The organism is Cytobacillus dafuensis, from assembly GCF_007995155.1.
GTDB lineage: Bacteria > Bacillota > Bacilli > Bacillales > Cytobacillaceae > Cytobacillus > Cytobacillus dafuensis.
This window is the reverse complement of the sequence record NZ_CP042593.1, coordinates 1035448-1093118: the sequence shown is the minus strand read 5'-3', so window position 1 is coordinate 1093118 and position 57671 is coordinate 1035448. Positions and strand designations below refer to the sequence as shown.

The 57671-nt window shown below is 36.7% G+C and carries 52 protein-coding genes and 1 pseudogene (1 of these 53 running past the window's edge); 24 read left to right on the top strand and 29 right to left on the bottom strand.

The window, feature by feature from the left end; genetic code table 11:
• Positions 1–3: 3 nt before the first annotated feature.
• The 6 genes from FSZ17_RS05360 to FSZ17_RS05335 all read left to right on the top strand — a co-directional run bounded on the left by FSZ17_RS05360 (position 4) and on the right by FSZ17_RS05335 (position 7943).
• A complete protein-coding gene (locus FSZ17_RS05360; protein ID WP_057775921.1) occupies positions 4–1107 on the top strand; it encodes a GerAB/ArcD/ProY family transporter in 1104 nt (367 codons plus the stop codon).
• Positions 1091–2287 carry a Ger(x)C family spore germination protein gene (locus tag FSZ17_RS05355; RefSeq protein WP_057775922.1) on the top strand — a complete coding sequence of 399 codons (1197 nt, stop codon included), beginning with the start codon at positions 1091–1093 and terminating at the stop codon, positions 2285–2287. The genes FSZ17_RS05360 and FSZ17_RS05355 overlap by 17 nt, the downstream gene beginning before the upstream one ends.
• Before the next feature lie 201 nt (positions 2288–2488).
• A complete protein-coding gene (locus tag FSZ17_RS05350) occupies positions 2489–4105 on the top strand; it encodes a lactate permease LctP family transporter (protein WP_057775923.1) in 1617 nt (538 codons plus the stop codon).
• A gap of 19 nt (positions 4106–4124) precedes the next feature.
• Positions 4125–5075 carry an L-lactate dehydrogenase gene (locus FSZ17_RS05345; RefSeq protein ID WP_057775924.1) on the top strand — a complete coding sequence of 317 codons (951 nt, stop codon included), beginning with the start codon at positions 4125–4127 and terminating at the stop codon, positions 5073–5075.
• A 220-nt stretch (positions 5076–5295) separates the two neighbouring features.
• A complete protein-coding gene (locus FSZ17_RS05340; protein WP_057775925.1) occupies positions 5296–6576 on the top strand; it encodes an MDR family MFS transporter in 1281 nt (426 codons plus the stop codon).
• Between the two features lie 134 nt (positions 6577–6710).
• Positions 6711–7943: an aminopeptidase gene (locus FSZ17_RS05335; protein WP_057775926.1), complete on the top strand. Its 1233-nt coding sequence runs from the start codon at positions 6711–6713 to the stop codon at positions 7941–7943.
• A 127-nt stretch (positions 7944–8070) separates the two neighbouring features.
• Here FSZ17_RS05335 and FSZ17_RS05330 read toward each other — a convergent pair whose 3' ends face one another.
• Positions 8071–9228 (bottom strand): DUF4309 domain-containing protein, encoded by a 1158-nt coding sequence (locus FSZ17_RS05330; protein WP_057775927.1) that lies wholly within the window; start codon positions 9226–9228, stop codon positions 8071–8073.
• Positions 9229–9562: 334 nt separating this feature from the next.
• Here FSZ17_RS05330 and FSZ17_RS05325 point away from each other — a divergent pair.
• A protein-coding gene (locus FSZ17_RS05325; protein ID WP_407643424.1) for an IS3 family transposase occupies positions 9563–10890 on the top strand; the annotation gives its coding sequence in 2 pieces (ribosomal slippage) (positions 9563–9932 and positions 9932–10890; 1329 coding nt in all).
• 64 nt (positions 10891–10954) lie between these two features.
• On the opposite strand, the gene panF is transcribed toward FSZ17_RS05325, so the two are convergent.
• Positions 10955–12403 (bottom strand): sodium/pantothenate symporter, encoded by a 1449-nt coding sequence (gene panF, locus FSZ17_RS05320; RefSeq protein ID WP_057775929.1) that lies wholly within the window; start codon positions 12401–12403, stop codon positions 10955–10957.
• Positions 12400–12690, bottom strand: coding sequence for a YhdT family protein (locus tag FSZ17_RS05315; protein WP_057775930.1), 291 nt, complete (start codon positions 12688–12690; stop codon positions 12400–12402). Before FSZ17_RS05315 ends, panF begins: the two co-directional genes overlap by 4 nt.
• Positions 12691–13211: 521 nt before the next feature.
• Between FSZ17_RS05315 and mscL the strand changes: the two genes are divergently transcribed.
• Together mscL and FSZ17_RS05305 are read left to right on the top strand one after the other, a co-directional pair.
• Positions 13212–13589 carry a large conductance mechanosensitive channel protein MscL gene (gene mscL, locus FSZ17_RS05310; protein WP_057775931.1) on the top strand — a complete coding sequence of 126 codons (378 nt, stop codon included), beginning with the start codon at positions 13212–13214 and terminating at the stop codon, positions 13587–13589.
• A gap of 73 nt (positions 13590–13662) precedes the next feature.
• Positions 13663–14310, top strand: coding sequence for a Bax inhibitor-1/YccA family protein (locus FSZ17_RS05305; RefSeq protein WP_057775932.1), 648 nt, complete (start codon positions 13663–13665; stop codon positions 14308–14310).
• A 171-nt stretch (positions 14311–14481) separates the two neighbouring features.
• Here the strand turns inward: FSZ17_RS05305 and FSZ17_RS05300 are convergent, their stop codons facing one another.
• The 5 genes from FSZ17_RS05300 to cls form a co-directional block, all read right to left on the bottom strand.
• Positions 14482–15021, bottom strand: coding sequence for a GNAT family N-acetyltransferase (locus FSZ17_RS05300; protein WP_057775933.1), 540 nt, complete (start codon positions 15019–15021; stop codon positions 14482–14484).
• Positions 15022–15516: 495 nt separating this feature from the next.
• Positions 15517–16875 carry a TldD/PmbA family protein gene (locus FSZ17_RS05295; protein ID WP_057775934.1) on the bottom strand — a complete coding sequence of 453 codons (1359 nt, stop codon included), beginning with the start codon at positions 16873–16875 and terminating at the stop codon, positions 15517–15519.
• Between the two features lies 1 nt (position 16876).
• Positions 16877–18268, bottom strand: coding sequence for a TldD/PmbA family protein (locus FSZ17_RS05290; protein WP_057775935.1), 1392 nt, complete (start codon positions 18266–18268; stop codon positions 16877–16879).
• A gap of 50 nt (positions 18269–18318) precedes the next feature.
• Positions 18319–19257 (bottom strand): alpha/beta fold hydrolase, encoded by a 939-nt coding sequence (locus FSZ17_RS05285; protein ID WP_057775936.1) that lies wholly within the window; start codon positions 19255–19257, stop codon positions 18319–18321.
• A gap of 108 nt (positions 19258–19365) precedes the next feature.
• Positions 19366–20877 carry a cardiolipin synthase gene (gene cls / locus FSZ17_RS05280; protein WP_057775937.1) on the bottom strand — a complete coding sequence of 504 codons (1512 nt, stop codon included), beginning with the start codon at positions 20875–20877 and terminating at the stop codon, positions 19366–19368.
• 202 nt (positions 20878–21079) lie between these two features.
• Here cls and FSZ17_RS05275 point away from each other — a divergent pair, with 202 nt between their 5' ends.
• Entirely contained in the window at positions 21080–21577 is a 498-nt protein-coding gene (locus tag FSZ17_RS05275) for a GNAT family N-acetyltransferase (protein ID WP_057775938.1), read from the top strand.
• Between the two features lie 319 nt (positions 21578–21896).
• Here FSZ17_RS05275 and FSZ17_RS05270 read toward each other — a convergent pair whose 3' ends face one another.
• Entirely contained in the window at positions 21897–22223 is a 327-nt protein-coding gene (locus tag FSZ17_RS05270) for an SCP2 sterol-binding domain-containing protein (RefSeq protein ID WP_057775939.1), read from the bottom strand.
• Positions 22224–22225: 2 nt separating this feature from the next.
• Positions 22226–22668: pseudogene (locus FSZ17_RS05265) on the bottom strand (NUDIX hydrolase).
• Between the two features lie 346 nt (positions 22669–23014).
• On the opposite strand from FSZ17_RS05265, the gene FSZ17_RS05260 reads away from it, so the two are divergent.
• A complete protein-coding gene (locus tag FSZ17_RS05260; RefSeq protein WP_185150668.1) occupies positions 23015–25933 on the top strand; it encodes a PAS domain S-box protein in 2919 nt (972 codons plus the stop codon).
• Positions 25934–26096: 163 nt separating this feature from the next.
• Here FSZ17_RS05260 and ggt read toward each other — a convergent pair whose 3' ends face one another.
• The 3 genes from ggt to FSZ17_RS05245 form a co-directional block, all read right to left on the bottom strand.
• Entirely contained in the window at positions 26097–27866 is a 1770-nt protein-coding gene (gene ggt / locus FSZ17_RS05255; RefSeq protein WP_057775941.1) for a gamma-glutamyltransferase, read from the bottom strand.
• A 207-nt stretch (positions 27867–28073) separates the two neighbouring features.
• On the bottom strand, positions 28074–29024 hold the full coding sequence (locus tag FSZ17_RS05250) for an NAD-dependent epimerase/dehydratase family protein (protein ID WP_057775942.1): 951 nt from the start codon (positions 29022–29024) through the stop codon (positions 28074–28076).
• Between the two features lie 148 nt (positions 29025–29172).
• Positions 29173–29745: a TetR/AcrR family transcriptional regulator gene (locus FSZ17_RS05245; protein WP_057775943.1), complete on the bottom strand. Its 573-nt coding sequence runs from the start codon at positions 29743–29745 to the stop codon at positions 29173–29175.
• Positions 29746–29900: 155 nt separating this feature from the next.
• Here FSZ17_RS05245 and FSZ17_RS05240 point away from each other — a divergent pair, with 155 nt between their 5' ends.
• Positions 29901–30404: an acyl-CoA thioesterase gene (locus FSZ17_RS05240; protein WP_057775944.1), complete on the top strand. Its 504-nt coding sequence runs from the start codon at positions 29901–29903 to the stop codon at positions 30402–30404.
• 201 nt (positions 30405–30605) lie between these two features.
• On the opposite strand, the gene FSZ17_RS05235 is transcribed toward FSZ17_RS05240, so the two are convergent.
• Positions 30606–31157, bottom strand: coding sequence for an RNA polymerase sigma factor (locus tag FSZ17_RS05235; RefSeq protein ID WP_057775945.1), 552 nt, complete (start codon positions 31155–31157; stop codon positions 30606–30608).
• A gap of 561 nt (positions 31158–31718) precedes the next feature.
• The gene (locus FSZ17_RS05225) at positions 31719–33044 is read right to left on the bottom strand and encodes a polysaccharide biosynthesis protein (RefSeq protein ID WP_057775946.1); all 1326 of its coding nucleotides are present in this window, start codon (positions 33042–33044) and stop codon (positions 31719–31721) included.
• Between the two features lie 277 nt (positions 33045–33321).
• Here FSZ17_RS05225 and FSZ17_RS05220 point away from each other — a divergent pair, with 277 nt between their 5' ends.
• Entirely contained in the window at positions 33322–34002 is a 681-nt protein-coding gene (locus FSZ17_RS05220; protein ID WP_057775947.1) for a DUF421 domain-containing protein, read from the top strand.
• A gap of 43 nt (positions 34003–34045) precedes the next feature.
• On the opposite strand, the gene FSZ17_RS05215 is transcribed toward FSZ17_RS05220, so the two are convergent.
• From FSZ17_RS05215 to FSZ17_RS05195, 5 genes are all read right to left on the bottom strand, one after another.
• A complete protein-coding gene (locus FSZ17_RS05215; RefSeq protein ID WP_057775948.1) occupies positions 34046–34684 on the bottom strand; it encodes a response regulator transcription factor in 639 nt (212 codons plus the stop codon).
• Positions 34677–35723 (bottom strand): sensor histidine kinase, encoded by a 1047-nt coding sequence (locus FSZ17_RS05210; protein ID WP_057775949.1) that lies wholly within the window; start codon positions 35721–35723, stop codon positions 34677–34679. Before FSZ17_RS05210 ends, FSZ17_RS05215 begins: the two co-directional genes overlap by 8 nt.
• On the bottom strand, positions 35720–36454 hold the full coding sequence (gene liaF, locus FSZ17_RS05205; RefSeq protein ID WP_057775950.1) for a cell wall-active antibiotics response protein LiaF: 735 nt from the start codon (positions 36452–36454) through the stop codon (positions 35720–35722). Before liaF ends, FSZ17_RS05210 begins: the two co-directional genes overlap by 4 nt.
• 97 nt (positions 36455–36551) lie before the next feature.
• On the bottom strand, positions 36552–37199 hold the full coding sequence (locus tag FSZ17_RS05200; RefSeq protein ID WP_057775951.1) for a PspA/IM30 family protein: 648 nt from the start codon (positions 37197–37199) through the stop codon (positions 36552–36554).
• Between the two features lie 31 nt (positions 37200–37230).
• The gene (locus FSZ17_RS05195) at positions 37231–37578 is read right to left on the bottom strand and encodes a lmo0954 family membrane protein (protein ID WP_057775952.1); all 348 of its coding nucleotides are present in this window, start codon (positions 37576–37578) and stop codon (positions 37231–37233) included.
• Positions 37579–37802: 224 nt separating this feature from the next.
• On the opposite strand from FSZ17_RS05195, the gene FSZ17_RS05190 reads away from it, so the two are divergent.
• On the top strand, positions 37803–38720 hold the full coding sequence (locus FSZ17_RS05190; protein ID WP_057775953.1) for a VanW family protein: 918 nt from the start codon (positions 37803–37805) through the stop codon (positions 38718–38720).
• A gap of 166 nt (positions 38721–38886) precedes the next feature.
• On the opposite strand, the gene rraA is transcribed toward FSZ17_RS05190, so the two are convergent.
• Positions 38887–39366, bottom strand: coding sequence for a ribonuclease E activity regulator RraA (rraA, locus tag FSZ17_RS05185; protein ID WP_057775954.1), 480 nt, complete (start codon positions 39364–39366; stop codon positions 38887–38889).
• Positions 39367–39579: 213 nt separating this feature from the next.
• Between rraA and FSZ17_RS23290 the strand changes: the two genes are divergently transcribed.
• On the top strand, positions 39580–39735 hold the full coding sequence (locus FSZ17_RS23290) for a hypothetical protein (RefSeq protein WP_156416273.1): 156 nt from the start codon (positions 39580–39582) through the stop codon (positions 39733–39735).
• A 137-nt stretch (positions 39736–39872) separates the two neighbouring features.
• Positions 39873–41399, top strand: a complete 1527-nt coding sequence (locus FSZ17_RS05180; protein WP_057775955.1) for an FAD-dependent oxidoreductase — start codon at positions 39873–39875, stop codon at positions 41397–41399.
• A 132-nt stretch (positions 41400–41531) separates the two neighbouring features.
• Here FSZ17_RS05180 and FSZ17_RS23880 read toward each other — a convergent pair whose 3' ends face one another.
• On the bottom strand, positions 41532–41666 hold the full coding sequence (locus FSZ17_RS23880) for a hypothetical protein (protein WP_267128896.1): 135 nt from the start codon (positions 41664–41666) through the stop codon (positions 41532–41534).
• A 68-nt stretch (positions 41667–41734) separates the two neighbouring features.
• A complete protein-coding gene (locus tag FSZ17_RS05175; protein WP_057775956.1) occupies positions 41735–42877 on the bottom strand; it encodes a DEAD/DEAH box helicase in 1143 nt (380 codons plus the stop codon).
• Positions 42878–43055: 178 nt separating this feature from the next.
• Here FSZ17_RS05175 and FSZ17_RS05170 point away from each other — a divergent pair, with 178 nt between their 5' ends.
• Positions 43056–43553: a hypothetical protein gene (locus FSZ17_RS05170; protein ID WP_057775957.1), complete on the top strand. Its 498-nt coding sequence runs from the start codon at positions 43056–43058 to the stop codon at positions 43551–43553.
• Here FSZ17_RS05170 and FSZ17_RS05165 read toward each other — a convergent pair.
• A complete protein-coding gene (locus tag FSZ17_RS05165; protein WP_057775958.1) occupies positions 43548–44999 on the bottom strand; it encodes an alanine/glycine:cation symporter family protein in 1452 nt (483 codons plus the stop codon). The genes FSZ17_RS05170 and FSZ17_RS05165 overlap by 6 nt on opposite strands.
• A gap of 572 nt (positions 45000–45571) precedes the next feature.
• Between FSZ17_RS05165 and FSZ17_RS05155 the strand changes: the two genes are divergently transcribed.
• Positions 45572–46786 carry an MFS transporter gene (locus tag FSZ17_RS05155; RefSeq protein WP_057775959.1) on the top strand — a complete coding sequence of 405 codons (1215 nt, stop codon included), beginning with the start codon at positions 45572–45574 and terminating at the stop codon, positions 46784–46786.
• 143 nt (positions 46787–46929) lie between these two features.
• Positions 46930–47517, top strand: a complete 588-nt coding sequence (locus FSZ17_RS05150; RefSeq protein ID WP_057775960.1) for a hypothetical protein — start codon at positions 46930–46932, stop codon at positions 47515–47517.
• 212 nt (positions 47518–47729) lie between these two features.
• On the opposite strand, the gene FSZ17_RS05145 is transcribed toward FSZ17_RS05150, so the two are convergent.
• Positions 47730–48149: an NUDIX hydrolase gene (locus FSZ17_RS05145; protein WP_228460283.1), complete on the bottom strand. Its 420-nt coding sequence runs from the start codon at positions 48147–48149 to the stop codon at positions 47730–47732.
• A gap of 105 nt (positions 48150–48254) precedes the next feature.
• On the bottom strand, positions 48255–49178 hold the full coding sequence (locus FSZ17_RS05140) for an aminoglycoside phosphotransferase family protein (protein WP_057775962.1): 924 nt from the start codon (positions 49176–49178) through the stop codon (positions 48255–48257).
• 101 nt (positions 49179–49279) lie between these two features.
• On the opposite strand from FSZ17_RS05140, the gene FSZ17_RS05135 reads away from it, so the two are divergent.
• Positions 49280–49819, top strand: coding sequence for a GNAT family N-acetyltransferase (locus FSZ17_RS05135; protein WP_057775963.1), 540 nt, complete (start codon positions 49280–49282; stop codon positions 49817–49819).
• A gap of 120 nt (positions 49820–49939) precedes the next feature.
• Positions 49940–51007 carry a lactonase family protein gene (locus FSZ17_RS05130; RefSeq protein WP_057775964.1) on the top strand — a complete coding sequence of 356 codons (1068 nt, stop codon included), beginning with the start codon at positions 49940–49942 and terminating at the stop codon, positions 51005–51007.
• 78 nt (positions 51008–51085) lie between these two features.
• On the opposite strand, the gene FSZ17_RS05125 is transcribed toward FSZ17_RS05130, so the two are convergent.
• The 3 genes from FSZ17_RS05125 to FSZ17_RS05115 all read right to left on the bottom strand — a co-directional run bounded on the left by FSZ17_RS05125 (position 51086) and on the right by FSZ17_RS05115 (position 54804).
• Positions 51086–52789 (bottom strand): methyl-accepting chemotaxis protein, encoded by a 1704-nt coding sequence (locus FSZ17_RS05125; RefSeq protein WP_057775965.1) that lies wholly within the window; start codon positions 52787–52789, stop codon positions 51086–51088.
• A 252-nt stretch (positions 52790–53041) separates the two neighbouring features.
• Entirely contained in the window at positions 53042–53785 is a 744-nt protein-coding gene (gene map, locus FSZ17_RS05120) for a type I methionyl aminopeptidase (protein ID WP_057775966.1), read from the bottom strand.
• 236 nt (positions 53786–54021) lie between these two features.
• Positions 54022–54804 (bottom strand): MerR family transcriptional regulator, encoded by a 783-nt coding sequence (locus FSZ17_RS05115; RefSeq protein WP_057775967.1) that lies wholly within the window; start codon positions 54802–54804, stop codon positions 54022–54024.
• Positions 54805–55184: 380 nt separating this feature from the next.
• Here FSZ17_RS05115 and FSZ17_RS05110 point away from each other — a divergent pair, with 380 nt between their 5' ends.
• The 3 genes from FSZ17_RS05110 to FSZ17_RS05100 all read left to right on the top strand — a co-directional run.
• Entirely contained in the window at positions 55185–55802 is a 618-nt protein-coding gene (locus FSZ17_RS05110; RefSeq protein WP_057775968.1) for a hypothetical protein, read from the top strand.
• A gap of 127 nt (positions 55803–55929) precedes the next feature.
• Entirely contained in the window at positions 55930–57666 is a 1737-nt protein-coding gene (locus tag FSZ17_RS05105) for a sensor histidine kinase (RefSeq protein WP_057775969.1), read from the top strand.
• Positions 57667–57671, top strand: the start of a protein-coding gene (locus tag FSZ17_RS05100) for a LytR/AlgR family response regulator transcription factor (protein WP_057775970.1). 727 nt of this gene lie beyond the right edge of the window; only the first 5 of its 732 coding nucleotides appear in the window; its start codon is at positions 57667–57669; the stop codon falls past the right edge of the window.

The window sequence follows — 57671 nt, the reverse complement described above, 5'->3', positions numbered from 1 at the left end:
TCAATGTTCTTACAAGAAAAAAACTCCCTTACTTCAGTCCAGACTACTGTAATTATTACCAATAACATTCTCTCGGCAGGAATTATTATCCTTCCAAGAACTGCTTTAGAAGCAGGCAAAACTCCAGATGTCTGGATCAGTGTCATATTAGGAGGACTGATCTCTATCGTCTTAGGAATTGTTATGGTCAAGCTGAGCCAATGCTTTCCAAAGAAAACCTTTTATCAATATAGTTCTGACCTTTTAGGGAAGTGGGTTGGTAACTTCCTAAGTCTTAGTATGATTATTTATTTTCTTACCTTATCTTCATATGAAGTTAGAATATTGACAGAAATTGCAAACTTTTTTCTCCTAGAGGGAACTCCAAAATGGGCAATCATTATGCCCTTTCTTTGGATTGGATTATACCTACTATTAGGTGGAATATCACCATTAGCCCGTATTTCTGAAGTGATATTTCCAATAACAATAATCTTTTTCCTGTTTGTGCTCCTTTTGAGTTTTAAAATTTTTGAACCAGATAACCTACGTCCATTCATGGGACAAGGCATCCTCCCGGTACTAAAAGGGATAAAATCAACAATTTTCACCTTTATAGGAGCCGAAATTATGTTGTTAATCGTCTCTTTTATGGAAGAACCAAAAAAAGGGGTAAAAATAATTATTATTGGAATTGCCATTCCAATATTCTTTAATTTAATTGCTATCATTATGGTTATTGGGGCACTTTCGATTGATGGAGTATTACATCGAACTTGGCCAACACTCGATCTTGTTCGAAGCTATGAAGTTAGGGGAATGTTTTTTGAGCGATTCGAATCCTTACTACTTGTTATATGGACCATGCAGTTTTTCTCTACATTTTGCATTACCTATTTTTCTTCTGCATTGGGCCTTAGTCAAATATTTAATAAAAAAATTCACCCATTTCTATATGCACTACTGCCAATAATCTACATTGTTGCATCGATTCCTAAGACATTGGATGAGATATTCTTTATGGGAGATATAATTGGGAAATTTGCAATAATTTTCTTCACACTACTCCCTCTCCCCTTACTTTTCATAGCAAAATGGAAGGGGATAAAAAATGAAAAAGGATTATGAAAGACGATTCAAGTTAATCTTGCTATTTTTCTGCCTTCTTTTCATTCTAACCGGATGTTTCAGTAGCGAAGAAATTGAAGATCGTGCTTTTAACATAGGTGTTGCCATCGATAAAGTTGACGATGATGCTAAAGAAATGGATTCCCAAAAAAGAGGGGCAACTTATGAAAAGAAGAACGTACTCAAAGTTACATTTCAATATATGAACACAGTTTCTGCTAAACCAGAGGCTAAAGGAGGAGGCAAAAAACAGTATATAAACGTTTCAGAAATCGGGGATTCTAATCATCAAATGATTCGAGAAGTCGCTTTGAAACAAGAAAATCCCATTATGTTTCACCACACCAAGGTAATTATTATCAATGCTAACGTGCTTAAAGTGAATAAAATGACGGAGGTGTTGGACCTTTATTTACGTGATAACGAATTGAGGCCAACTTGTTTACTTCTAGTTAGTAGCGGTCCTGCAAAGGATGCCCTAGAAACAAAGCTACCTGAAATCATCCCTTCATTTCGTCTTATAGGAATTATTGATAATGACTACAGAAGTAACAAAATCCTGCCCCCTATGCCTCTAGCAAAATTAGAGGGTAAGATGCATTCGGGCTCAAGTTATTTATTGCAAAATGTATTTTCAGATCATGGGGATATTAAATTTTCTGGCGGAGTAATTATTGATGGAAAGACAAACTTACTCCGAGGAAAGATAACTGAAGATGAAGTAACAGGAATTAACATGATTACTGGAGAAACAAAAGGTGGACTTATAAAAGCAAGAGAAGAAAAGTCCGGAAAGGTAATCATCTATGAAATTAAGTCACTTAAAACGAAAATAATTCCCCACGTTAACCGAAATAAAATATCGTTTGATATTAAAATTAAATCTGAAGGAACTCTTACTGAAACCTGGGGAATTCCAAAGGAGTCTGAAAAAGCCTTTATTAAAAATGCAGAAAAGCTAATCGAACAGCAAACAAGGAAAATTATTAAAAAAACATTAAATACAACACAGAAAAAATACCGAGTCGATGTTGCTGATTTTGGAAACCAATTAAGCATTAGTCATCCTCACATTTGGAAAAAGGTCAAAAATAATTGGGACTCTACATTTTCAGAAATCCCAATAAATTACTCCATTCAGATAAAAATTAATGATTACGGCTCAAGAAGTCTTAAATAAAAAATTCCTGATCATAAAAGTTCTTCAATGCAATGGGCTACTACTTTATTGAATTGGAAATATTTTAAATTAGATGGAAATGAATTTGTTCCCGAGTTGTACTCAAAAATTTTGTTGGGATATAAGTACAAAGGTCTTACTTATTATTATTACTGGGGAATAATATATTTTGTCTAATCAACAAACTAGGAGTTTAACAATATGAATGTGTGGGAACAAGTATATAATCCATTGAGCAACATTTGGCTATCAGCAATTATTGCCGCAATTCCAATAATTTTTTTTATTGTATTGCTAACTATTTTTAAGGTGAAAGGTTATATTGCGGGTTTCGCTAGTATTATTGTTGCAGGAATTGTTGCAGTACTATTATATAAAATGCCTGCAATACTAGTTTTAATGTCTGCTGTTTTCGGGGTTTTATCTGGTATATGGCCGGTAGCTTCCATTGTGTTTGCTGCCATTTTCCTTTATAAAGTAACTGTAAAAACAGGAAAATTTGCCATTATTGAAAATAGCATTTCTTTTATAACTTCAGATCAAAGATTGCAAGTCCTTATTGTAGCTTATTCGTTTGGGGCATTTTTAGAAGGAGCTGCGGGATTCGGAGCACCAGTTGCGATAACAGCTGCCATTTTAGTTGGACTTGGCTTTAATCCTATGTATGCAGCAAGTATTTGTTTAGTTGCAAACATCGCAGGTGGTTCATACGGTGCAATGGGTATACCAGTAACTGTACCCTCATTGCTAACAGGTTTAGATGCGCTTGTTGTTGGAAGGTATACGGCATTAGTAATTCCAATAATAAGCTTTATAGTAGCATTCTTACTAATTTTTATTATTGATGGGATGAAAGGGATTAGACAAACATTTCCCGCCATTTTAGTTAGTGGTGTTTCTTTTGGACTTACTCAGGCATTGGTTTTAACTTTTTTAGGTCCTGAACTAACAGATATATTTGCAGCAATAGTCAGCTTAGTAGCATTAGCACTATTTTTGCAATGGTGGAAACCGAAGCAAATATTTCGCGTAAATAAAGAAAAAGCAGAAGATAAACAGGTTAAGTACTCTTTTGGACAAATAGCTTATGCTTGGTTGCCTTTTGTATTTTTAACCATTTGTGTTACATTATTTAATTTATCATTTTTCAAAAATTTATTTATACCAGGTGGTCCTTTAGAAAAACTAGTGTTGTTGCTACCCATTCCTGGATTAAATAACTTAGTCATTAAACATGTACCAATTGCTCCAATGGATACACCCTATGCTGCAGTTTTTAAGTTAGATTTATTTTCATCTACGACAACTGCTATTTTCATTACGATCATTGTCGCAATCATTCTCTTTCGCTGTAGTGGAAAGCTTCTGATAGATATTACAAAAGAGACTTCAAAAGAATTATTTCCACCAGTACTAACAATTTGTAGTGTACTTGCTTTTGCTTATATTTGTACATACTCTGGTATGTCATCAACACTTGGTTTAGCATTGGCTTCAACTGGTGAAGTATTTCCATTATTCTCACCAATTTTAGGATGGTTAGGTGTGTTTTTAACAGGCTCAGTTGTAAATAGCGGATCACTATTTGCCCCACTGCAATCTGTCACAGCTTCTCAAATTGGGATTCCACCCGAAACAATGGTAGCTGTCAATATTATGGGTGGAACAATGGCGAAAATGATATCTCCTCAGTCTATTGCTGTAGCTGCTGCTGCGGTCGGCCTTGCAGGGAAAGATAGTGAATTATTTAAATTTACAATCAAGTACAGTTTAATCTTTCTTATATTAATCGGGATTGTAAGCTATTTAATCTTTTAAATTTGAAAGGAGAAATACAGTGAGTAAGGAAAAAGTAAATCGGGTAGTATTAATTGGCACTGGTGCAGTTGGTTGTAGTTATGCTTATTCAATGATAAACCAGGGAGTTACGGAAGAATTAGTTCTAATTGATGTAAATGAATCAAAATCTGAAGGTGAAGCGATGGATCTTAATCATGGAATGCCCTTTGCACCTTCTCCAATGAAAGTATGGAGCGGTTCCTATAAAGATTGTGAAAGTGCTGACCTAATAGTAATTAGTGCAGGATTAGCACAAAAACCTGGGGAAACCCGATTACAATTATTAGAAAAGAACACAAAAATATTTAAGCAAATAGTAAAAAACATTATGGATAATAACTTTAATGGAATATTTTTAATTGCGACTAATCCTGTAGATATCTTAACTTATGTTACATTAAAGGAATCAGGACTACCGAAAGAACGAGTTATTGGTTCTGGAACGGTTCTCGATTCGGCACGTTTACGATTTGCGTTAGGTCAGTATTTCAAAGTAGATCCTCGAAATGTTCACGCTGCTATTATTGGTGAACATGGTGATACAGAGCTTCCTGTTTGGAGCCATGCATCGATTGGTATAGAACAGCTTGAAAATGTTTTGGCAAAAAAAAAGGATGCGAATAAAGGATGTTTAGAGGACATTTTTGTAAACGTTAGGGATGCGGCTTATCATATCATTGAGCGAAAAGGTGCAACGTACTATGGTATAGGTATGTCACTAGTTCGAATTACAAAAGCAATACTTTATAATGAAAACAGTATCCTGACAGTTTCCGCCTTTTTAGATGGAGAATACGGACATAAGAATGTGTATATTGGGGTTCCTGCTGTTGTTAACCGTTCAGGAATAAGAGAAATAATTGAAATTGATTTAAATGAAAAAGAAAAAGAACAATTTAATCATTCTGTTACAGTGCTAAAAGAAACTATGAGTTCTATAGTCCAATAAGACTTAACTTTATTTACAATCCTCATATAATTAGAAAAAACTGTTTTTCTCATATTTGTTTATTAATTTGATATAAGTCAACTTAAAAAAACGAAAATCGGCTGGTTAGCCGATTTCTTTTTTTTCGCAAGTTTCAAATGAAACAGAAAAGATTTCCTTGAATTACTTTCCAATTTGGTAGTATGATAGCGTTATTCTAAAAAAATATCGAGGATACATCATGAGAATTAGAGATTGGGATTCGAATTTAAAAGTTAGGTTATTCGGGGAAGCGGCGATGAATATCACCTTTTGGATGTTCTTTCCGTTTTTAACGATTTATTTTGCAGGTGAATTTGGAAAAGATAAAGCAGGACTGCTCCTTATTTTTTCTCAAGTATTTTCTGTTTTAGCCAATTTAATGGGCGGTTATTGTGCAGATCGATTTGGAAGAAAAACGATGATGGTTCTTTCAGCTTTTGGTCAAGGCATTAGCTTTCTTATATTTGCACTAGCAAATTCTCCTTGGCTTAATTCACCATGGCTTGCTTTTATTTGTTTTGCCTTTGTTGGTATTTTCGGTTCATTTTATTGGCCCGCAAGCCAAGCAATGGTGGCAGATGTAGTAGAGGAAAAGTATCGAAGTGATGTATTTGCTATTTTCTATACTTCGATTAATATCGCAGTTGTTGTTGGTCCTATTTTAGGTGCCATTTTTTATGCGAATTATCGCTTTCAGCTTCTTGTCATTGCTGGCATCATCTGTATTGCTTTAGCGGGAATATTAGCAAAAATGACGAGAGAAACTGTGCCTGAGCAACTTAATAGCAAGAAAGAGAATAATAAGTGGTACTCAATTTTACTAAATCAAATGAGAGATTACGGAATTATCTTCAAAGACAAAACCTTTCTTCTTTTTATCATTGCAGGTGTATTAGCAGCACAAACATTTATGCAGCTTGATCTCTTAATACCTGTATATACGAGTGAATTTGTTCAAAACCAAGCACTTTTCAAATTAGGAGATTGGTCTTTTACCATTCAAGGAGAACAAGCCTTTGGTATTCTTTTAGCTGAAAATGGCTTCTTTGTCGCTTTATTTACAGTCGTTGTAACAAGATTCATGACCAAATTCAAAGAAAGAAATATATTTGTCCTTTCCTCCCTTACATACGCAGCAGCGATTTTGATGTTCGGGCAAACATCTTGGATTTGGGGATTAATTATTGCTATGGCTATTTTTACATTAGCAGAGCTGATGACAGCTGGCTTGCAGCAAAGCTATGTTTCAAAAATAGCTCCGGAACATATGCGAGGGCAATATTTTGCTGCTGCCAGCCTTAGATTTACATTCGGAAAAACAATAGCTCCCATATCTATTCCTTTAACCGTATGGATAGGTTATGATTGGACATTTATTATCCTCGCTGCTCTTGCCGTTATAAGTGCCTTGTTGTATTGGATCATGTTTTCTATTTCAGAAAAAACAAAATTGCTTCCTGCAAAAAAGGGATCTGTTTGAGATCTCTTTTTTGTTTATTTAAAAAATTGGACATTAACTGGAAAAACTTTAAAGATTTTAATCTTCAAAGTTTCTTTTTTAAAAGAAAAAAGCTACAATGATAATGAAGATTCTGAAAAAGGAGAATACATATAATGAGTGAATTTCTAAAGAATTTAGAGAAATATGCAGAGCTTGCAGTAAAAGTTGGAGTTAATATTCAAAACGGCCAAACATTAGTGATTAATACAACCCTAGATGCAGCAGAATTGGTTCGCCTAGTGGTAAAAAAAGCCTATGAAGCTGGAGCATATAATGTTGTTGTTAACTGGAACGATGATATTGTATCTCGTACAAAGTATGATTTGGCACCAGATGAGGCTTTCAATGAATATCCTGAATGGCGTGCAAAAGAGGTTGAAGAGCTTGCGAAGGATGGCGCTGCATTTATGTCAATCGTTTCAACGAGCCCAGACCTATTAAAAGGGGTAAAATCTGAACGAATTGCCAATTTCCAAAAAGCAGCTGGTAAAGCACTATCTAACTACAGAAAAATGATGATGGCTGATAAAGTGAGCTGGACGGTTATTGCAGCCCCATCTCCTTCGTGGGCTGATAAGGTTTTTCCTGAAGCACCTGAAGAAACAAGAGTTCAATTGCTCTGGGATGCCATTTTTAAAGCTACACGTTCAGATCTAGAAAACCCTGTTGAAGAATGGAAAAAGCATGATAACACTCTTCATGAAAAAGTAGATTATTTGAATAACAAACGCTATAAAAAACTACACTATAAGTCACCAGGAACTGATTTAACGATCGAGCTTCCAGAAAAGCATCTCTGGTGTGGAGCTGGCAGCATTAATGAAAAAGGGCATGAATTCATGGCAAATATGCCGACTGAAGAAGTCTTCACAGTCCCATTAAGAACTGGTGTTAACGGAACTGTGTCAAGTACAAAGCCATTAAGCTACGGCGGCAATATCATTGACAACTTCACAATCACATTTGAAAATGGCCGAATTGTGAGTGTAAAAGCAGAAGAAGGCGAAGAAATTCTTAAACAGCTAGTAGAAACAGATGAAGGCTCTCATTATCTTGGAGAAGTGGCACTCGTTCCATTCAATTCACCAATTTCTCAATCAAACCTGCTTTTCTATAATACGTTATTTGACGAAAACGCCTCTAACCATCTCGCTATCGGAAGTGCCTATGCATTCTGCCTTGAAGGCGGCAAGCAAATGTCTAGTGATGAACTAAAGGAACATGGTTTAAATGATAGTCTCACTCATGTTGATTTTATGATTGGATCTGCAGAAATGGATATTGACGGTATTACTGCAGACGGAACAAGCGAGCCTGTCTTCCGAAATGGTGATTGGGCATTTTAATTGATTTAAGACATAGTGAAGGATTTATCTCATAAGGTGTCTGACATCCACATAATACACTTTATTTAGTATCTAAATCACTTATTGATACTAAATAATGTTCGTGGTGCCTGACACCTTTGATTCTTCACTTTTTCCACAAATAAATACTTCGCACTTCCTCATTAGCATCTGCCAAGAATTTGATCGCATATTTGTCTGCATTGTAAATCACACGTTTTTCTCCATTCAATTGGTCATAGCCCTCTTCTTCAGGTTCTCCAAATAAACTCTTTATCATTTTTAATGATGTTTTCACGCGTTCACCTGGAATGGAAACAGCTGTCACGATACCAGTCGTTTTTTCATAATAATAGGTGATTTCAGGATACATTACATAAGGAGTTCCAGCATCAATCCCTTCCTCTATGAATATTGGCTCGGTTTTTTTGATATTCGCAATATTCGTCCCAATTGGATATGGACTTCCAATTGGGAGGCCTTGTTTTGCTTTTTCAATTACATCACTGCTAAGCTCGAGGTTTTGGAAAGGATAATAAATTTCACTTTTTTCACTCCAACGCTCATACCATTTCTCTCCATTCTCACCTTTCAAGGTAGATTCGTCCTTCTTTTTGAACGTCATGGCTTTCTCATCAAATTCCCATGTAATAAATCTCCATTCCTGATCACCTTGTAAATGAGCTGTTTGAATGTATTTCTGGTATATTGATTTTATTTCATATCCAAAAATAGTGGTTAAATCTTCACTAAAGTGAACCTTTTTTATTTCTCCATCTTTAATAGCGAATAATAATAATTTTGAGTTCTCATTTTCACTAGGCTGCAAGATCGTAATGAACGTCTTATTTCCTAAATTCAATGGATAAACCTGGTTTAATGATGGATTAAATATAAATGGAGTGGTCCCTTCTTCATCTAAAGCTTCCTGCTTGTATGCGATAGTAGAATCCTTTTCAGCTAGATAAATGGAATAATGGCCAGTATATACTTGATTCTTTACCCCAAGATTCTCATTAAAGGAACTTTGTTCATCCTCTGCGTAAAGAAATACAGTGTATTCGTAAGACCCATCATAAGCTTCGAATTGGTAAAGCGATTTCTCTTTTAACCAAACAGTATCCTTTTTTTCCTTCTTTTCACTTATGACAGCGGGTTGATTGACTGTAGTGCTTAGTTTTTGCTGTTTTTTTTCTATTTCATTAGAAGTATTTGTTTCACTCACACAGGCTGCTAAAATACCTGATAACATGATTAAAGCTAATATATATAAATAATTTCTCATTAAAATCTCCCAGTAGGTTAAAAACATTTTTAATATTTCTTAGTAAATTATTTTTGCATGTTAAAAGTGTAACAAATAGCTAGCTATTCTACAAATCTCCCAATATACCCATTTTTCGAAAAAGTCTTTTCTAAATAGCTGTTATTGATTATTAATTTTAAACTTCACTGTTGATTTCCGCTGCAGGCACTCGCTTTAACACAGACAAAATTAAAAAGAGCAAGAACCTTAATAAAATGTACCCTATAGAGTAGACACTTAATAAAAGTGCTCTCTATAGGGTACTTTTTGTATAATCAATATGACATTTAGAGAAATTTGGAGACGGAGAATTATGACTAAAAAGCTTTTTACAGAGAAAGAGATCGCTATATTATCTAAAAACCCTTATGTTACTTCGGTTAGTTCAAAAGGGATTACCTACTCGGAGGAATTTAAGCACCACTATATTGCTGAATTTAGAAGTGGGAAATTTTTAAGACAAATATTTGAAGAAGCGGGATTTGACATTGATATTCTAGGGTGGCGGAGAATTAAATCAGCTTCGGATCGCTGGAAAAAAGCATTCGAGAAAGATGGCGTATTGGGTCTCAAAGATACGAGGAAAGGGAACTCTGGGAGACCACGTGAAAAGGAGTTATCCCTGGAAGAAAAATACGCTCGTTTGGAAGCCAAGATGAACTTATTAGAGGCTGAAAATGAACTCTTAAAAAAGATTCGAATGCTCGAAAGGGGGCTGAAGTAAAAGTACCGATCAGCCAAAGATATGTTCTTATTCGATATGTGATAGAAAAATACAATTTGAAGCATATGGTTAAATTCCTTTGCGATACAGCAGATGTTTCACGCAGCGGTTATTATCGTTATTTCTCTCCAGAGTCCGTAGAACGGAGAGAACGACAGGAATCCAAAGATGAAGTGGCAAAAGAATTGATTTTAAAGGCCTTTCGATTTAAAGGTCGCAAGAAAGGGGCACGTCAAATTAAGATGACCTTGGCGGGTCAATTTCAGTGTGTCTACAATTTAAAGAGAATCCGAAGAATTATGAAAAAGTATGACATTATTTGCCCTGCACGAAAAGCAAATCCATACAAGAGAATGATAAAGGCAACTCAGGAACATCGAGTGGTTCCTAACCTATTAAACCGCCAATTTGATCAACATACTCCTGGAAAAGTACTTCTTACTGATATTACATACCTCCATTATCACGGAGGACAAAGAGCGTATTTGTCGGTCATCAAAGATGGTTCTACAGGCGAAGTGTTAGCACATCATATGTCTAGTCGAATTACGATGGATTTAGCCACCAATACCTTGTACAAACTAGAGAAAAACCGATGGTTTAAGAAGGCTGAAGATGCCCTCATCCACTCCGATCAGGGCACTCATTATACGCACCCAGACTTTCAAAAATACGTTAAGAAACTAGGACTACGCCAGTCTATGTCTAGGAAAGGAAACTGTTGGGACAATGCGCCAATCGAGTCCTTCTTTGGTCACCTTAAAGACGAAGTGAACATCAAAGCATGTAAATCACTTGAGGAGCTTCAACGAGAGATAAACAAATATATTCGTCACTACAACCATACCCGATATCAATGGAATAGAAAAAAGATGACCCCTGTGCAATACAGAGATCATCTTCTTCAGGCAGCTTAAGCCTTTTTTTAAAAATGTCCTTTACAAGGGGTACACTTTATAATGGAACTTGCTCTTTACTTAATCAATATTGTAGATCAGCTTCTTCTTTAATCTTATTACTAGTCAATATACTAACGATAATAAACGAAATCAATGATAAAATAACTGGAAGGACGACCGTGTGCATGCCGAAGAGATTTGGATAATACAAGTGAAATATGATATAGGATCCTATCCCAATAACCATGGATGATATGGCACCAAATTTATTGCCTTTCCCCCAGTATAATCCCAGTACAACTGGCCAAATAAAGGCAGCTTCCAACCCGCCAAATGAAAATAAATTCAGCCAAATGATCAGATCTGGCGGGCTAAGGGCCATTAAAAATACAAGGATCCCTAAAATTGTCGTCACACCAAAACTCATTTTCTTTATCGTATTCTCTTCTGCATCTGGTTTTATATAATTGATATATACATCCTTTACAACAGCCGAGCTAACAAGAAGCAATAAGGAATCTACAGTAGACATAATGGCTGCCATCGGAGCTGCTAATACAACCCCGGCAAGCCATGGTGGCAATACTTCAAGAGCAATAAGCGGCATAACCTTATCGCCTACCTCAATTCCTGGAAGAATTGGACGAGCAAAAACGCCAATTAAATGCATACCAAGCATAATGAATCCAACAACAATTGTGCCAATAATGATTGCCCTATGCATTGCTTTTGAATTTTTATAGGACATCGCTCTAACGGTTACTTGTGGAAGCCCAACAACACCGACACCTACTAAAACCCAAAATGACGATACGTACAATGGAGTCAGTCCTCTATCGAATCCATAGGGACTAATTAAATTAGGATTTTCTGCTATAAGATCATTTATTATATTTGGTATTCCCCCACCTGCAATAATAACAGCTACCAGTAAAATGAGAGTACCAATAAACATGATCACACCTTGAACCGCATCTGTTAAGGCAACCGCACGAAAACCACCAATAATTACATACACCATTACAGAAATAGCAAAAATAAACAGCGCTGAGCTATAACTAAGTCCTGTAAGGGATTCAATCAGTCTTGCTCCACCAACCCACTGAGCAGCCATCGCTGAAAAGAGGAAGATGATAATGCTGAAAGCAGACAACAACACAACCCACTTACTTTTGTATCGTTCCTTTAAAAAATCAATTAATGTGATTGCTTGATACTTTCTAGCAGTAATGGCAAACTTTTTCCCTAGAACCATAAGGACGAAATATCCCGTTACAACCTGGGACATAGCAAGCAGTACCCAGCCAAGCCCTTGTGTATAAGCTACACCTGGTCCGCCAATAAAACTGCTGGCACTTCCATATGTCGCCATCATCGTCATCGCTAAAATAAATCCGCCAAGCTCTCTCCCACCAAGGAAATATTCTTGAAGAAACGAATTGGATTTATTCATTTGCTTACTTGCCCAAAAACCTACAATAAATATAAGAACCAAAAAGATAATTAATGGAGTGATGACTTGCCAGTTCATTGCTTCGGTGTCCCCCCTTCTTTTTCTTCATCAAATGGGACATCCTTAAAGAAAAATTTCACGACAATAATGACGAGGATAACCATAACGACAAATCCTACTACACAGCTATAGAAAAACCACTCGGGCAATCCTAAGATGAATTGATAGTTTTCAACTGGCTCTGATCCCATTCCGTAAGCAAAGCCAAACCACCAAATAAAATTAAATAGAACTAATCCGATTCCGATCCACGCTTCTTTTTCAGCTATTTTAAAGCGAGGATCTTTTTTCTTATTTTTCTTCATTTTATCCTCCTTTATTTACCTTCCTTTAGTATTGTATAAAAACATCAAAATTTTGCATAGAAAAAATAAAAGCGTAAGAGCCTTGATCACCCCCGACAAGCATAAGACAGGCCAACAGGAAGGTTGTTCTTTAACCTTCTTGGCGGACTGGCTTATGACCTCGAGGTCGACAAAAACGCGACGTCCTGTCGCATTGTCGACACTAGTACGTCCTGTACGTCGGGGGTAGGCGCTGGAGCTAGATAATACCATGCTCAAACTCAAAAAAAGTTGAAAATTCTATAAAGTGAAACTTCAATCAGTGGGGGTTTTCCTTCATCCCCCACTGATTGTTAGTTGAACCAATCGGGCATTTACGGGCTGTTGATCCCCCACTTAGAAATTTTTTCTTAGCTCAACTTCTTGAAGTGGGGGTCTTACAGCCCGTTAATCTGCGATAAAAAAGATACTATTATCTAGCATTTTCCCCTATCATAATAGTATAATTAACGATAATTTTGAATGGAAGGTGTTTGTATCCTATGTGGAGTGATTTTAAGAAATTCGCATTTAAAGGAAATGTATTAGATCTCGCTGTTGGGGTTGTTATTGGAGGAGCATTCGGCAAAATTGTCACCTCTTTGGTTGAAAATATTATCGTGCCTCTTACAGGTATACTTCTTGGCGGAATAGATTTGACCAAACAGCTTGTCATCACAGTTGGCAAAGCAGAAATAAATATCGGGGCATTTGCTCAAAGCATTCTTGACTTCCTCATCATAGCTTTTTCAATTTTTATTTTCATAAGGATCATTAATAAGCACTTTAATAAGAAGGAAGAACCAAAGCCTGCACCAGTCGTAGTGGATAAAACGGAAGCTCTTCTTACTGAAATAAGAGATTTATTAAAAGAAAAATAAAATTTTATGAAACTCTTTTTATGGACAATCGTATAAATATATATAGACATATCTTGATGAGGTGAATAAAGTAATGTATGTTCAGCAAACAGCTAATTATAATAATAGCCATTTACCAGCCGTATTAAGGACCTTTGCTTTGTCTTTGGGAATTGCCTTTGCCGGTACAATGGCAGGTGTTTTTGTCCCACCGGCGATGTTTCTGCCGCTCGTTTTTCTTGAAATCGGAATGCTCGTCTTTGCGTTTATCATTCGTCGTAAAAAGGCGATGTCATATTCCTTCTTATTTGCCTTTACCTTTATTTCAGGGTTAACAACTTATCCAATTGTTTCACATTACCTTACTACAATTGGTCCAGAGCCTGTACTGTTAGCACTTGCAACTACTGCAACTGTATTTACAGGGCTAGCCATTTACGCTACAACTACAAAGCGTGATTTAACTTTCTTAGGCGGTATGTTAATGGCTGCCTTATTGGCACTCATTGCCATATCAATCTTTAATCTTATCTGGCCTTTAAGTTCTTCAGGTATGCTTGCCTTCTCATTTATTGGGGTATTAGTATTTAGCGGTTACGTTCTATTTGACTTTAACCGTATGAAGCAATATGGTGTAACAGCAGAACAAGTGCCTTTAATGGCTCTTAACTTATATCTTGATTTTGTTAACTTATTCATTAATATCCTGCGTATTTTCGGAATACTTGGAAGCAGGGACTAAAATTCTAATTCTAGTTGTATATGTAAACATTGAAAGTAGAGTGGATTATTTGATCCACTCTATTTTTATATTCTATTGAAAATTTTAACATTTGCTAGATTGTTTTGATCTGTAAAAATAACATCTTTTTTCTTCTTGACTTCTTCTAGCCTTTTCACTGCTCTTTAAATTCTACAAATTCATATACTCTTCTTTTAATATACTGTAAAACGTTAAATCGATTGGTTTATCTTCTTTAAGAATATGGTTGCGTAAAATCCCTTCATGCTTCATTCCACATTTCTCCATGATTCTCCATGAGCCTGGATTGTCTGTAAAAGCAGCAGCATAAATTCGATTTAAGTTTAAAATATCAAATCCATATTTGATTAATAATTTTGCTGCTTCCGTTCCATAGCCCTTTCCCCAAAATGGCTTTCCAATCCAATAGCCAAGCTCGCCGCGACGATGCTCCATAACAGGCCGAATACTGATAAGGCCAATTAAGTCATGATCCTCCTTAAGGACAATGGCATATGTGATGACTCTTCCTTCTTTTTCAGCCTCCAAAATATTAGCAATAAACTCCTTTGCAGAACCCTTTGGATAGGGATGTGGAATATTTAAAGTTGTTTTTGCCACATCATAATCACTTGCATATTCCTCTACCTTTTCAGCATCTTCCAAAGTAAGTGAACGTAAAAAAAATTGTTCTGCGTTTAAAATTTCCATTTGCATACACACCTTTTCAGTCAATATCGGGATGGTATTTATTGTTATAATATAAAGACGAGGTTATCTTAAAAACCCTTATATTCCGAATACATAAGAAGGGGCATCACAAAGTCGCAAAAATCGACTTATGTGGTCCCTGCTTTTTTGCTAAAAGGAAGGTTTATAAGACCAGTCCTCAAGGTATATTAGCTTAATATGGTCTCATGGAAGGTTTATGTGACCATCCCCCAATAGATTTTAGCTTCATTTGGTCTCATAAAAGGCTTATGAGACCATCCCCCAATAGATTTTAGCTTCATTTGGTCTCATGAAAGGTTTATGTGACCATTACCCACTTGATTTTAGCTTCATTTGGCCTCATGAAAGGTTTATGTGACCTTTACCCAATTGATTTTAGCTTCAAGTGGTCTCATAAAAGGTTTATGTGACCACTTTCCAAATGAAATTAACTAAATGTGGTCTCATGAAGGTTATGAGACCACACTTTTTAAGCTATTCGACTGTTACAGCTAACTCTTTAATTAATAGCGAAGGGGAACCAATATAGCCTGGCGCAACAAAGTTCATCGAAAACTCCAAGTCAGAGCCAATTTCCTCAATGTTATTTAATACATCGTAGAAATTACCGGCAATCGTCATTTGTTTAACCGCGTTTTGAATTTTTCCTTCTTTAACAAAAAATCCATTTGCAGCTAAAGAGAAGTTACCGGAAACAAAGTCAGCTCCTGAATGTAATCCTGCTAAATCCGTAACGATGATGCCCTCTCTTATAGAACTAATGAGTTCTTCATAGCCTTTATTTGAAGGGATGACATATAAATTTGATGGAGATACCGTCAAAGACCCTTTATAGGAAGATTTATAAGCATTCCCTGTAGTTTCTAGTCCAGCCTTCTCAGCTGTTTTGCGATTATGAAGCAAAGTAATCAACTTTCCGTTCTTCACAATTTCCTTTTTTACTGTTGCTACACCTTCACTATCAAACGTACTGCTGAAAAGCCCATCTTCTAAAAATGGATCATCTACTATTTGTAATTCTTCCGCAGCAATTACTTCTCCTACCTTATCTCTTAAAAGCGATTGACCCTTTTGTGCGTATTCTGCAGAAAAAATAGGCGAGAAGGTTTGAAGTAAACTAGCTGCTGCATCATTTCTCAATAAAACAGGATAGCGCTTGCTCTCAGCTGACTGAGCGTTCAACTTTGATAGAGCCTCTTCCACAGCATACTTTGCAATTTCTTCGGGAACAAAGGAAGAGAAATCTCTTGTCATCTTAATATACATACCAGTTTTCGTTTCTTCTCCTTGCTTAACAACAACAGAAATATACATCCCGATATAATTATGTTTCCCTTTAAGCGAAAGTCCCTTGCTATTCATGATAAAACGCTCTGAATCAGCACTTTCGAGTATAAAATAATCCGTTCCCGTTACTCTTTCATCATACTCATAAATATGCTTCTCGATTTCTTTAAATAAAGTGATCTTTTCCGGAATTGTTACTTTTGCTAGTTCAGAAGAATAAAAGCTGCCTTCATGATAGGTCTCACTTCCGGAAAAAATATCTTCCTGTACTTCTTCTTCTATAAATTGAGAATTTTCTTTTGCATTTTCAACAAGAAATTGTATGGTGTCTTCGTCTAATTTTTCTGTAAACGCATACCCCATTTTCCCATTAAAAAGACCACGGAATGATGCCCCTGCTACTTCAGATGTTTCGTAGGAATCGATTTCTCCTTTGAACAAGGCGCAGCCAAATTTTTCTTCCCGCTCAAAGTAAATTTCCACATCATTAAAGCCATGCTGCTCTGCAAGTCCAAATAATCTTTGCTGGAATTCCTGAACATTCATCTTATTCAGCCTCCTTACTTCCGCCAACCGTCATTTCACTTACACGAATCATTGGCTGACCAACATTAACAGGGATACTTCCGCTTAATGAGCCACACATCCCTGCACCGTGTCCTAAATTATTTCCGACCATGTCAACGAGCTGTAATGTTTCGGCGCCATTTCCAACAAGAGTAGCTCCTTTAAGCGGCTTGCCGATCTTGCCATCCTTCACAAGATACGCTTCCATAACAGCAAAGTTATAATCGCCTGTAGCCGGAGTTACTGAACCACCGCCCATATATTTTGCATAGATGCCATGCTCTGTATTGGAAATGATTTCTTCAGGCGTTGACTTCCCTTCCGCAATAAAGGTGTTTGTCATTCTTGATGTAGGTGCGAAACGGTATGACTGTCTTCTGCCTGATCCTGTTGAAGGCATTCCCATTCTTCTTCCGTTAAATTTATCAATCAAGTAACCTTTCAAAATCCCATTTTCAATTAAAACATTTTTCCGTGCTTTTTCGCCTTCATCATCAATCGTTATCGATCCCCACTCATTTTCAATTGTTCCGTCATCAATATATGTAACGATTTCTGATGCGACCTTCTCACCAATTCGATTGGCGAAAACAGAATTATTCTTTGCTACAGCTGTGGCTTCTAGTCCATGTCCACAAGCCTCATGGAAAATAACCCCACCGAATTCATTATCGATAATTACCGGAAACTTTCCACTCGGACAAGGCTCTGCACTTAGCATCGTTACAGCAATTCGTGATGCCTCACCAGCATAGTGCTCGAGATTGAGATTCTCAAAAAACTCAAATCCCTTATGAGCACCTGGTCCGTAAAAGCCAGGCTGCATTTGTACTCCATCTGAAGCGATGGACTGAATCGCCATTCTCCCTCTTACCCTTTTATCTTCAACAAATATTCCCTCACTGTTAGCAATAAGAACATTTTGTTCCTCATCCAAATAACGGACCAATACTTGCTGAATGCTCGAATGATAGTTCTTGGCAATTTCGTACGCTTTCTTCATTACATTCACTTTTCGGATTTTTTCTGTTTCTCGTGGATGAATCGCTATCGGATGAGCACAGGTAATTATTTCTTTAACAAGTGGTACTGGCTGGATAATCGTTTCTCCAGAAATAGCATGTGCTGCATTTCTCGCAGCTTTTAATAAACCTTCTTTTGTTGCATCTGTTGTGTACGTATACACACTATGAAAGCCTTTAAAAACGCGGATTCCAATCCCGAAATCCCTGCCTGACAAGCTGTTCTCAATCTTTCCGCCCTGAAGTGTCAAATTATTTGTATACCGATCTTCAACGAATACTTCGGAAAAATCTCCACCGGTTGCTAGTGCAGCCGTTAGGACGTCTTCAATTATAGATTTCGATAGCATATGACCCCTCCTTTATGATCTAATAATTCAGAATCATTAAAACAATATAATTATACTAATTTTTTCCTTTTTTTACTACTAATGAGGCCTTCTTTTCCCACAAATAATAAATGATCTTCCTTAATTTGTTCTAAAATGGATCTCCAAATTGTCTCATCATCGATTAAAAAATGACCTGCCTTCGAAACAAAGTGAGTGATTGAAATAGGTATTTCCTTGGATACTTTTTCAATTTCTTCAAACGGGGCCATTCCATCCTCTTTTCCATGCCAGATATGGACAGGCATTTGTATTTTTTCCAATTCGAATCCCCACGGGTTAGTTATTAATTTGAGTTCTTCTACAATTCCATCCACCCTAATGCGAAAGGCTCCTAATAAATGAGCCATCATGTCTTTAATCTGATCATCTGTTTGAGTATATTTTCGATCCCACTCATTTAGATGTTTATTTCCTTTTTTCATTACCTCAATAAATCTTTCTGGCTTCTGCTCGATCATTTTTTTCTGTGATTGATAGGAAAGCTTGACTAGCCATGGTACATATTTCCCTAAAGAAAAAGCTATTCGATTTTCTTTTATCATACTTTTCGGCGGCTTGCCGTTTTTGAATGGAGCTACGCTTGAAATCATGGATACATGATCAAGTCTTTCTGGTATTTGATAAGCACATGCTGCAGCATAAGCTCCGCCGCCTGATACACCTAATACAGAAAACCTTTCGATTCCAAGGCCATTAGCCAGCTCCTTTACATCATTCGGCCAATCTAGCAAAGTTCTATTTTTGTTTGGATCAGATGTACCAAATCCGGGTCTATCAGTCGAGATTAGTCTTAAACCAAGCTCTCGCGCGATCTCGTCATCCTTCCTATACCATATTTTAGATCCAGGTGTTCCATGAAATATCATCACCGGAATTCCATCATTTTTTCCATACTCAATAAAACCTAATTTTCTGCCGTCTTTAAGATGGAATATTTTCTCCTCCATTGAACTCTCTCCCTTATCATTGATAACTCCATTGTAAAAGATCACGTTGCGTGAGCTTCAAGGCTTTAAATAAAAAAACAGCCCCTCGAAACGAGAAGCTGCATCATTTTAAAGGACGCCTGAAAAAAGACGGGCAAAGGATTCCTTTGATCTTTCAAGAAATCCTCGTTTATAATATTGGACAGGGTTTATGATCTCACTGTCCTTCATATCTTGTTCATAATGAGTCACAAGATCGCGTATGGAGCTTGAACCATACAGAAAAACATTCACTTCGAAGTTCAGATGGAAACTACGCATATCCATATTCGCTGTTCCAAGAGATGCAAGATTTCCATCAATAATGATGACCTTCTGGTGTAAAAAACCCTTTTTATAAGAATAGATTTCGACACCATAGCGAAGGAGCTCAGGAAAATATGATCTACTAGCATATTGGGTTAAGAAGCCATCATTGATTTCCGGAACCATGATGCGAACTTCTATTCCTTTCGCAGCAGCTACTCTTAACGCTGTCCGAATGGATTCATCCGGAACAAAATAAGGCGAAGCAATCCATATAGACTTTGTTGCAGAGGAGATGATTGAAAAATAAAAGTCACTCATGAGCCCAGCTTGAGTATCTGGTCCGCTCGCCACAACTTGAACAGCCCCGTCTAGGATCCCATCATCAATAATAGTTTTGAAGGTTGAATATCTTTGGAGAATCTTCTCTCCACTTATATACTCCCAATCGAGTAAGAAAACCATATGGAGGAAAAAAACAGCTTCCCCTTTAAGAAGCATATGGGTATCCCGCCAAAAACCAACCTTTTTATTCTCACCTAGGTACTCTACTCCGACATTTAGTCCACCTACAAATCCAATCTTTCCATCAATGACGATGATTTTCCTGTGATTGCGAAAATTTACTTTTTGATTGAAAAAGCCATACTTTAACGGGGAAAAAGCCTTTACTCTTATTCCCGCCTTCTCCATTTCTTTAATAACTTCCGGCCTAATTTTCCTACTGCCAACAGCATCAAATATAAATAAAACTTCAACTCCCTTTTTGGCTTTATCAATCAGAATACGAATGATTTCATTCCCTAAACGATCAGAGCGAAAAATATAATATTCTATATGAATAAATTTTTCAGCCTCTTTCAGCTTTTTCATTATTTCTGGAAAGGTCTCATCTCCATTCTTTAAAATAAATGATCGGGATGCAGTACTTATTGGAGTAGGGGATGTATGATTCGCGAATTTTGCAAATGAATGCTGATAATCCTGTAAAAAAGCTAAATCTGGTGATGTATCCTGCTGCAATACCTTTTTCCATTCTTCCCTATCTTTTTTCCGCTTGCTTCTAAATAGATAACCTTTTAAATAGAGCTGTCCAGAAAATAGATAGAACAAGTACCCAATAATCGGGAAAAACAGAAGTACATATATCCAGAGGAGTGTATGCTGGGGGGAACGATTTTCCAGCATTAACGAGTAGATACTCACCATAATCGTTGAAATATATAATAGTGATACCCATGCCTTTACTGCCAAGCTGAGATTGCTAAATAAGAGCAAAGAAAGAGAAATAAATAAAATAAAAGCAATTAGAAATTCAACCCGGCGTTTTCTCATCATCATCTTCTCCAAAACCAAAAAATTAGAGGCTAATTACAACTATCATTTCCATTATGAATGGGCTTTAAAAGCAAGCACCCGTTTTCATCTTCTATATTCTCCTTTATTTAAATATTGAAAGGTTAAATTTGTTATTAGCCTTGTTTAAATTTTGTTTAAAAATGGTAGAATTAAAGAAAAATTAAAGAAGGTGGAGCAAATGAATATTAGACTTTTAGCGCCGAATGATTCTGATGCCTATAGAAATATAAGATTAATGGCTCTACAGAAACATCCTGAAGCCTTTGCCTCAAGCTACGAGGAGGAAACTGCATACTCTAAGGATGTTTATAAAAATCGATTTCAAACGGAGAATTCGTTCACATTTGGAGCTTTTGAAAACGAGGAATTATTAGGGACTGTTACTCTACTGAAGGAAACAAAGCTCAAATTGAAACACCGAGCAAATATTGTTGCGATGTATGTGTCACCTGAAAAGCGTAGAATGGGGATCGGTAAAGCATTAATAGCTAATGCACTTGAAAAAGCAAAAGAACTTGGAGAGGTTGAGCAAGTATACTTGTCTGTTGAGGCAACGAATGAGCCTGCCAAAAAGCTTTATGAATCTTTCGGTTTTGAGGTATATGCTGAGGAAAAAAGAGCTTTAAAAATAGGAAATACCTATTACGATGAAGAGCATATGGTTTTATTTTTTTAAATTATAGGCTGTGTTAATACTTAGTTTTGATAATGCTATTTTATTGTTGATTGGGGCGGCAGGAGCGAGATCCTCGAAAATGCATTCGCATTTCCTTCGTGCGATGTTTATTCGGGGGAAATTATTCAAAGTCCTGCGGGAGGAGCGAATCAAAGGGAGACCCCACAGGAGCGCTCTTCGACGAGGAGGCTCCCGGACCGCCCGCGATCGCTAAGTGCATGCTGCGGAAATCAACAGGGAAGTTTAACATTGCTAAATAATAAATTACAAGAGAACCATACACGAAACCTGGTTCTCTTGATTCCGCTACTTCTACTGTTTACTGATACTTCTTCACTATTTCCTGAAGCTTTAAAGCAAGCCCCATTTTTCCTTCTACCTTCAAACCACCGGTCATAAAAGCAATCGTCGTATTTAAGTCATCCTTTAATAGTTTCGAAAAGTTTTTATCTGAAAGAATTAAAGTTACTTCTGGTTCGTGAAGTGTACCTTCCTCTACCGACACTTTCCCGTCGTTTATGACAATTTGCAATTGACCGCTTCCATCTAAATTTACTTGAAAAACTCGATCTTTTTCGTTCTCGATGTGCTGTGGATTGTTATTCATTTTGTCGATTAGTTGAAGTAATTCTTCTTTTACAGACATGTTCATTTTCCCACCAATTCTATTTTTCTTTTTAATGCTTCTGCTTCCCTAATGTTGTCTTTAAGCCATATCGGCGCGTTTTTATGACTAATGATTTCATCTGCTGACATCCAGAATAGATCATCTACCTCATCCGGACTCTTTCGAAAAGCTTTACCGCTTTCATATTCACATAAAAAAACAATATCAATGACATGGATGCCTTTATCAGTAACAAATGAAGTACTTCTCACATAATGAATGTGATCCTTTACTAGAATACCAACCTCTTCGAAAATTTCTCGTTTGACAGTCCGCTCTAAGATTTGAGTTGAGTGACCTTCCTGCTCAACTGTGCCGCCAACAAGAGAAAGCTGTCCACCCGCATGTTCTTCTTTCTTACTTCGCTCAATAATTAGCCATTGATTTCCTTTAAAAACGCACCTTCCACATTAACGAAAAACAATGAAATTCACCCCTCTGTATTATTTTCAACTTAGATTAAATAGTTCCTGCTAAAAATGAATTAATATTCATTTTTTCACTTAAAATCTCACTATTTTTTAAAAAAATAAAGGAAAATCTTCCTTTTTAATGAATTAGTAATAATCATTAAATTATCAATTTATTTTTTCTAATGAAAATGTTGTAAATGTTCTAAGTAGATAAAACCAAATGAGTAAAATGCTTCCCACATAACCCTCTGCTCACATCTTAAATTAATCTGGGTATTCCGAATATCAAAGATACTAAAATTGATATTTATGATTATTCAACTTAATAAGAATCAACAACTACTTGGAGGTATACAAATGAAAACGAATAATCAAATAGCTTTGGATACCTTTGCTTCTCCTATAACAAGGAAGAAAAAGCTGAAACATGAGTGGGAACAGTTTATTACTGGTAATTCCCCCTCTTCTATAATCAGTCCTTTGATGTATGAATCATGGATGCGTTGCAAGGACAATGGAGTTAATCCTTATGAGAATAGGGCCTCTATTAATCTTAATGAAGAACAAATCAGAGATTTTTTATCATCTGATTCCTTATTCCGGATTCTAAAACCGATACTTTCTCGTTTAAAGGATCATTTTCTGGATTCTAGACATCTAATCACTTATTGTAATTCTTCTGGTGATATAACCTATTTAGACGGCGATTTGGCATTAAGGTTAAAAGCAGAGGATATAAACTTTGTTATAGGCTCTTCTTGGGCTGAAAATACGTCTGGTACAAATGCGATTGGTACTGCCCTTGCAACTGGCTCACCAATTCAAGTGTTCGCAGGGGAACATTTTTGCCATGAATTACATCAATGGACATGTTCAGCTGCTCCAATCCTAGATCCTGCAACAAGGGAAATCCTAGGAGTAATCGATATGACTGGACTATGGACAGAGAATCATCCTCAATTATTATCAGCAGTAAATTCTGCTGCACATGATGCGGCAGCAATTCTTCGTAACCAATTAGAATTGGAACGTTATAAACTAATTGAATATTATCAGGCACAAGCAATCACAAGACGATCAAATTCTTATTTAATTGCCTTAGATCGTGGATGGAATGTAATTAAAGCATCCCCAATTTTATATGAAGAAGGCTTGATTAATGCAAATCATTACTTAGTAACGTCCCCTTCACTATCCTTAACTTTAACATCAAGGGTGAATTGGGAATTAGAACATCAAAAAGGAATTTGGCGTTTTGAATTGCATCCATATATTTATGGAGGAATGTCAATAGGCGCTATCGTTTATGTATTTCCACCAACTATTTTTAATTCTTATGACTCAACATTTGGAATCGACAATATTTTTCCTCATGTAAAAAAGGAAACAGCACCATTACTTTCAAGAACAAACAATTTGGAATTATCCCAAGATCTCGCTTTAAGAGAACAAGATCCTGTGAACCCAGTTATCAGAGATACAGAATTTTATCAAGCACTTTTTGAACATAATCCTGATGGTATCTATTCATGTGATTTACAGGAAAATCTTTTAACAGCGAATCCGGCTTTTGAGCGAATCGTTGGATATTCAGTTGAAGAACTTCAAAGATTGCCACTTTCCACTTTGATTCTACCTGAGTATGCTGAAAACCGATTAAAACATCTGAAAAAAACAAAGACAGGAATCATGCAGGAATATGAAGTGTCGTTTAAACACAAAAATGGATATCTTATTGATGCAAAAGTAAAAAGCTTTCCACTTTTTATCAATAACGAGATTGCTGGAATATATGAAATCATAAAAGACAATACCGAAAATAAGCAAATTGAAAAAGATTTGCAATTTACGAAACAACAGCTTGAGCTATTCCTTAAGAATACAATAGATTCTATCATTATTTTTGATTTACAAGGAAAGATCATGAAAGTGAATAAAGCTTTTGAAGAAATATTTGGTTGGACTGAAGATGAAGTATTAGGCCGAAAATTACCAATTGTTCCTAATTTTCTACTAAAAGAGTTTACTGAAATTCTTCCAATAATATTGAAAAACAAACAAGTTATGTCTTTTGAAACCATCTGTAAACGAAAAGATGAAAATCTTATAGATATCAGCAGCTTTTATTCGCCAATTATAAACGATAAAGGAAAGGTAACAGCCATCGTTGCGATCTTAAGGAATATTTCGGAACGTAAACAAATGGAGAAGGCATTGAAAGAAAGTGAGAAACGATTACGCACCCTAATTAATGCAATGCCTGACACTGTACTCTTTAAAGATGGGGAAGGAAGGTGGCTCGTTGCAAATCAGTATGTTCGTTCCTGTTTTCAACTTGAAAATGTCTCTTACCAAGGAAAAACGAATTCGGAACTTGCTTCCTATAATGAATTTTATCGGGATACATTAACTTTTTGTGATAAAACAGATGAAGAAGCATGGGAAAAAAGACAAATTTTCCGAACTGAAGAAGTTATTTCACACCCTAACGGCAAATCTACCATTTTTGATGTCATAAAGGTTCCTATTTTTCATTCAGATGGCAGTCGCAACGGGCTCGTCATCATAGGGCGAGATATTACGGAAAAGAAACTAACGGAAGAATTATTAAGAAAGTCAGAAAAACTCGCTGTGGTCGGTCAATTATCAGCTGGAATTGCACATGAGATTAGAAATCCTTTAACTTCACTTAAAGGTTTCTTAAGTTTACTAGATTCTACTACCGATAAGAAAAATAGCTGGTATTTAGATGTAATGGTTTCAGAGGTTAATCGAATTGAGTCGATAACAAATCAGTTTATGGCTGTAGCCAAGCCCCAAGCTATTACAATACAATCACATGCCTTACAAGACTTAATAGAAGAGGTCTCGATGATTGTATCACCTGAAGCATTAATGAATAATGTACAAATCATTGTTGAATCAGAAGCAGATATTCCCATGATTACCTGTGATGTTAACCAATTAAAACAAGTATTTATTAATATCTTAAAAAACGCAATTGAATCAATGCCCAACGGTGGAGAAATAAATGTGAAAACAATGAAGCTTGAAAACAACCAGTTATTGATTCGCTTTAGCGATCAGGGGATTGGGATTCCAAATGAACGTATTCCATATCTCGGAGAACCTTTTTATAGTCTTAAAGAAAAAGGAACGGGTTTAGGATTAATGATGTGTTACAAAATTATAAAAGAGCATCAAGGACAGATTATGATCGATAGTGAAATCGATAAAGGTACGACCGTTGAAGTTATTTTACCCGTCAAAAATTAATAGCTAGTAACTCCATTCATTTTATGAACATCAATTAAAGTTTTGAAAACTTATTCCTTTAGCAAATCAATATATTATGAATTGACCTTTTACGAACAGTGCCTGACACTGTTCGTAAAAGGTCAAAAAAACGCCCCATATTATGAGGCGCTTACCACTTCAATTATTTCTTCTTCCCTTTTAAATTTACTCCAATAGCAGCTCCGTTGCGGCTTGAATCTGCCACTCCTTTGAACGTACCATTTTTGTGATCGATTAAAATACTTTGTACATTTCCGATTGTAACAGGATTTGTGCCAAATTTATGACCCATTGAATTCAGCTTATCGATAACATCTTTGGAGATACCTGATTCATAACGGTAAGAGCTTAAGTTATTTGTATAGATTCTAGGCTCTTCAACCGCTGCCTTCAGCTCCATATCATACTCAATTGCATGAAGAATCGTTTGTAATACAGATGTGATGATCGTTGCACCACCTGGAGAACCAACTGTTAGAACCGGCTTGCCATCCTTGAACACGATTGTAGGCGTCATACTGCTTAAAGGACGCTTATTCGGCTGTACTTCATTTGCTCCACCAGGAACAGCATCAAAGTCAGTCAACTCATTATTCAAAACAACCCCATATCCTGGAACTACAATTCCGGTACCAAATAATTGCTCAATGGTTGTCGTATAGGAAACGACATTTCCCCATCTGTCTGTAACAGAGAAGTGAGTCGTTTCTCCATATTTACGATCATTTGGCTGTTTTTTCTGTTCATAATTTGCAGCAGTGGATTCATATTTCCATGGGTTCCCTTCCGTTGGATTCATGTTCACACTTTTTAAGTTAATAAGCTTTTGACGCTCTTTAATATAATCTGGATGCAAGAGTCCATTCAATGGTACATTAACAAACTCTGGATCACCTGCAAATGCGGCACGGTCAGCATATGCAAGATGCATTGTCTCCGCAAGAAGATGATATTTTTGCCATGATCCTACATGATATTGAGATAGGTTAAAATCATCTAATATCTTAAGCATTTGCAGGAGGAACACCCCGCCAGAGCTTGGAGGCGGCATACTAGCAATCTGATACCCTTGATAGTCGCCCCAAATTGGCTTGTCAATCGTTACTTTATATTTTTTCAAATCCTCTGTCGTCATTGAACCGCCATATTTTTGAACAGTACTTGCGAGTGCCTCAGCTACCGGCCCCTTATAAAAGGCATCTGCCCCTTTTGAGCGAATCAGTTTAAAGGTCTTAGCTAAATCTTTTTGGACAAGTATTTCCCCTTCAAGCAAAGGTTTGCCGTCTGGAAGAAAAATATCTTTTGCTGCTGTTTTCGACAACGTTCCTTTATTATCGGAAATCGCTGCAGCTAACACAGAGTCAATCGGAAAACCTTTATCAGCAAGCTTAATAGCTGGGTCAATTAACTGCTGCATCGGACGAGTTCCCCATCTTTCCAATGCCTTTTCCAGCCCTTTTAGCGTTCCTGGCACCCCAACTGCAGTACCTCCTGTTGAACGCTCAGCAAATGGAATGGGATTTCCGTTTTTATCTAAAAACATATTAGGGGTTGCTCCTTGCGGGGCTCTTTCACGACTATTAATGATAGTTGTTTCCTTTGTTTTACCATCATAAACCATCATAAAACCGCCTCCGCCAATTCCGGACATCATTGGCTCTACAGCATTCAGCGCAAATTGAATGGCTACAGCTGCATCAATCGCATTACCACCCTTTTTCAGTACATCAGCACCTATTTCAGATGCTAATGGGTGTGCTGTTGCTACCATCCCGTCCTTTCCAACTGCAACCTGGCTATAGCGATCGTATTCAAGCTTTTTCCCTTTGGCTTGAGTGCTAAAAGGGAATGTCCCCACGATCAGTAGGGCGCTAAATAAAATGGCTAAACTAGCTTTCCATATCTTTTTCATCCTTTCCCTCCTCATTTTTAGTTTTACTTCAAATCTATTTTACCAAAACAAACAGAAGAGTTTGAAAATTTAAACTACAATCCTAAAAATTAAATATATACTCCTAGACAGACCTTTTCAAAAGTAAGGAGTTTGGATTATACAAGAATCTGATTGTAGTCTTTTTCTTATATATAATTTACATATTTTACATTTTACTTCAAATTATTATGACGAAACTTTCTTATTTTCCATAATGAATTTTAATGTTTCTCTAATTCCTTCCTCATATGGCGTTTTTGGAACAGGCCCAATGATTTTTTCATATTTGCTTCCATCTAAAATGACTGGAGTTTCATTTAAATACATCATCTCTACATACTCTTTCATAAACGGATTGAATAGTCCCATTGCTTGAATCATCCACTTATGGACAGGCTTTAGTGCGATTTCCTTTTCCAAGTAAGAAGACGCAATCCGCTCTATTTCCTTTCCTGTAATGGTTCCAGCCCCTGGAATATTCCAGACTTCCCCGTATGCCTCTTCCTTCAATGCTAAATCTACTAATGCACGAGCTCCATCCTTTATATAAATAAACTCCCTTTGAATATCAGTTTTACCAACAAATCTACCGGACTTTTTATTTACGATTTGTTCAAGTGTATAGTGCAATTGGGTATTTCCAGTATGTGGACCATAAAAATCTGGAAAATGAGCGATGATATAGGGAATATTCGAACGTCCAATTTGATCAAGCAGCCTTTGTCTTAGCTTTCCCTTCTTTGTATGTGGATTTTTCCTAGCTGTTTCTGTTACTTTGGAATCTTGTAATCCATAAGAATAAATATTATCTACGTAAACAAATGGTTTGTTTTGCTTTCGGCATTCTTCTAGAACATTAGAAAGTATAGTAGAAAGATTCGGCTCCCAATCTTGATATGGAATATTCATCGTGTGAAATACGACGTCCGCTTTTGATACAACCTGAGCTACATCCTGTTGATTCAAAGCATCCCCCTCCATAATATCTTCCTTTGATAATCCCCATTCCATTTGCTTATTAATTAAGTTTTCTTTAGACCTCGCAAATGCGATCGGTTTAATATTCCTTTCAATCAATGCCTCTGTTAATGCATTTCCCATTCCACCTGTTGCACCTAATACTGCGGCTGTTTTCATATTATCAATCTCCTTTTATAATTAATTAACCACTGTTCAAATATGTGTTTTTAAAAACTTGGCGTTTGCCAAGTCCTATCTGAAAGTAAAATTCACTAAGCATATGAAATCAAGTTGAACTCTTTTACTAACTATAACTTGTGTTTCTTTAATTAATTGCCTTAATTAAAAAGTGTGCATGTGATGAAGCAAGATTCTTCACATCATCAAATTTTATATCTGATCTGCAATAATGGGACACAAAGCCGTGCATACTTATAAATAGAGACCAAATTTCATTTGGCGAAAGCTCTTTAGCGCTCAAGCTGGCAATAGTCTGAGCAAATTTGTCATAGCTTTTATTTGGTTTGTCTTCAACTTTGCATTGAAGCTCTTCATCACGAATCAAGAACATCACTTCATAATGCTTTTGGTGAGTCAGACCAAATCTAATAAAGCCATACAAAATAGCATAGATTTTTTCATCATTTGAGGAGGCCATATCAGCCATTACGTCATCTAGTTCTTGATCAAGCCTTTTGAAGTCCGCTTCCACTATTTCATAAAATAGCTCTGCTTTATTTTTGAAATGATAGTAAATGGCACCGTGACTGCATTTCAGGGTTTGTGCAATTTTCCTCATGGAAGTAGAACGATACCCTTCCGTTACAAACAGATCACGAGCTACATCAATAATAGCATCCTTTGTCAATTCATCTTTAGCAAGTTTTCTAGGAGTCATTTCAATCACCTTTCATTTTGAACACCGGTCAATTAAATTGTAAAGCTTATAATTTCATTTTGCAATATTTTTATCATTTTCAAAAAAATCTTTAATCAATTTTAATATTACTTTGTTATGATTAATTTAAATACGAGAAGATTTGGGAGGCCAATATGCAAGAATCAAAATATTGTAAAGAGTCATTTGTCGTTAAAACAAGTATCGTTCTGCCGCCAGATACGAATACTTATGGGACATTATTTGGTGGAAAGCTAATGGCTTACATTGACGATGTGGCGGCGATATCAGCGATGCGACATGCCAGAAAAAGTGTCGTAACGGCTTCCACTGATTCAGTTGATTTCCTGCATCCTATTCATGAAGGAGATGCCGTTTGCTTAGAAGCATTTGTTACATTTACAGGAAGAACTTCTATGGAGGTTTTTGTGAAAGTGATGGCGGAAAATTTACTTACTGGCGAAAGCAATGTATGTGCCATGTCCTTTCTAACAATGGTAGCTGTTGAAGAAGATGGGAAACCAACACAAGTTCCTGCAGTCATTCCTCAGACAGAAGAAGAGAAAAGCTTATTTAATTCTGCAAAAGAACGAGCAGAAATCAGAAAAAAAAGAAAAATAGATAGTGAAAATAGAGTCAATACATATGGGATAAAGTGAAACTTCCATCAGTGGGGGTTTTCTTTCATCCCCCACTGATGGTTAGTTGAACCAATCGGGCCTTTACGGGCAGTTGATCCCCCACTTAGGTTTCTTTAATTCTCTCCAACCTTGAAGTGGGGGTCTTACTGCCCGTTAATCTGCGATAAATAAAAATATGTAATTATTTTTAAGAGCAGCCTTCTTGGCTGCTCTTTATTTTTATACAGTAACAACAAGTTCTTCTACCTTTGGACGAAGCCGATCTTTTGCTCTTTTCATCCGTGTTTTTACTGTTGAAAGCGGCAATTTAGTCGTATTGCTTATTTCCATTAATGTCTGCTGATGATAATAAAATAATAATAAGGGATCACGATACATTTTCGGAAGCTTTTTCAACTTGTCTTTCATTTCTCTCTGGTTGCATTGATCAATAACCGATTCCTCTGGTAGGTGAACACTTTTCGTGTCATTCACATACATATAAACCTTCTCTTCCCAAAAAACTTTTGCGGATTTTTCTTTTCTCCAGTAATCACGGCATTTGTTCATCGCAATTGTAAATAACCAGCTCTTGACGTTTGCTCTTTCTTCAAAGGATGGTAATGCGATGAATGCCGATATTAATACTTCCTGATAAAGATCTTCAGCAAGTTCCTTATGCTTTACTAATGTATAAATATAATTTAATAAAGAGCGGCCATGCTCTATAATACATTCCTCGAAATATTGCTCTATCGCTTGCTTTGAATCTAACTTCACACGGGGTTTCATTTCAAATTACTCCTTATTTACAAATAAAGTGAAACTTCCATCAGTGGGGGTTTTTCTTCATCCCCCACTGATGGTTAGTTGAACCAATCACGCTCAAAACGCCACGTCCTGTGGCTTTCGCCTGACTAGGACATCGTGTCCGTCGTCGGGCATTTACGGGCAGTTGATCCCCCACTTACTCTTCTTTGCATACGCGAATCCTTGAAGTGAGGGTCTTACTGCCCGTTAATCTGCGATAAAATAAGCTCTATGTTGATTTCCGCTGCAGGCACTTAGCGATCGCGGGCGGTCCGGGAGCCTCCTCGTCGAAGAGCGCTCCTGCGGGGTCTCCCTTTGACTCGCTTCTCCCGCAGGACTTTGAATAATCTTCCCCGAATAAACACCGCACGAAGGAAATGCGAATGCATTTTCGAGGATCTCGCGCCTGCCGCTCCAATCAACAACAAAATTGCATTTTCACTACTGAGCTTTAACACAACCAATAAATAAAAAATTGTTTCTCATATTAATAGACGAATTTCTTATGTTCTTCCCTACACTTTTTGTTAAAAAAAGGCTTCCCTAGTGAAATTCCTTTACTGGAGCAAGCAGCATGCTCACTCCAATTTTTTTACATATGGTTAAATAGTGCATGAGGAATAAGACGACAGCTCCAGCATTCATACCTATAATGATTCCATCCATTTGAAGGCTTTGCATGGAACCAAGAACAAACATAACAGCAAAGGAAACAACCGTTGACCAAACGAAATGATAGAATGCCTCTTTCATTAATCCTAGTCCGATTAAAAAAGCTTGCATTGGAATAATGAAATAATGAAGCAGGAAGAATGGCCAGAGCATTTGCAAGTAAATGGCTGCATCAGATGAACGGAAAAAGTTCACTGTTATAGGCTCAGCAAATAAATAAAAAAAAGTGACTGCTGGTATTCCGTATATGAATGTAATACCGCATACTTGCTGGAGAAGGATTTGAAGCTTTTCTTTATTTTTCTCCGCATAGGCTTCTGAAACAGTTGGGATAAGCATAATTAAAAAAGAATGTGCAATAAAAGCAGGGAAAAAGCCAATCGTCATCGCAATACCTGCAAGCATGCCAAAATGCTCCGTTGCCACAATACCACTAACACCAGCTTTTAATAAAGCTGCTTTTATAAGAAATGGCTCGACCGCATGTGTCAAGGCATGAAATACTCTTAAGGCAGTAGTTGGAATGGAAACAGCCATTAAACTTTTCCACACTGCTCCACTGCTCATTCTTACACTCGGTTCCCTTTTCACCTGCTGGAATTGGATAATAAACATGTGTAAGAGGTACAAGAAGACGACAACCTCACTGCCAATAAATGTACAAAATGCGATAAAAACCGCAGTTTCTGTATCAAATTGAAAGAATTGATAGAGAAACACTAATAATATAAGCTGAACAATCTTCCTTACAAAATTATAAGTAGCTATTTTCCCCATCTGCTGTTTCCCCATAAAAAACCCTCTTGTTATGGAGGAAAAAGAAACAATTGGAATAAAGGCAATTACAACCCATCTGAGAAATGGGTGATACTGATTAAATACAGAAATAAACGGGATAATCATGATCGCCAGCGGCAGTAGTATTGCTGTGAAAATGATGGTCAATTTAATAACATGGTTAAGCATGCTGTAATGGTATTTTTTATCCTTTTCAGCTATAAATTTTGAAATAGCGATTGGCAGTTCAAAGCTTGCTAGCAGAACAATTAAAAAAATAGTCGGCAAAATGGACATGTACATGCCTAGTCCTCTTTCCCCTAATTCCCTTGCCAAAACCATATTCACCAAAAATTCAATGCATTCACCAGCAAAGGCAGCAGCAGCCAGCAATAATGTTCCCCTGAAAAATTTATTCATTTTGCCTCTCCTTATACATAAGCCTAGTTTGCACGGCAAATTGCCGAGTTCGTATTCTGTATAAGATATGAGACAAGTCCATAAAATATTTAATTGTTTTTCTTTTCGAATTAGAAAAACTTTGAAGAAAAAGTTATTACACTCATATTTTTAACGGAAAAGTTCATTACTAATAAAGTGGAACTTTAATCAGTTGGGGAAATCCAGCCCGTTAATCTGAGGAAAAAAGGGTTTAGTTCTTTTTGTTTTTATTACATTAGATAGGAGCCTTAGAGAATTGAGCTTAAAACATATAACGATTGACCTTGTTGTTGCCTTCATTTTTTTGTATATCATCGTGAAGATTGTTGGCCGAAAAATAATAAATCAAATTTCGCCTTTTACATTTATTACATCAATCGTCTTAAGCGAAATGCTTGGAAATGCGATGTATGAGGAAAGAATCGGTGTTTTTTATATTCTATATTCAATGAGCTTATGGGGGGCTATGCTACTTACAGTGGAATACCTTGATCGAAAATTTTTATTTTTCCGTGGACTTACTCATGGAAAACCAATTGCACTTATCAAAAATGGGGTTATTGATATAGAAGGATTGAAGAAAGGGAGATTGAATTTAAATCAGCTTCAAGGCTTGCTCCGTGAAAGCGAGACTTTTTCGATTAGGGAGGTTGCTTTTTGCTATTTAGAGGGAAATGGATCACTCAGCATCCTAAAAAAATCACGATATCAAAAAACAAAACAGGAGAATTTTAATTTCCCCGCTCAAACCGTTTACATGCCTATAACACTTATTCGCGATGGAGTCGTCTTATGGGACGAATTAAAGGAACTTGGCTTTGACGAATCTTGGTTAAAAAATCAACTTATTTCTAAGGGTGTTACGCATTATGAAGATGTCTTTTTAGCCGAATGGCTAGAAGAAGACGGTATTTTTGTACAGTCCATACATCATTAAAAGTGCCCACGAGCGGCTTCAGACACCGCTCGTTTAGCTCGCTTTAGTCATTGTCTACCAAAGAATGCTTAAAAGCATAGATAACAGCCTGAGTACGGTCTTGAACTTGCAGTTTGCTTAAGATATTGCTTACATGCGTTTTAACCGTTTTTAGGGCAATAAACAATTCATCCGCAATTTCCTGGTTTGTTTTCCCTTCAGTCATTAGAAGGAGAATTTCCATTTCCCTATCGGTAAGCTCTTCATGGGGAAGCTGCTGTTTTTTCTGTCTCATCTTCACCATCATTTTGCCAGTCACTTCTGGTTCAAGGACAGATTGCCCTCGATATGTAGAACGGACAGCATCAGCTATTTCGCTAGCTTTTGAGGTTTTCAGCATATAGCTTGTTGCTCCCGCTTCTAATGCTGGATATACCTTTTCATCATCAAGAAAGCTTGTAACAATAATAATTTTTGCTTCTGGCCATTGTTCAATGATATTCCTTGTTGCCTCAATTCCGTCCATTTCCTTCATGACTAAGTCCATTAAGATAATATCAGGACGTAAGCTCAAAGCTAGATCAATCGCTGTTCTTCCATTGTCTGCCTCACCGATCACTTCAATATCCGGCTGTGCAGACAAGTAAGAAGAAACCCCAATTCTCACCATTTCATGGTCATCAACAAATAATACTTTAATCATTGGCTTCACCCTCTTGCTTCATAATAGGAACCTTTACTTCAAGGCGTGTTCCGTTATTTTTCAAACTAATAATTTTGATTGTTCCTCCAACTTCAACTGCTCTTTCATACATATTTTGAAGCCCATAGGATCCAGCTTTTGCTTCATCTACATCAAAACCAATACCATCATCAACCATACGTAAAATAACGAATTCGTCTCTCTGAATCAGCAAGACTTCAAGCATCGTTGATTTTGCGTGACGAAGGGTATTGGAAACAGCTTCTTGAAGTATTCGGAATAAATGATCCTCGATTCCTTTGTCAAGAGGGAACTCCTCTATTTTCCATTTTATTTCCATATTTACTTTTTGAGACAATTCAATCAGTAATTCTTTTATTCCTTCATGAAGTGATTTTCCTTTTAACGCAACAGGCCTTAAATGAAGGAGAAGCGCTCTCATTTCGAGCTGAGATTGGTGAATCATTTCCTCTACCATTTTTAATTGCTTCGTTTCCCTCTCATCTGTCTGAGGTTTTGTTTCATTAATGGCAGACATCAGCATGGATGCCGCGAATAGCTGCTGACTGACAGAATCATGTAGTTCCCTTGCTAAGCGATTTCTTTCTTGTGAAATAATTTCCTGCATTCGATTCTCAATATCCTCTGCTTTTTCAGTAGCTAGCTTTTGTGATAATTTTGCCTGCTCAGCAATTTGTTTTTGGATTTTTTCTATTCTGTGTACAATAGACTCGAGATCACCAGAAGCATTCATATCTTTTAAATCAACTGGGCGCCCCTCTTCAATTTGATAGAGCCAGTTATCTACTTCATGGATCTGCTTTCTCCAATATAATCCTGATGCTAGGCCAAAGAGGATACCAATGACTATACTTACACTTGGAACAAATATGATAAATGGGATATCCATGACATCTGTTTCCCATAACACTCCCCAATCTATAAGAGGAAAGCGAAACAGAAAAGAAGCAATAAAGATTGCACAAATTATGATGGACATGATTACTCCCCAAACGGTTTGCCGCTGAACAGTATTCATACTCGCTTCACCTCTAAATCGCCAACAATGATTGAAGTGAAGATTTTGATGCGTTGTTCTGCTTGATCATACAGAGGAGTTTGTACCTGTATTGTTTGGTTAATTATTTTCGATTCTTGGTTTTCAAATACTTCAGTTGAGCCCGCAATTACAGAGTGCATAACACTAATTTCGATATCATATGGAACAAGAACTTGAACATTTCCTATTAAATTTCGGATAAAAATAACCGTTTCTCCTTTAGGAAGAACCGTATAACTTAAGTCAATTATCGTATCCCCGATTCCTGTTTGAATATTGACATCGTTCCACTCATATACATGATCAGGTGTTTTTTGCTGCCCAAAAAAGTGGTTAGAAAAGAGAGGTTTTTTCTTTATGACTGTCTCTTTTTCTAGTTTTATACTTGGCTCCATTATAACTGGCTTAATATGATCAGGTTTTTTCTTCGCCTGGACAAATTGGATAAAGAAATGGATTAAGATAGCAAGCAGGAAAAATTTGATTGTTATCATACTAAAAATACTAATGATCAATAAAAAGATACCGAGCCAAAACAAAATTTTTCCTAATGAACGTTTTTTCCATTTCCTACCAAAGTAAATCATCCCGACGTCAACAAGAAGGGAGAAAATTAATCCCCGGTTAAAAAAGGAAAATTCTAAGAAAAGGACGATAATTCCCAGTAATAAAATCCAACTAATGTATTCGCTTTTTATTCTATTTTTCATCGGGCTTCCTCCCTTCTGGAACTCAAAAAATGAATACTTTCTAATAGCTCCGAAAAGGCGTAGTTGTCCTACGCCTTTTTAGAATACCATGTTTTCCCTATGAAATAGAATGAGTTTCTTTATTTTTCATATCTTTTTCTATTTGTGAAATACGGGCATCAATTGTGCTTCTATGGTAAGAGCTATTTACTTGATGCTCTAATCGATCTAAATAGGATTCAATTTCTTGGAAGCGAGAGTATGATTGATTTGAATAAGTGTCATTATTAAGCACTTGATTCATTTTCACTTCGGCACGAGTCATATTTTCTCTTCCCATTAATTCCATACGACGAATATGCATGTCTTTCAGCTTATGCTTCATTTCTTCATATTTTCTTTCTAGATCAGCAAGCTGCTGAATAGCCTGATTTAGTGCATCCTTTAAGCGAGCCGCACGATCTTCATAATTTGCTTGCTCCTGGGAAGCAAATAAGTACAATTCATTTTCTCCAGCTTGTGAAGCGATTTCCGCTTGACGCTTTCGTTTTCCAGCTAATTCCTCAGCTTGACGGTATTCACGATTGAACTCTTCTTTTAAAGAATATTGACGCTCTAACAGCTTACGGACTTTTTCAGTCTCTAGCTCGCACTCACGGAGATATTGGTTTAACAATGCAATTGGATTTTTCTTCTCCTTTTGTTCCAATACTTCATTGATATCTGCTAATACTGTATTTTTAATTCGAGTAAATAAGTTTGTCATTTGTTATCTCTCCTTTAAAATATTTATAGATTTAGTTCTTTTTTAATTCTGCCCATTGCTTTTCAAAATTGGCGAATGGGTCTTTTTCTTCTACTATTACTGCTGTTTTTGATTTATTCCATTTTTTATATACAAGGTAAAGGACATATGCTGCTGCAATTCCAAGTATTGCCGGGATATTAGAAGCAGATGCCATCAGTGCCATTAATCCAATAATTCCCCAGCCAATCTTCATGAGTGTTGAATCTGTTTTAACAAATTGTTTAAACACGATATATAAAATCGCGATGCTAATTGCTAGACCGATCATCGGTCCTAAATTTGACAACAGCACAATCGCTGCAATCCCTCCTGCTAAAAGTAAACCGAATTTTTTCATTTTCGTTTCCTCCTTTCTTGATTACATCTTACCTTTATTTCTTAAGTTCAATAACGAGCTTGAGCTTTATTTTTAGCTAGGACCTGAGACGTAGCAAAAGAGTGGTCGGAAGTGGGAGATCATTTTTGAAGCAGTAAAGCAGTTAGCTAAATGAGATTCAAAAGATCATTTACATGAAATGTAATGACTTATCCATACTAGAGATAGGAGGTGTGAAGGAGAATATGAATTTTAAGTGGCTTTGCGGACTTCTGCTATTTATTCAACCAAGTTACGCACAGAATGACTTATTGATTGAAAGCAAAGGGGAAGTTGTAACCATTATCAATCGGTCAGACTATTTAATTCCACAGCCTGGTATTCCATTAATAGATTTATCAAATTATAATGAGCTCCTTGATAAAATCGACAAACTGACATATAAACCGCCAAGAAATGCTTTTATTGATCATACAGGCAGGGTAATTGAGGAACAATTAGGCAGCAGACTTCATCGAAGAGCTTTTAACGATTTATTTTATACATATTTTTATAACTCTAATCCTTCTACCATTGAGGTTCCTACTCTTCCAATTCACCCACGTGTTGATCGGGATCTGCTGCTGCATATTCGAGTTAAACAAATTGGTCGATATGTCACTTATTATAACGAGAATAATAAAGCACGTTCTCATAATATTTCTTTAGCAGCCGAAGAGATTAATAACTATGTACTATTCCCAGGTGAAACCTTTTCATTTAATCGGATTGTCGGAAAAAGAACGAAGGAACGGGGATATATGCGAGCACCTGTTATTGTAAGAGGGGAATTAGCAGAAGATATAGGAGGAGGAATTTGCCAAGTTTCCTCCACCTTATTTAATGCAGCTGATCGCGCTGGTCTAGTCATGATTGAGCGTTATTCCCACTCCAAAAAGGTTCCGTACGTTCCTCCTGGCCGGGATGCAACAGTAAGCTGGTACGGACCGGATTTCAGCTTTAAAAATAAATATAGCTTTCCATTACTAATTCGGGCGAATGCGATTGGGGGACAAATGATTATCCGAATATTTTCCTCAGATGAAATTGATTATGAACCTAGATTCGTTCCTGGAGCTTCCAAGATGCTTCCAGAAGAAATTCTTAAAAAGGAAATGAATTAGAGTGCTCGTACAAAGTGTAAATTAACTTGTAAAAACACTACACCGCCTAAATGTTTCAGCCAGCTGAAACATTTAGGAATCAGGTGGGATTCTCCCCCACCTGATTAGAAAATTTCATCTGCAGAAGGCTTACGGATTCAGTTTTCCTTAATCAACATTAGAATGTTTAGAGAAGACTTTTAGGACTCACAACTACTCCATCTTCATCTGCATATACATAATCTCCTGGGCTCCAATCAATTCCCCCGAATGTCACTGTAATGCCTAAGTCACCTTTTCCATCCTTTTTGCTTCTTAATGGATTGCTTCCAATTGCTAGAATACCCACATCAAGTTGAGCCAAGTCAGCTGTGTCTCTTACACAACCATTGATGATTACACCTGCAAGCTTTCTACGTACGGCGATTTCACCTAGGCGATCTCCCAGCAAAGCACATCTTTTCGATCCTCCCCCATCGACAATGAGTACATTTCCTTCTGGTATCGTTTCGAGAGATTCCTCGACTAACACATTATCTTCAAATACTCTAACTGCCGAAATCGGGCCGAAAAATTGTTTCTTACCTCCATATGAATGAAACTCCTGCTGACACACTTCTAAATCCATTCCGAATTCGTCACAAATATCTGCTGTTTTCCATTTCATCGTTTATCCCTCCAGATTAATTACGGTAGCAATATATACATGATTAATTCATTCCTTGTAGCAATAATCCCTTTTTTTTATTGTCAAAATAAATCATCTTAAAGCATATATTTATATTAAATAGCCTTATTTTTACACATATACGAAGTTCTCTCTTCTCCATTAAATCTTTTATGCAAATGATATCGTTCGAATGAAAAGGGAGGTTAACTCATGAGTTTAATGCTCATTACAACAATAGGCTTTGTTATTTCATTAGGTATCGTCGGTATTTTACTTTTCTACTTTATTAATAATGCAACAAATAAGGAACACTCAAGTTCTATCGATCCAATACCCCAAAATGAAGATTCTGAGAAAAAAGATTGAAACAAGAACTGGCTATTTTTGTATAGCCAGCTTTTTTAATTCATCCATACTTCCTATTCTCCTATACATTTTGTATACAAATGAATGTAATTGGAAAAATTATGTATGACAATGTAGAAGCCTATAGGAGGAAAGGTATGACATCAAATAATAAAATGCCGCAGTTCCCAGAGTCTTATTGGAGAGAAATCCCTCTGCCATCATTCGAAAAGCTAACAGAGCATACTTCTGTTGATATAGCCATTGTTGGCGGTGGAATTACTGGAATTACCGCTGGATATCTTCTAATAAAAGAAGGTTTCAAAGTGGCAATTCTAGAAGCTGGAAATATTCTAACCGGAACAACAGGCCATACAACTGCAAAACTAACAGCCCAGCATGGATTGATTTATGACGAACTAATTAACCACTTTGGAATTGAGAAAGCTAAGCTTTATTTTGAGGCGGAAAGCAGTGCAATTGATTTTGTTCGTAACAAGGTGAAGGAAAAAAGTATTGATTGCGACTTTAGTGAAGAACAATCATTTATATATGCCACTTCTGATAAGTATGCAAAAAAAATAGAAACCGAAATGGATGCCTATCAAAAGCTTGGGATTAATGGCAGCCTTGTAGATGGCATCCCTTTTGATATTAAAACAAAGGCCACCATTGTCATGAATAATCAAGCACAATTTCATCCTTTAAAATATATGAAAAAATTATTGGAAGATTTCGTTGAAGCTGGTGGAATTGTTTATGAAAAAACGACCGCAACAGATATAGGGGAAGGCGATCATCCAGTCATCATTACGAGGGATGGTCATCGAGTAAACTGCAAACATGTAATTGTTGCCTCTCACTTTCCGTTTGTAGATATGATGGGCTTCTATTTTGCAAGAATGTATGTTAGCAGATCCTACGTCCTTGGAGTAAAATCAAAAATGGATTACCCTGGTGGGATGTATTATAGTGCTGATGAGCCTACTCGCTCATTAAGATATACCCCTTTTAATGATGAAAAATTAATACTTGTTGGTGGTGAAGGTCACAAAACAGGTCAGGGCATTAATATGATGAAGCATTATGAGGCACTTGAAGGCTTTGCCGAAGAGGTGCTCGGAATTAATGAATTCCCATATCGCTGGTCTGCACAGGATTTAGTAACACTTGACAATGTCCCATACATCGGCCCTATTACTTCTACCAAGCAGAATATTCTTGTTGCCACTGGCTTCCGAAAATGGGGAATGACAAACGGGACTTTTGCAGCCATGCTATTGAAGGATATTATCACTGAAAAAGAAAATCAGTATCGTGAATTATTTGATCCATCAAGATTCCAAGCAGACCCTAGCATAAAGCAAATCATCTCGATTAATACCGATGTAGCAGGACATTTGATAAGTGGAAAACTAGAAGTAGCTCCAAAAGAACCTAGTGACATAGAAAATGATGAGGGCGCTGTTGTCATGGTGAATGGAAAAAGAGCAGGAGCTTACCGTGATAAGGAAGGAAAACTGCATCTGGTCGATACAACATGTACACATCTGGGCTGTGAAACTGAGTGGAATGAAGCTGAACGAACATGGGACTGCCCTTGCCATGGATCGCGATATACGTATGATGGTGAAGTTTTAAATGGACCAACGAAAAGGCCATTGAGAAAGGTTGATCTTGATTAAGTAAAAAAGGGTTGTCCCAACAGCAAAGGTGTCAGGCACCACGAACAATATCTATTATCAATAAGCGAGTGAAATTCTAGATATTGAGTATTATGTGGATGCCAGACACCTTTTGGGACAACCCCTGTTCTTTTACTCTTGGCGGAGATTCTTTTGCGATTTTTCTTGTCCTGTTGTAAATTCAACTAATTCAGAACTTGTGTGGTTTCCCTTTTTAACATTATTATTTCGCTGTGCATTTGCATTTCCAAGCTTTTTTCTGCCCATAATTGTCTCTACCCCTTTTCTATTTCTCAAAAAGTAGTATGGGCGATTATGGCTACATTATGCAGGGATTATTTCGACTGATCTGGATCGACAATTTTTCCACCGCGCATCACTTTTTTATTTGCTTGAATACGAAGCTCCTTCGCAAATTTCTTTAGCTCTCGTTCCTCTCTATCCGTCACCAGTGATATAACCACCCCACTGGCCCCGAATCTGCCAGTTCTGCCTGAACGGTGAACATATTGTTTAAGATCCTTAGGGAAATCGAAATGGACAACATGTGTCACATCTTTAATATCTAATCCTCTTGCAGCCACATCTGTTGCAAGCAGCATTTTTGTTTTGCCTGTACGGAAATCCTGTAAAGATTTTTGACGATCTGTTTTATTTAAATCACTGTGAAGAAAGCTGGTATGAATGTTCTTATAGGCTAATTTTTCTGACATGACCGTAAGATTCCCTATATCTCTCACGAAAACGAGTGCTTTAATGGATTCAAGTCTAGAAATTTTTTCGAGCATCATGAGTTTGTCTCTTTGCTCTGCAACGAAATAAATATGATCAACCTCGGCCGCTTGAATGGTCTCATCTTTTTCAACTCTGATGATGACAGGATCATTTGTTAGCTCCAATGCAAGCTGCTCAATTCCTTTTGGCAAAGTGGCTGAAAAAAGAATCGTTTGTCTCTCACTCAAAGTTGATTTCATGATCTGACGAATTGTATCCAAATGCTCATGAACAAGCAGCTGATCTACCTCATCAAGCACGACAGTCCTGACTTCATGCATTTTTAGCTTTTTCTGCTTAATTAATTCCAGCATTCTTCCCGGTGTTCCAACAGCAATATGTGGATGTTTTTTTAATTTTTCCAGCTGTCTCTTCACATTCGCACCACCGATAAAGGATGCTGCTCGGATTCCGCTGCCTTCTCCCCATTTTTGAATCTCCTGCAATATTTGCATAACAAGCTCCTGTGATGGTGCAATAATGACAGCTTGAACTGCCTTTGCTTCTGCATTCATTTTCTCTAAAACTGGAAGTAAATAAGCAAGGGTCTTTCCAGTACCAGTCGGTGATTCTGCCATCACATCTTTTCCCTCAATAGCAACTGGAACGGCTTTTGACTGAACGGTTGTTGGTTGATTAAACCCTTCTTTTTTCCATACTTCTTGTAAAAATGGCTTTAATTGGCTAATTAGTGTATTTGACATATGAAACCCCTTTTATACATTTTCTATTTGAACAGCAAGGCTGTATAAGTTTCTTTAGTTTCCTCTATTGCTACTGATTGATACTATCTCATGTAAGGAGAGATGTCTAGTCCATCGATAATCAGGCATTTCATAATATGAATAAATCTCGGAAATATTAGCAATGAGGTGGTTAATATTGATTCAAAAAATAATAGTTCTTGTCATGCTATGTATATTTCTTAATACTTCAAACATTTATGGACAAAATGTAGGGCAAATCGAGATTTTTGATATAGAAAAAGGAATGGTCACTCATACAGTTCCAATGACCCCAACGATTCAAAAGAATATAGAAGAAATCGTTAAGGAAATTCATGATGTATACAAAAAATTTAACCCTATTCCTAACAAGGGGCAAATGATAAAAATCCCTTTAAACCCACCTATTCCAGTTCAAAATCAATGGTTACATTCACTGATTGATGAAATAATCATTTTCCTCCCTGAAGAAGGGAAGCCTTTCATAATGACCTATGATGATGAAAATCATACTTATTTTTTCATCTCAAACAATAGTATGGAAAAATTATTGAAGGAATTCAATAGAGTTCATTCTCATATTTTTGACTTAAGTATGCTTATTAGCGAAAAAAGATGCTCAGCATATGCCAAGCATCTTTTCCATTTATTATGATACTTTCTCTTTTTCCTCTTGATACCCATTTTCCCAATAATCGGCATTCTTAATGCCTAGCTTTGTTGAGTTAAACACAGGGTCGAGCCCTTGTTTCTTCTGTTGCTCATAATCCTTTAAGGCGACTATTGCTGGTTTTGCTAGAATGACTATTGCAATCATATTCAACCAAACCATTATCCCTAATCCCGCATCCCCAAATGCCCATGCGAGATCTGCTGTTCTAATAGCACCATAGAAAGTTGAAACTAACAGTACAAATTTCAAAATAAACGTTGGCCATTTTGCATTTTTAAACAAGTAAGCAACATTCGTTTCTGACATATAATAGTATGCCATTATTGTCGTAAAGGCGAAGAAAAATAGAGAAATCGCAACGAATCCAGCGCCAAATCCAGGGAAAGCAGTTTCAACAGCTGCCTGTGTATACCCAGGTCCAGCCTCAACACCAGGAATATTGTTTACGATTAATGTCTCTCCATCTGGACCGACAGTATTGAACGTTCCTGTGAACAAAATCATAAACGCTGTTGCTGAACAAACTAATAATGTATCAACATAAACTGAAAACGCTTGCACTAAACCTTGTTTAGCAGGGTGGGATACTTCAGCAGCTGCAGCAGCATGTGGACCTGTACCTTGACCTGCTTCATTTGAGTAAATTCCACGCTTTACTCCCCACGCAATTGCACTACCAACAAGACCACCAAACATTGATTCAGCACCAAAGGCACTTTTGAAAATAAGGGCGAAAACATTGCCTACTTCGCCAATATTCATGGCCATAATAATAAGTGCGACAAGAATATATCCAAGAGCCATGAATGGAACTACTAATTGCGCAACATTAGCAATACGTTTTACTCCACCAAAAATAATAAATCCTAATAATCCTATGATAAATAAACCAGTGATCCATGTTGGAATATTAAATGCATTCTCCATACCTGCTGCAATTGAATTTGATTGAATACCTGGCATTAATATAGACAATGCTAGAACGGCAGAAATAGCGAATAGAACGGCAAACCATTTAATACCCATACCTTTTTCAATATAGAATGCTGGGCCCCCGCGATATTGCCCATCTTTCTTTACTTTGTAAATTTGCGCTAATGTCGACTCTATATAAGCAGTTGCTGCACCGATGAAGGCCATAGCCCACATCCAGAATACTGCCCCTGGTCCTCCCATTGCGATTGCAGTTGCTGTACCAGCAATGTTACCAGTTCCTACGCGGCCAGAAAGAGCAATAGATAAGGCCTGAAAAGAAGAAACGCCCGCTTCGGAACTTTTTCCTTGAAACATGAGCATGATCATGTCTTTAATATGTCTAACCTGAAGAAATCTAGTAAAGATTGAGAATAATAACCCTACACCTAGACAGATGTAAATGACTGGTGTACTCCATAAAATATTATTCAACCCGTTAACAAAAGCTTCCAAATGTTTTCCTCCTCTTTTTATATATTCTGAATCTTTTACCTATTAGGAATTATAAAACAACCGTAATAATAAAACAATCATTATTTTTCAAGTTTACAATTGTCAATAATCCTATGTTCCTAATAAAAAGTTATTCTGTTATAGTAAAGAAATTATAAAATAAATACTGTTATAATACAATACTTTTTTATTTTTTTACTATGTTAAACTTCTCTGTTGATTTCCGCTGCAGGCACTTAGCGATCGCGGGCGGTCCGGAAGCCTCCTCGTCGCTATCGCTCCTGCGGGGTCTCCCTTTGACTCGCTTCTCCCGCAGGACGTTGAATAATCTTCCCCGAATAAACACCGCACGAAGGAAATGCGAATGCATTTTCGAGGATCTCGCGCCTTCCGCTTCAATCAACAACAAATTAGCATTATCGCCACTGAGCTAGCTTTAACACAGCCTATTTTTTATGCACATTTTTAAACTACATTTTTGATAAAACTATTAAGCTTCATATTTTTGGAAATTTCGTTATAATATATTTAGAGAAACGAAATAGTTGACTAGAAAGAAGTGTTATTAAAGGATGAATCCTGATTCGAAGCGTAATCTAGTTATCATGTGGTTCGCTAATTTCTTTGTAGCTGGCAGCATGACAATGGTCTTGCCGTTTATTTCTTTGTATATTGAAACATTTGGCGATTTTTCAACAACCTATGTACAACATTGGTCAGGTTGGATTTTTGCCATAACCTTTGTCACAGCCTTTCTGTTTTCCCCCATATGGGGAAGAATCGGGGACTTATATGGAAGAAAAAAAATTCTCATCGCTTCAGGAGTTGGGATGGGAATTTCTATTTTTCTAATGGGTTATTGCACTTCTGTTTGGCAGCTTTTTATACTTAGGTTGTTTATGGGCATATTTACTGGCTTTATCCCTATGTCACAGGCTTTTATTTCAACACAGACGCCTAAAGAAATTGCAGGTAAGGTTATGGGGACTTTGCAAACAGGAAGTATCACTGGCTCATTAATGGGCCCCTTGCTTGGCGGTGTTTTAGCGGACATATTTGGTTATGCGAATACATTTAAATGGACTTCAATTTCTATATTCATTTCAGCAATGCTTGTCATTTTAACTAAAGAGATCATTTTACAAAGTAAGAAGGACAAAAAAGCTAATTACACGAGCAAAGAAGTTATTCTTCATATTGTGAAGAATCCCGTTTTATTAACTGTACTGCTTATTTCAGCATTAATTCAGATGGCACATTTCAGCATCCAACCGATATTATCCTTATATGTGAGTGAGCTGCATGGCCCTGAAAATCTAGCGTTCTTTGCAGGAATCGCCTTCTCAGTTGCAGGCCTTGGAAACTTAATAATGGCTAGAAAATGGGGAAAAATAGCCGATCGATATGGCTATATTAAAGTCCTTGTCATTCTGTTATTTCTTGCTGGAATATTCTACTTGCCTGGTGGATTTGTTACGAATTATTGGCAGCTTGTATTCATTCGGTTTACTCTGGGTGTAACAATTGGCGGAATCATCCCTGTCCGAATCGCCTATATTCGACAAGAAGCACCGATTGCCATGCAAGGAGAAGTCTTAGGCTATAACACGAGCCTGAGGTTCTTCGGGAATATTATTGGGCCGATGATGGGAGGACTCATTTCTGGGTATTTTGGCTTCTCTTCCGTTTTTGTCACGACAAGTATTCTCCTTATCATCAGCGGCGTCATATTATTAGTAGCGATGAACCGTTATCCGAAAACAAAATTAGCTAGAGAATCGGTATAAAAAAAGCTGTCCTTTGGTATGGATATTCATCCACGGGACAGCTTTTTTATCTTATGTAATTAATTAAGAGATAATTAAAACTTTTTTGACTTTTAAACGTAATTAAGGAAGGAGTATAAGTGAAGAGATGAAAGGAGAGAGCAATGAAAAAGAAAAAATTACAGAATAGGCCTGAACAAGGGAAATTCAAGCAGATTCAAGAGCGTTTCTTTATTATTTTAGTTGCATTATGTGCAGTATTTTTTGTCCTCGCATTACTATTATGGCTTGCTTCTATGATGGTCAAGGAGCAATTCATTTTACATGAAATGATAAATACATATTGTGGAGCTAGCATTTCATTTTGTTTTGCCGCCGCTTTTTTGTTAATTGCCACCTCAACTCGAAACATTTTTGGTATTATCGCTTCTCTCTTTTTTACCATTATTTTTTTGAGTGCCGGAGTTCATTTCATCAATACCTCTCTGTTGCTGCATAAAGATAAGGAAGCTTACGAAAATCAAAGTTTTGAAAGAATTGTAGGTATACCAGATCAAGTAGAATACGATGACCCAGATGTCGGCCCCGCCTATGTACTTGAATTAGTCTTTAAAAACAAAACGATTGATGCACACAATCTCCAGATACACGAAAGCTTTTTTGAATCGAATTTAAGAGGGAAGCAGCTGGAAATTTTGTATTTGCCTAATAGTCTATATGCGGTTGAAGTGAAGGAATATGTGAGCGATTAGTAGAATGATTAAGTCAATTCTCATACTAGAAAAAATTTTTTTATTTAATATCCTCCTTTTGCTGTAATTAGAAGCATAACGGGTACATTGAATGACTCTATGTTACCGTGATCTTGAAATTTAAATCTTATCGGGCACCTAAATGGCCTTTTCGTTACCGAGAAGCCCAAAATAGAAAGACATTGGGCACGCATACACATGGACTTCATTATTTAATCTTTCTTCAAAGCTTCCTTAAGAATAATTAATGAAAGCCGATGATCATCTAATATGTAGGGAATTTCTTCGGGTTCCACCCAAATACGGGATATTGTTTCATTTTCACGCTCAAATGGGAGGCATTTTTCAATGTCCATCCTATAGTAAAGCTGATACCCTATTTTTGGATATTTCCCATTTGGATCAAATAATAGGTTTTCTTCATGGCTTACTTCAATGGCTCCTAAATAGCTAATTTCCCCCTCAACATAGCCTTCCTCAAATGCTTCTCTATGAAAAGCCTCTTCAGGTGTTTCGCCTATTTCAATATGTCCACCAGGATTATTAAATACTCTACCTTTCACATAAACTAATAGAATCTTGCCTTCGTGAAAACAATAACCGTGGACGCTTGTTACTAAACTTGTATCCAAGATTATTTTCCTCGGGCACCATGTAAGCTTTACATGGTGCCCTCCCCAATTAACATATATCCTACTCTCCAGCGTGATCTATCCTTTCTTCTAAAAATAAATATTTTAATAAGTTGCTTCTTTATACCAAGAAGGCTTAATATTTTCAAAGTATTTATGATCTTCCAAAATGCAATATAAGCGCTCGATCATTTCATCCAGCTTTTCAGGGACAACTTTCTTAGTCCAGACAACAGATGAAAAGACATTCATTCCCAAATAGATTGAATACAGACTCCAAAACTCTTCAGGTATATTGTTATCAAAGTAGCCGATAATCTGACCAATCGAAAAAGGAATGCTGACCTCTTTACTGAATAAGCCTATTTTAAGAAAGTCATGAATAGGATCTCCCCAACCAAACCTGTTGAAGTCTATTACACCCGCGTATTGTTTATCCTTCACGATAATATTACCTACATGAAAATCATCATGCTGAAAGCAGTTGCGGCGATTTTTCAAGTACCGTTCATTTTTTGCTATAAAATCAATGATTATGCTATCGCCATCTATCTTTATTCCACAAGAATGATAAGCCTCCACATAACTTGTATACTTTTTCATAATCCTGTCGTACCAAGGATCATAAAGCGATGATGCCTGAATCAAATGAATTTTGGCTAAATCCCTTCCTGCCTCAAGACCAATTTCATATTGTTCCTTGCTGCTATATGATGGCAATAAATCTCGCGCATCCTCGCCCTCAATATAAGAAAGCACATAATAGCATATCCCTAATTCATCAAGTCGGCCAATTTCAATGGGATCCGATGTCTTTACATCAAATGTTTGCAGTTCTGTAATTCGTTCAAACTCTGCTTTTTTTCTTTCATATTGTTCGATATCTGCTGTCCGTATAATACAACTTTCTCTATGTTCAAAATGAACGATATACTTCTTGTCTTTTGAAAAACCTTTATGTATCTCCTGAATATCTGTTGAAACATTAAGAAAAGGAATCCTTTCTCGCAAATGCTCTATAAAAACCATATCATCCCTCCGTTGCTTTTTAGCTGAAAAATGGTTTCCTTAAAGGATAATTCATCACAATAAACGAAATCTTATTAAACATTAAATTTGAGGTGCTCTGAATGTTATTTAATAATGGTAAGTTAAATGTAAGAAAATTGGAGAAAAAAGACAACTATTTATTAGCGAAATGGCTGTCCGACCCAAAAGTACTGGAATTTTATGAAGGCAGAGATAATCCGTTTGATTTAGAAAAGGTAAATACGGAATTTTATAATCCAAATGATGACGTCAATGGCTGTATTATTGAATTTGAAGGCGTAGATATAGGATATATCCAATATTATGAGCTGGATGATGAAACTAGGGAAAAGTACGGATATTCTAAAAACACAGAAGTAATTTATGGGATTGATCAATTCATTGGTGAACCTGCCTATTGGAATAAAGGAATCGGAACAATACTAGTACATTCAATGGTTGAATATTTGATAATAGAAAAACACGCAGACTTTGTTGTGATGGATCCACAAGTTTGTAATGAAAGAGCTCTTAAGTGCTACGAAAAATGTGGCTTCAAAAAAGTTAAACTTCTCCCAAAGAATGAGCTTCATGAGGGCGAATATCGTGATTGCTGGCTGATAGAGTATAGAAGAGAATGATAGAAATAAGGATAATTATCTAATAGAGGTCAAAAAACGCATACTTTTTTAATAATAGATCGTTTTGCCAGCGTGATCTTCTATGATAGAGTTAAGGAATAAAACGGAGGTCATTCAAAAATGAAAAACAATAAATATATTGGGTATGTCGGTACATATACAAATGAGAAAAGTGAAGGGATTTATTCCTTTATTTTAGATAGTGAAAAGGGACAGCTTTCTGAGGTGAAATTAGCTGCGAAGCTTGATAATCCAACGTATTTAGCTATTAGTGAGGATCATCAGTTTCTGTATTCAGTAATAAAGGAAGGCTCATCTGGTGGTGTAGCTGCGTATAAAATTAATGCTGAATCCACTGAATTGCAACCATTGAACCAAAATGTTTCTGAAGGTGCCCCTCCTTGTCATGTAAGTGTTAATCGTGATAACAGCACTCTCTTTAGCGCAAATTACCATAAGGGCACAGTAGAATCTTATTTACTAAATACTGATAACGGTTCCGTTAATCCACCGACATCTATTATCGAGCATATAGGCTCAGGACCTGACGAAAGACAGGAAAAAGCTCATACCCATTATGCAGGCATTACTCCTGATGAGAAATATGTAGTAGCTGTTGATCTGGGAATCGATAAAATTATTACTTATACAGCTCATCGGGGAGAGTTAACTGAAAAGAATAGCCTTTCTGTCAAACCAGGCAGTGGACCAAGACATCTTGTATTCCACCCAAATGGAAAATATGCCTATTTCATGACTGAATTTAGCTCAGAGATTATCGCAACACAATACGATTCAGAAACCGGGGAATTTACTCAGATTCAAATTGTTTCTACGCTTCCAGAAAACTTTAAAGAGAACAACCAAGGCAGCGCAATTCATATTTCTTCTGATGGGCGCTTTATCTATGCAGGAAATCGCGGACATGACAGCATAGCAGTGTTTAGTGTTCATTCAGAAACAGGAGAACTGCAATTCATTGAACACACTTCTACAGAAGGACATTGGCCTAGAGACTTTGTACTTGATCCTACTGAAAAGTTTATCGTTGCATCTAATCAAAAATCAAATAATCTCGTCTTATTTTCAAGGAATGAAATGTCTGGAAAACTTACTTTATTACAATCAAATATCTTTGTTTCGGAACCAGTATGTATAAAATTCATCACTATTAACTATCAGAACTAATCAATACTAAATCTGCGTTTTAATCAATCAGTAGGGGTATCAACTTTGAACCCCTACATGATGATCAATGGAAACCAATCAAGGCAATTTATAATTATTTACGATATCCTCCATATCATTTGCCATATGCAACAACACGTCAATGGATGAGCTAATTTCCTCAATTGCAGCTGTTTGCTGCTGTGAGTTAATGGCAACAGCATGAATGCTTTGAAAAATGGCATTCGTTTCTTCATTTATTCTTTCAACATCAATATTAGAATTTTGAACGTCTAAATTAATTTTTTGAATATGCTGCAGGATTAGTTGAAATTCTTTGCTCATTTGCTCGATAGAGTTTTTAATATCTGCGAAAGCAGCTTTAGCTTCCTCCACCTTTTTCATTCCATCGCTTACTGTATGATTTCCTTCCGTTGTTACTTGTACCGCTTCAGCTGTTTTAATCTGCATTTCAGCTATAATTTTACGAATCAAATGAACGCTTTCAGATGTTTCTTCCGCTAAACTGCGAACCTCTTCAGAAACGACAGCAAATCCTTTCCCATGCACGCCAGCTCTGGCAGATTCAATTGATGCATTTAAAGCTAACATATTAGTTTGTTTTGAAATTGTTGTAATGATGTTTAATACTTCTCCAACCTCTATTGACTTTTCACTTAATTCATTCATAGCTGATGAAACATTAATTGTTTGTCTATAAATATCATTCATCTGTTTAATGGATTCGTTCATAATTTCTTCCCCATTAATGGCTTTTTGGGAAGCATAGATAGACTGACTTGTTGTATTTTCAATTTGCTGCGTCATTTCATTTGTTTCTTCTCCAATATTTTTAAATACATTTTTTACTCTTTCCACATTTGCAGCTTGATGCTTTACTGAGCTGCTGACCTCTCCAAAGCTTGCCGTTACCTCTTCGACCAAATTCGTTACACCTATTGCATTAACTGAGAGCTGCTCTGTCGCAGCTGCTAATTCTTTTGAGCTGTTTGTGGTAACATTCAAGCTATTTTTTAAACTTTCTATCATTCGATTGAAGTGTATTTGGAGCTCATGAATTTCTCCCTCAGCTTTTTCATTCTTTATTTCAATCGTTAAGTCGCCTTCTGCAACTTTTTTCGTATAGTAGGTTAATGGTTTTAAAGGTAAAATTGTTTTTCTTACAAAGAGTACAATGATCACTCCTGAGACTAATAATGAGATGATTCCAACGCTAATTGGCAATGCCACCATACTCATTGTTCTTTCCTTTAAAATCTCAGCATCAAAGTCAATCGCACTTATTGCAACAACTTCTTTCGTGGGATCATGATCCTCAAAAATAGGGGCATAACCAGATAATCTTTTCATGCCTGCAAATTGATATACATCAGAATAGACAGGCTGTTTCGATTTCTTGATTTCCTGTAAAATCTTTGGATCTATATAGAAGGAATCTCCGTTATTTACACCTTGTTTTTGCAGATGCTGATCAGCGACTAAAACGGTTCCATCTAATGACAAAATATATTGATTTTCGAAGATCGGCTTATGAGCAATTGTCCAGTTTATTTTTTCACTAATTCGATCTGCCTCTTCCTTATTTATATGTGAAAAAAGCTTGATATCTTCAGCAGTTAAGAGACCAGTAGTAATGTTAGCACATCCTAGTAGTTCCAAACCCGCTGCCTGCTTAACCTTTTCATAGGTCATGTAATAACTTGTTAAAGAAAAGAGTGTTAAACTTCCAAAAACTACAATAACAACCAACCATGTTAATTTTGAAATAATCGATCTTTTCATTGTACACTCCAAACTAAATATAAATTTTTCAGGAAGAATTACCCTTGAAATTATCACATGCATACAAATGTCTATTCAGTGAGGAAAATCACTTATTGACCATACCATATGTAAATTTTTTGTAAACTTTTTGCATATTTTAAACATTGCCTTTTAACTAAAGAAAAAACTCACTGTTTATAGGAGAAATTCTCGCTATAAACAGTGAGTTTTAAAATTTTTTACAGCAATCCATTATCTTTTCAATCCATATTACAGCGTAATAATAATCGGCTCTCCTTTTGTTACGACAATGGTATGCTCGCATTGAGCAACAAGGCTCTTGTCCGGGGTTACGAATGTCCAGCCATCATCCAGTTCGATCACGTGTTCCGCTCCTGTTGAAATAAATGGTTCAAATGCAATAACCATTCCTTCCCTTAATAGCTGAGAATCCCATGGTTCAAAGTAATTTAAAATATGATCAGGCTTCTCATGAAGGGATCTTCCAATTCCATGACCAGTTAGATTTTTTATTACCGTATAGCCATGCTCATTAGCTGTTCTGTTGACTACTTTTCCAATCATGCTTAGCTTTGAGCCTGCTTTTATTTTTTTCAAGCCCTCTTCAAAAGCCTTTTGTGCCGTCTCACAAAGTTCAATGAGCTTTTGATCACTATTACCAACTACGATGGACAGTCCTGTGTCTGCAAAGTAGCCGTTTTTGGAGCCAGATACATCAATATTGACAAGGTCGCCTTCCTTAATTACACGGCTTCCAGGGATTCCATGGGCAACTTCCTCATTGACACTAATACAAGTGTATCCCGGGAAGTCATACTCTCCCTTTGGACCAGAAATCGCTCCGTATTTTTCAAATAGCTCGCCAGCATAATCATCCAGTTCTTTCGTTGTCACACCTGGTTTTGTCCGCGCAATTAATTCATCACGTATGGAAGCAACAATCTTCCCTATTTCTTTAAGAGCTAACAATTCATCTTCATTTTTGACAATCATTTCTTTCCTGTCCCTTCACTAGTTGATTTTCTTTTCTTATTATATTCTATTTTAGAGAAACATAAGAAAAACTTTGCGAAAGCTAAGTCCTTTTGTGGATTTCTACATTTTTCTTATGCGTTCTTTATCGCTGATACTTTATCGAAATGGCAATTTCGCTTCAGTTCGTTTATTAATTTTAACATTCCTATTTACAAAAAAATAGAGCTGCATTGGCAACTCTATTAAAATGAACCTTATTCTTGATTATTCTGTGGATCAACCATTCCGTTTTGAACCATATAATAATCCATCGCCTGATTTAACCAGTCCTCTTCTTCCTTTGTAAATGGAGAAGGCATCATCTCTTGCAGCTTATCCGCTTCACTCAAATCCATTTCTGCCAAAGCGTGCATCGCTTCCTCTCCAATGAAATCAAGAGTAGCTTTCATATATTGTTCAATTAGCTCCTGTACTTGCGGATCCTCTATTGGCAATCCGACTAATTCCTTTACCTTTTTTGATAAATGAATATATTCCTTATCCAACGACAATACATCATCTTCAGATTTATTATATAAATAATCGACTACATCTTTAGTAGTCCGCTGCTCAAGCCATTCACGCGTGTTTTTTTCTGTTTGAACCGTATTGATTAAACTCATTAAGATCGCACTATCTACTTCTCCTTCTTCTTCAAGCAGCTTAATAGTTCGATTAATGGAAGTAAGTGCCGTCTCAATCTGAAATTTCTCCTCCTCTAAAGCCTTCTTTTGGATTTGCAATGATTCATTTAAGCTCACATCAAAACTTGGCTCATCGATCATTCCTTTAATTTGCTCTAGACTATAGCCTAGAAATTTCAAGCTTACTATTTTTTGCAATATTAATACATCCTTATCTGAATAGTGCCGGTGACCTGAGCTTGGATCCTTATCTGGTTTAAGAAGGCCAATTTCATCATAATAATGTAATGTCCTCACCGAAGTACCTGTCTTTTCAGAGAATTCTCCGATTAAAAATGTTTTCTTCTCATTCATATCAGTTCCTCCTTGCTAAATAGATAGTTTTCTTTATAGTTCGATCATAGTCCCTAACGTAACTGTAGGTGCAACAATAAAATTTAAAATTACATAATTCACTAACTTTGTAATTGGCGAATAAGCTTTATGGGTTCAATAAAAGTCTATAAAATAGGGAAAGTCAATCTTACTTGTTCTCATTGAACACGAATGAACTCTCTATAACGGCCATTATCCTCAAAATCGTGGGAAAACGGTCTTAATAATTGAAATGGAATTTGTATATTCAATGTAACTTATCAAGGATCGTAAAAAAACAAAATGCACCTAAATTGGGTTTTTAAACTAATATTTGTTAAAATGATTCCAAATACAGTAAATATTTGGAGGGATGAGGATTGGGTTGGTCAGAGTTTGGTAGAGTACGGTCTGAATACAATGATGAAATAAAAAGCTTAGATGAAGAGATATTAAGAATCATGAACGAACGGAAGGCTTCCGCAAATGGAAAGCGATTCTTTCCTCCAACTGAGCTGATTGAAGAATGGTCAAATAGATTTGAGATGGAGGTTTCTGAGATTGGTTGGCTGATAAACCAGCTTAATGATGGAAGCGTGCCATTCTACATGCCTGAAGGACCAGGGGAGCTTTTAGCTGTTATCCAAATTATGGAAAAATCAACACTTGACGATTTTGATTATCTTCTAACTCATTCCATGCAGCATGAGCATGGAAGCATTGTGACATTAGAAATCAACTATAACTTAAAAGAGGATGAAAATATTGGACATATTATCCCTCATTTAATGCTGGAGGTTACAGGACCTGCAGACTACAAGGTTAGGAGAAATGGATCCCATGGTGGTGGTGGAAATACACAAGTGAGTTTTCTCGTCACACCTACATTGCCTTTTGACTTAATTAATATTCATTTTTCCTTAATTCCCTTTGCTTCTCCAATGGAGCTCCCCCGTAAGGAGGTTGTTCTGGATAAGGAAGTTATATTCGAACGGTAAGAATTAGCAGCCATTAAGGCTGTTTTTTTATCGATACAATAATAGTTTGAATAATCGAAATTTATATTATTTTTTATGTTTTTATTTTAAAATAGATGAAACAATTACTAGCTAAAGGAGAAATCATATGTTTGAATTGCTCTTTACGATGCTAGAACGTCTAGGAATTATTGTGACGATTGCTTTTATCCTAACACGGCTGCGGTTCTTTAGAGATATGATTTACCAAGAACAATTAAATCTGAAGCAGCAGTATAAAGCCATCCTTTTCTTTGGCTTTTTTGGAATTATCGGCACTTATTCTGGTCTTGCATTTAGTACAGAAACTCTACAGTTCAATCGATGGGCTTCAGGTCTTTCTTCCGATGAAGCTCTTGCAAATTCTAGAGTTATTGGGGTTGTAATTGCTGGGCTTCTTGGTGGCTATAAAATTGGAATAGGTGCAGGCTTAATAGCGGGAATTCACCGGTTTACAATAGGTGGCTTTACTGCCTTTTCATGTGGTGCCGCTTCTATAATTGCTGGAGTTATTGCTGGGGCTTTTTACCGAAAAAATAAGCATGTCAAGCTTTCATCTGCTTTCCTAATTGGAGCTGTTGCAGAAGCAATTCAGATGCTCATTATCTTATTATTTTCCCGTCCCTTTGATAAAGCGCTCTCCCTTGTTGAAGTAATAGGCATGCCTATGATTCTCGCAAATGGGTTAGGCTCAGCGCTCTTTCTACTAATCATAAAAAATGTAGTAAACGAAGAAGAAAAAGCCATTGCACTTCAAGCACAAAAAACACTGCGTATCGCAGATCAAACACTTGCCTATCTTCGGAAAGGCATGAACAACTATTCTGCAGAAGCAGTCTGCAAAATTCTACACAAGGAAGTACAAACAAGTGCCGTTGCCATGACAAATCTAACTGAAATATTAGCTCATGTAGGTGTCGGTGATGAGCATCATCGTGCTAATATTCCCATTCAAACGCAAATTACGAAAGATGCGATTAGAGAGGGAAAAATTACTATCGCTAATGACGAGACGATCCATTGCCAAAGTCATAACTGCCCTCTTGGTGCGGCAGTCATTGCTCCTTTGAAACAAAGGGGTGTAACAATTGGAACATTAAAGTTTTATTTTCGTTCAGAAAAGGAAGTGACCCCTTTTGCTAAAGAAATAATAGCTGGACTAAGTGTTCTTCTCAGCCATCAGCTTGAAATTGCCGAGGCTGATAAGGCATACCAGTTGGCAAAGGAATTAGAGATCAAGGCGCTGCAAGCCCAAATTAGTCCACATTTTTTATTCAATTCTTTAAATACAATTGTTTCCTTAATACGCATTGATCCAGGAAAAGCAAGAAAGCTGCTTGTTTCCATCTCCCATTTTTTGCGTCAAAATTTGGCGGGAACAACATTAAGCATGACAACGCTTGAACAAGAGCTCAAGCATGTGAAAGCCTATCTTGAAATTGAAGAAACACGATTTATCGATAAACTTGAGGTTATTTATGATATTGATGATGAAGCATTGTTAGTCAAGGTTCCGCCACTAACCTTGCAGCCGATTATTGAAAATGCCATCAAACATGGAATAAAGGATAAGGATAGGGATTGTATGATTAAAATCTTGATAAAGATAGAGGACACTTGCACTCTTGTCACAGTTGAAGACAACGGCAAGGGGATGCATAAGGAGAGAGCCAATTTGGTTGGAAAAAAAATTATCCATTCGGAATCCGGAACCGGTCTTGCCCTTTATAATGTCAATCGAAGACTAACTATGATGTTCGGAAGTGAAGCAGCTATTCAGACGAGGAGTGAACTTCATAGAGGAACCGCCGTTTCATTTTCTATCCCGCTTTCGGAGGAAAAATAAATGGA

Coding starts and splice junctions, on each gene's coding strand:
- map (WP_057775966.1), bottom strand. CDS start 53,785: ATGATTGTCAAAAATGAAGATGAATTGTTAGCTCTTAAAGAAATAGGG.
- panF (WP_057775929.1), bottom strand. CDS start 12,403: ATGAACTGGCAAGTCATCACTCCATTAATTATCTTTTTGGTTCTTATA.
- FSZ17_RS05210 (WP_057775949.1), bottom strand. CDS start 35,723: ATGAATACTGTTCAGCGGCAAACCGTTTGGGGAGTAATCATGTCCATC.
- FSZ17_RS05295 (WP_057775934.1), bottom strand. CDS start 16,875: ATGAATGTTCAGGAATTCCAGCAAAGATTATTTGGACTTGCAGAGCAG.
- FSZ17_RS05225 (WP_057775946.1), bottom strand. CDS start 33,044: ATGAATAAATTTTTCAGGGGAACATTATTGCTGGCTGCTGCTGCCTTT.
- FSZ17_RS05105 (WP_057775969.1), top strand. CDS start 55,930: ATGTTTGAATTGCTCTTTACGATGCTAGAACGTCTAGGAATTATTGTG.
- FSZ17_RS05315 (WP_057775930.1), bottom strand. CDS start 12,690: ATGAAGAAAAATAAGAAAAAAGATCCTCGCTTTAAAATAGCTGAAAAA.
- FSZ17_RS05360 (WP_057775921.1), top strand. CDS start 4: ATGTTCTTACAAGAAAAAAACTCCCTTACTTCAGTCCAGACTACTGTA.
- FSZ17_RS05130 (WP_057775964.1), top strand. CDS start 49,940: ATGAAAAACAATAAATATATTGGGTATGTCGGTACATATACAAATGAG.
- FSZ17_RS05200 (WP_057775951.1), bottom strand. CDS start 37,199: ATGACAAACTTATTTACTCGAATTAAAAATACAGTATTAGCAGATATC.
- FSZ17_RS05180 (WP_057775955.1), top strand. CDS start 39,873: ATGACATCAAATAATAAAATGCCGCAGTTCCCAGAGTCTTATTGGAGA.
- FSZ17_RS05300 (WP_057775933.1), bottom strand. CDS start 15,021: ATGGAAATTTTAAACGCAGAACAATTTTTTTTACGTTCACTTACTTTG.
- FSZ17_RS05355 (WP_057775922.1), top strand. CDS start 1,091: ATGAAAAAGGATTATGAAAGACGATTCAAGTTAATCTTGCTATTTTTC.
- rraA (WP_057775954.1), bottom strand. CDS start 39,366: ATGAAATGGAAAACAGCAGATATTTGTGACGAATTCGGAATGGATTTA.
- FSZ17_RS05235 (WP_057775945.1), bottom strand. CDS start 31,157: ATGAAACCCCGTGTGAAGTTAGATTCAAAGCAAGCGATAGAGCAATAT.
- FSZ17_RS05335 (WP_057775926.1), top strand. CDS start 6,711: ATGAGTGAATTTCTAAAGAATTTAGAGAAATATGCAGAGCTTGCAGTA.
- FSZ17_RS23880 (WP_267128896.1), bottom strand. CDS start 41,666: ATGGGCAGAAAAAAGCTTGGAAATGCAAATGCACAGCGAAATAATAAT.
- FSZ17_RS05330 (WP_057775927.1), bottom strand. CDS start 9,228: ATGAGAAATTATTTATATATATTAGCTTTAATCATGTTATCAGGTATT.
- FSZ17_RS05275 (WP_057775938.1), top strand. CDS start 21,080: ATGAATATTAGACTTTTAGCGCCGAATGATTCTGATGCCTATAGAAAT.
- FSZ17_RS05260 (WP_185150668.1), top strand. CDS start 23,015: ATGAAAACGAATAATCAAATAGCTTTGGATACCTTTGCTTCTCCTATA.
- FSZ17_RS05155 (WP_057775959.1), top strand. CDS start 45,572: ATGAATCCTGATTCGAAGCGTAATCTAGTTATCATGTGGTTCGCTAAT.
- FSZ17_RS05125 (WP_057775965.1), bottom strand. CDS start 52,789: ATGAAAAGATCGATTATTTCAAAATTAACATGGTTGGTTGTTATTGTA.
- FSZ17_RS05250 (WP_057775942.1), bottom strand. CDS start 29,024: ATGAAAACAGCCGCAGTATTAGGTGCAACAGGTGGAATGGGAAATGCA.
- FSZ17_RS05270 (WP_057775939.1), bottom strand. CDS start 22,223: ATGTCTGTAAAAGAAGAATTACTTCAACTAATCGACAAAATGAATAAC.
- FSZ17_RS05285 (WP_057775936.1), bottom strand. CDS start 19,257: ATGGAGGAGAAAATATTCCATCTTAAAGACGGCAGAAAATTAGGTTTT.
- ggt (WP_057775941.1), bottom strand. CDS start 27,866: ATGAAAAAGATATGGAAAGCTAGTTTAGCCATTTTATTTAGCGCCCTA.
- FSZ17_RS05195 (WP_057775952.1), bottom strand. CDS start 37,578: ATGAAAAAATTCGGTTTACTTTTAGCAGGAGGGATTGCAGCGATTGTG.
- liaF (WP_057775950.1), bottom strand. CDS start 36,454: ATGAAAAATAGAATAAAAAGCGAATACATTAGTTGGATTTTATTACTG.
- FSZ17_RS05150 (WP_057775960.1), top strand. CDS start 46,930: ATGAAAAAGAAAAAATTACAGAATAGGCCTGAACAAGGGAAATTCAAG.
- FSZ17_RS05140 (WP_057775962.1), bottom strand. CDS start 49,178: ATGGTTTTTATAGAGCATTTGCGAGAAAGGATTCCTTTTCTTAATGTT.
- FSZ17_RS05340 (WP_057775925.1), top strand. CDS start 5,296: ATGAGAATTAGAGATTGGGATTCGAATTTAAAAGTTAGGTTATTCGGG.
- mscL (WP_057775931.1), top strand. CDS start 13,212: ATGTGGAGTGATTTTAAGAAATTCGCATTTAAAGGAAATGTATTAGAT.
- FSZ17_RS05350 (WP_057775923.1), top strand. CDS start 2,489: ATGAATGTGTGGGAACAAGTATATAATCCATTGAGCAACATTTGGCTA.
- FSZ17_RS05215 (WP_057775948.1), bottom strand. CDS start 34,684: ATGATTAAAGTATTATTTGTTGATGACCATGAAATGGTGAGAATTGGG.
- FSZ17_RS05290 (WP_057775935.1), bottom strand. CDS start 18,268: ATGCTATCGAAATCTATAATTGAAGACGTCCTAACGGCTGCACTAGCA.
- FSZ17_RS05245 (WP_057775943.1), bottom strand. CDS start 29,745: ATGACTCCTAGAAAACTTGCTAAAGATGAATTGACAAAGGATGCTATT.
- FSZ17_RS05240 (WP_057775944.1), top strand. CDS start 29,901: ATGCAAGAATCAAAATATTGTAAAGAGTCATTTGTCGTTAAAACAAGT.
- cls (WP_057775937.1), bottom strand. CDS start 20,877: ATGAGAAAACGCCGGGTTGAATTTCTAATTGCTTTTATTTTATTTATT.
- FSZ17_RS05175 (WP_057775956.1), bottom strand. CDS start 42,877: ATGTCAAATACACTAATTAGCCAATTAAAGCCATTTTTACAAGAAGTA.
- FSZ17_RS05135 (WP_057775963.1), top strand. CDS start 49,280: ATGTTATTTAATAATGGTAAGTTAAATGTAAGAAAATTGGAGAAAAAA.
- FSZ17_RS05190 (WP_057775953.1), top strand. CDS start 37,803: ATGAATTTTAAGTGGCTTTGCGGACTTCTGCTATTTATTCAACCAAGT.
- FSZ17_RS05115 (WP_057775967.1), bottom strand. CDS start 54,804: ATGAATGAGAAGAAAACATTTTTAATCGGAGAATTCTCTGAAAAGACA.
- FSZ17_RS05305 (WP_057775932.1), top strand. CDS start 13,663: ATGTATGTTCAGCAAACAGCTAATTATAATAATAGCCATTTACCAGCC.
- FSZ17_RS23290 (WP_156416273.1), top strand. CDS start 39,580: ATGAGTTTAATGCTCATTACAACAATAGGCTTTGTTATTTCATTAGGT.